The organism is Skermanella sp. TT6, from assembly GCF_016653635.2.
Classification (GTDB): Bacteria; Pseudomonadota; Alphaproteobacteria; order Azospirillales; family Azospirillaceae; genus Skermanella; species Skermanella cutis.
Map to the genome: position 1 here is coordinate 1 of NZ_CP067424.1, position 55,741 is coordinate 55,741.

The following is a 55,741-nucleotide window of genomic DNA, read 5'->3' on the forward strand; positions in this document are numbered from 1 at the left end:
ATGCGGCGGTGCCGGGGGATCAAGTGGAAGCTGTGGCACGGCGACGGCCGTGAGGCCCTGGCCCGGACCGAGAACCTGGCCGATGACGTGGACGGCCTGGAAAGCGATCATCCCAACCTGGGGTTCTAAGCCCAAACCCTCGAAATTTTTGGAAGCTTTGCCGATCAATGGGTTAGCCTAACCTGACGTTCGCCAGCAGGGCTTCCGGGTCGATCGCGTGCTTGCCGCCGCGAAACGTGTAGTGCCCGAGCAAGTGGATATGCTGCCAAGCCACCGGGGAGATTTTCTGCAGCAGTGCGAGTGCTTTGCGGTCGTCCTCCCGGCGGTACCGCTCCAGCAGCGTCGAGAGCAGGACCGAGTTGTAGGCGATGATGACGTTGGCGACCAGCCGGCCGCACTGGTTGCTGATCGCGATCGCGAGGTCGGTCCGCCCGATCAGTTGCTTGCCGCCGCTGACCTGGGTGAGCACCGCGCGCAGCTGGTGGTAGGCCTCAATGCGGTTCTGGGAGCGGTGGACGTCACGCTGCAGCTGTGGGTCGCGGAGGTAATCGAGCGTGTAAAGGCTGCGGATCAGCTTGTCGTACTCGAAGACCGCCTTGCGGGTCCGGTCGTGAGGGGACAGGGCACACAGTTTCCGCACCAGGATGGCCTGGCTCATCTCTTTGAGCCCGAGCGTGGCGACGATCCGGTCGATGCTGGCTTTCTCCGCGACGATCAACGCGCGGTCGATCCGGCCGGCTGGCTGAACCAGACAGTCCTGGTAGTCCTCGATCGGGTTGCCGCAGTACAGGTGCTTGAGCTGTGCTTGCCGGCGGGTGAACCGCGGCGCCAGCTTCAGCCCGAACCAGTGGAGGATGGCGAAGTTGGCGCGGTTGATGCTGTGCATGTCGCCGGTGATGGTAGTCGGTGCGATGTCCGAGGTGTTGTGGTAGCAGATGTCGAAGACGTAGTGGCTTTCATGCTCGTGAGCGCCGATCAGCTCCGTTTCCAGCGGCACGTGGTTGGCCAGCAGCGTGTAGGCGACGACGCCCCTGCCGGTGCCGAAGTACTTGCGCGAATGCCGCGCTTTGGCTGTCGGCACGGCGACCGAGAACTTCTGGCCGTCGACGCTGCCGTACAGGACTGCCGGATCGAACGAGTAGAAGGGGAAGATGCCGAGGCCGGCGATGAAGTTGCTGACCCGGTCATTGGCTGCTTTCAGGGTCGACAGGCGCAGGTGCTGCTGATGGGTCGCCTCCAGGACGTGGTACGGGATGTCGCTGGTCTCGGCCATGCCCAGGTTGCCGTGGTTCATGGCCTGACCAAGGATCACGGCCGTCAGGCTGTCGTCGTCGGTAATCCTCTTCGCATAGCGGGGCTGCAGTGGGGTCAGCGCCGACAGAAAGCGGCAGCGCTCGTCCACGAAGCGGAAGATATCGGCGATACCGCGCGCCGGCAGCCGGGCATAGAAGGCGGCCTGCAGCGCTTCCTCCTTGTCGACCTTGGGAGTGCGCCACGACAGGGTCTTGCGCCCGGGGTCGTACTCGAGGTGCTTGAGCTTGCCTTGGCGCAGGTCGCGGTCGAAGATCAACCAAAGTCGATGCAGGTCGGCGCACAAGCCGTCGAGCGTCGCGTCCACGGGTTGGCGCAACCAGGGACTGTCGAGATCCCGGAGCGCCTCCGCCGCCCGGTCCGACGCGACCAGCTCGTCACCGAAGCGGCGATGCCGGACGCTGTCGTCCAGGTGGAGTTCGCCGGTGGCGAGGCGCTTGCGGAGCTGCCGGTAGATCCAGAACTCGTAACGGTACCCGCGCAGGCCGGTCGCCTTGCCATCGTCATCGACGTCGAGCAAATGCGGACGCAGCCGGTCGGGGATGGTGTTTTCCGGGAGCTCGCCGAAGGGCCTTTGGGCGAGGCGCTGTTGACGGGAAAACACGCCCTTCATCCAACGCAAGGCGGCGAGCCACGGATTGTCCGCCGTGGTGGCCGAGACCTCGAGCGCCATGGCGAGCGGGCGCAGATGCTTCCTGCAGCGCGCCGCCGTGCGGTCCACCGCCTGCCAGCGCAGTTCAAGCTGGCTGACCGGCTTTTCGCACAGCCTCTGGCCGGCGCCGAGCATCGCTTCTCTCGGCAGGATCGTGAAGGCCCGGTGGCGGACGGCCCCGAACGGCGTGGCGTCGTCGACCGTGTCGTCGACATAGAGCAGGAGTACGCGGCCAATCCGGGATCCCTCCTGCTGCCGGCCGGCTTGTGCCTGGACGAAGGCGGCCTCCGATTCCTCCTTGGTCTGCCCTTCCATCTGCCCCATGTGGAAACCGAAGGCCTCGACCAGGTTGTCGGTAAGTTGGCGGAAGCGCTGCCAAGCATAGCACAGCAGGTACAGGTGGGTCTGGCCGGGCTTCAGCCGGCGCAGGTCGTAGACCGTGTAGTAATGGGCGAGGCTCGCGTAATAGGCGACGTTCTGCTGCGAGATGTCGAGCTTGGGCAACAGAGTCTTCGCGACCCGGTGCAAGGGCGCCAGGGTGGTGCGCTTTTGGCGCTCCATCGCCATCATGCGGTAGCCGAAGTGCTTGGCGTCCTGCTTGAGCGCCGCCAGTTCCGAGAGGGTGTCCTCGCGCACGAGGAGGCCCTGCAGGGCGGCGCGCGCCTCCTCGTCCAGCCCGTCCTCGACAAGGTGTTCCAGGCGTCGGCGTTCCGCCGTGAGCACCTCGCTGATGATGCCCTGCAGCGTGGTATAACCTGGGCGCACGATGCGCCGGGTGGCCAGGAAGGCCAGCAGTTCCGTCAGGATGAAGGTCGCGGCCACGTCCCGCTTCGCCAGAAGGCCGGCCCTGCCGACGACCGCCGCCCGGTCCGTGTCCGCCCAGAGCCGATAGCCAAACAACCCGGCGATTTCCCGGCGTTGGGCGTAATGCTCGTTGGCGCGGATCGGCTGCGGCGTCAGCGCGCTTCCCGGAAAGTAGCGTTCCATCAGGAAGGCGATGTCGCTGGACGGGACGTCGGGCCAGGAGAAGCCGAAGAAGGCCTGCTTGGCCTTGAAATACCCGATCTGCAGCAGGCACCAGACCTGTTCCGCCAGCCCCTTGCGCTGGTCGACCAGAGCGCGTTCAGCGGCGCTCAGGGCGAAGAACTCGGCTCGCTGGAAGTCGTCGAAGTCGGGCAGGCCGTACAGAGCGAGCCTCTCGGCCTCGGAAAGGACGGTCAGCCGCTTGCTGCCGTCGGCGCGCATCGGTCGGTCGGGCACGCGGTTGTTTCCATCGGATGGACTGGGCTGGGACTTTCCCTATAAAGTGTCTTTTCGGGAAAGTAACCTGTTTCGGACCCAGGTAGGGCTTGGTCCGGAAGGCGCCGGCAACCACCGCGCCACTGATCGTTTTCGGGAAAGTCTGTTTACCGTGCGACCGCCGCCGAAACAACCCAATGCCGAGCGCCGCAGCCGGGAGCACTTGACTCCGACCGAGATCGACCGACTGATCACAGCCGCCCAACGGCTCGGACGTCATGGCCACCGCGATGCGACGATGATTCTGATCGCCTATCGCCATGGGCTGCGCGTCTCGGAACTGGTCGGCCTGCGGCGCGAGCAGGTAGACCTGAGCCTGGGGCTGCTGCATGTGCGCCGTCGTAAGAACGGGCTGCCAAGCACCCATCCCCTACGCGGTCCGGAAATCCGAGCCTTGCGCCGGCTGTTCCGCAATCATCCGGACACGCCCTACGTCTTCGTCTCCGAGCGCAAGGCACCGATGACCGAGGCCACCTTCCGTAAGCTGGTCGCCCGCGCCGGCGAAGCGGCCGGGCTGGGCATGCCGATCCATCCGCACATGCTGCGGCACTCGACCGGCTTCAAGCTGGCCAACGACGGCCAGGACACCCGCGCCATCCAGCATTACCTGGGCCACCGGAACATCCAGCACACCGTCGTCTACACCCACTTGGCGGCCGATCGCTTCAACGGCTTCTGGGACGACTGAAAAACAGCCGAGACAATCAAGCCAGGAAGCCCAACCCATTGAATTTAGAGGATTTCAAAAATTTCGAGGGTTTGGGCTTGGAACCCCAACCTGAAGCGATTCGCCACGGCGGCCGACGAGTTCGCCACCTACATAGTGAGCCAGGCAGCGCTGCCGCTTCTTGAACGACCGGTACGCGGCGTAGCCGTCGCTGACCAGCCAGCCCAGGAAAGCGTCGCCGATCAGATCGCGGATCTCGTCGGCAGACCGCGAGCCGATGTGGAAGATGGCGGTGCTCGACGACAGCACGACCCACAGCCAGCGTAGGCGGCCGTGCTGCCTCCACGGGGTCTGATCGGCGTGAATCACGCCGGCCTGCCGCAGGTCGCCCAACAGATCCTCCACGACTGACTCACAGGCGACGCCGACTTCCCGGATGCAACGGTCGAGCGTGCCGACCGAGAGCGGCACGTCGAACCAGACGGCCAGAAACTCGCGGATCCTGGTACGTGACACATGATAGCGGACCGACAGGGCGGCGATGAACGTGGCCAGGGCGGGACCGACCAGACAGGCCTCACTCAGCAGCAGATCGCGCGAGCGCCCCGGCACCGTGGAGAGCACGCCAAGGCCGGGCCGCGCGGCGGTCCGAACACCGCAGGCACACTCGATCGCATGATAGCGGTGCCGCACGCAGGCGATCCGGATGCCGCCGGCGGCGCGCTCCAGGTCGAGCACGAAGTGGGCGCTGTGACCGCTCTGGCGGTCCCACATCTCGAACGGCGTGGCGCACGCGGCGCAGAGGATCGGGTAATGGTTCTCGTCACGCTCGGCCTGAAGAAGCTCGCACCGCCAGATCCCTTTGGTGCCGCGCTGCTTGCCGGGTTTGCGCCCGGAGCGCGCTGGTGGTTCCGGTGCGGAGGGTGAGGCCGATGGCGCGGGCGGCACCGTGCCGGTCGAGGTTCCCGATGCCGCGCCGAAGGGGCCGTCGGACGACGGCGGGCGCGACGAGTTGGTCGAGTCCCGGGCCAGCTTCTCCGCCTGCTCGATCGCCAGCGCATGCAGGCGGCACAGCAGCTCAACCCGGGCTTCCGGGCTCAACCCCTCGAAGAAGCGGCGGTCCATACCGGAAAGATCAACAGGCCTCTTGCGCGTCATACGGCCATAGAATCAGAACCGGCCGGGTAATGCCACCCTCATATCGACAGACCGATTCCTCGCGCTACACCGTCAATGGGAGGGAAGGTGAACGGGTACTCCGCCATGTCCCATTAGCTTTTCTGGGCATGGCGGATCGGTGTATAGCTTATGGTGCTGTCTGCATCAGGAAAAGAGGGCGCAGTATTTCCCACTTTCTTCCGGTAGCCTTTTCAGGTATGGGACGAATACAATGTTCGTATACATCATATCCGTCACGACCTATGCCAACTTGGAGAATTGTGCCGTCACTGAATTCTCCTGCCCATACTACACCTTGAGGCAGCTTTTTATTTTGACGTATTTCATTTAATAAGTCGTCAAGTTTGGTATCAGAAAGCGTTGGAGATGGCGCCACAATTGTATCCTCAGTTGATTCGGTTCAGGTCAACACACATATTAATACTAATTTTATCTAAGGATCAAGTCAATATGGTTGAATCTGACTTTCTGTTCCGTTGCTACTCGGGACCCTATGCCAAGGGCCTGGCACACCACAACGCCGAGGACGCCCAGACGATCCAGAACCGGCTCGAGCGGATCAAGTGGAAGCTGTGGCACGGCGACGCCCGGAAGGCCCTGCGCCGGACCGAGGACCTGGCCGAGGACCTCGACGCGCTGGAGAGCGATTATCCGAACTTGGCGCGCTTCGCCAAGCTATGGTCGAGTTCGCCGGCTACATCCGCAACAACCACGCCATCATCCCGAACTACGGGGAGCGTCGGCGCTACGGCGAGCCGATCTCGACGGCCTTCGTGGAATCCACGGTCAACGTCGTGGTCGACAAGCGGTTCGCCAAGAAGCAGCAGATGCAGTGGTCGAAGGTCGGCGCCCACCGGCTGGTCCAGGTCCGAACCCGCACGCTCGACGGCACCCTGCGGAAGACCTTCGCGGAGTGGTAGGCGGCCATGGCCGCCAACGACAGCCCAATCCCAGCGGCGGCCGACGCGGCCTGAATGCCCAGGGGTTCTGCATGCTCTCTATGGTAGCCGATAGCGCTACGCAGGCATGCGCTACACGATCCCGCGCGGGCCTGGGAGCAATCCCCGGCGGAAGCATGGCCGAGGCGGGCGCTGTCTGCAACGGGGTACCGGAGATGACCGGACGTTGTGACTGACCAGACGGATAGACGGGCATCATGTCCGCCATCCGCCTCGACATCCCGACGATGATCCTGGTCGCCAGTTTCGACCGGCGGGATCCCAGCCTGATGCGGACGCGCTGGGCAGACGAGTCGGTTTACCCCATGATCTTGCTCGTTGTACGGCTCCGCTCCGAACTCGAGGATCATCAATGACCACTGTCCTGCCGGAATTCAACCGTCTGCTGATCGAGGCTCATGGGAGCTTGGAAGAGCTGGACTATTTCGACCTCGATAGCAAGGACCCCGCATCGAAGGCGCAGTTTGAGGAGATCGATCAGCGCTACAGGAAGGATGCAGAGGCTCTGGTCGAATTCGTCACTTCGAACCGGGACGCACTCATAGCCGCCATCTGGGAACTCGGAGTGCCCGACTGATTGGGTCAGGGTACGGCAACGCCGGGTGAGATGGTCAAACATCCAGACTGAAAAAAGCCGCCGCCGCCTCAAGCGCCGCGGCGCTGGTGAACGGCCGGCCCTCAGGCGATGCACGGTAGGTCTCCCAGACCAGGAACTCTTCGGTCGCCGGCTGCTCGCCCCGTACCAGCTCGCGGACGGTGATCCGGGCGATCGTCTCGGCATCGGCTGGGATCAGCGTCCAAGGCCCCTCCCCTTCCAGCTCGCCGGGTATCAGGACCATGCGCATGAACAGAACGGTGTACTGTCATAAAGCTTTGCAAAAGACCTATCCGGAACTAGGCTTCCGAAGTGGCCGGAGGGCTCCCTCGGCAACGGCCTTTGGGAGTTCGAAGGCGTATCGCCCGAGGAAGTTGATGTGCTTGAAGGCAAGCGGAGAGATCCTGGCGACGTCAGCGGGGTCGATCGTCCAGCCCTCGGTGGCGAGCTGGTCCAGTGCGGCCTGGATGTAGGTGGCGTTCCACAAGGCGATGACGTTGAGGACCAGGCCAAGGGCGCCGAGCTGCTCTTCCTGTCCCTGCCGGTAGGGTCTCCGGATCTCGCCCCGTTCGCCGTGGCAGACGCGCCGGGCCAGCCGGTGCCGGAACTCATGCCGGTTCAACTGCGTCAGGATGCGCCGCCGCTTCTCCTCGTCGTGGACGTAGCCGAGCACATGGAGGGTCTTGACGATCCGGCCCAGCTCGGCCAGCGCGCGGGCCAGGCCGGTGGGCCGGTCCTTGACCTGCAGCATCCGCATCACCGAGCCGGCCTGGACATACCCGAGCCTCAGGGAGCCGGCAAGCCGCAGGAGGTCGTCCCAATGGCGCTCGATGAGGCCGGTGTCGATGCGATGACGCGGCAGGTCGTCCAGGGGGCCGTAATCGGCATCGCGGTCGATGCGCCACAGGCGGGCGCCGCCGATGTCGGCCAACCGCGGGCTGAACTGGTAGCCGAGCAGCCAGAACAGGCCGAAGACGCTGTCGGCATAGGCGGCGGTGTCGGTCATGATCTCGGCCGGTTCCAGCTCGGTCTCCTGGTCGAGCAGCAGTCCCAGGATGAGCAGGCTGTCGCGCAGCGTACCGGGCACGACCACGGCGTTGAGGCCGGTGAACTGGTCGGAGACCAGGTTGTAGTAGGTGATCCCACGGCCAGCACCGAAGTACTTGGGGTTGGGACCGGCGTGGACGGCGTGGCCCGGGGCCACGAACCGAATGCCGTCGGCCGAGGCGACCTCGCCGGCTCCCCAGATCCGGGCGATCGGCAGCGCGTTCTGGGCGGCCACCAGGCGCCGGTTGGCGGCGATGGTCTCGGCGCGGATGAAGTTCTGCTGGACCCAGGACAGCCGGGCACGGCCGAGTGCCGGCTGGTCGGAACGGACCATCGGCTCGAAGCCGATGTTGCAGGCCTCCGCCACCAGAACGGCGCACAGGCTCATGAGAAACGCCTCCACCCGCGCTTTTCTCTCGCTGACATGGGTGAAGGCCTCGGCGAACCCGGTGCGCGCGGCGATTTCCAGCAGGATGTCGGGCAGATCGACGTTCGGCAAGCGGCCCTGGACGGCGGATTGAAGCGCGACCAGGCTGGGCGACCGATCGAGCTTGTCGAGCGGCCTGACGACCAGTTCGTCCTTCCCATCACGTGTCTCGATCCGCAGCGCGGCGTTGCCGGCTATCCCGGAGGCCACCTGCCGCCACGCCCGATCGAGCCTCTGCCCCAGGCCGGCCAGCTCCGCTTCGGCATCCGCCGACCGGCCGAGGGAGCGGCAGACCGTGAGGCGGGCGCTTTCCCACGCCTCGCCGACCAGCAGCCCGCGCCGGGGATCGGCAAAGCGAAGGCCGGGCATGATGAACACGTCGCGCCGTTTCAGCGCCCTCCGGAAGGCTTCGAGCACGGCGAAGACATAGGCCTTGCCGTTGATGACCTGCCCGCCGTCGTCGAGGACGTGGCGTTTCCATGCCGACCCGATCACCCCAGTGGGAGCGCCGGTCATCCCAGCCCCCGTCCAGGTCTTGAGGCCGCGCAGATAATCGAGCGCCTCCCGCACCGGCTGCCCGCCGGGCGCCGCTCCGATGGTGACGCGGAGCAGGAAACCGGAGAACAGCCGATGGACCCGCCGCCACCTGGCGCGAAGTTCGGCGTAGCGCGGCGTGTCGGGAGGACAGGCCAGGGTCTCGACCAATGCCATCGCGGCGGTGATGTCGGTTTCGGAGATGGTCGTGAAGAGGGCCTCGCGCCATTGGTCGAGTGGCAGCTCCTCGCCGCCGATCGCCAACCGGACGACGTCCCTGAGCCTCAGGGCCGCCGCGTCGAGGTCGCGCAAGGTCCGCAGGCGCGCCTTGCGATGGGCAGTGTCGGCTTCGCTGACAACGTCGGTCACCAGGGCCTCGAACAGCTCCACCGCGTCGTCGAGGGCGGCGGCCTCGAGGGTGCTGAACAGCGCGGCGAGGGTGGCGGTGCGGCGCGGCTCCGGAAGCGCCAGGACCGCCGAGGGCCGCGCCGCGCGGGCGAACCGTGCCAGGCGCTGGACCGCCGCGGCCGGGATGGTGCCCGGCGGCCTGGGGACCAAGCCGAGGGACCGGACGGCGTCGATCCGTTCCAGATGCCGGATGAACTCGGTGGGCATGCGCCGGGCCGGTGCCTTGCGCAGGTCGTCCAGGGTGGACAGGGTTTGGCCGCCCGGCTCGAGCAGGCCCTGGATCCGGGCGCGCTGCCCGTCGTTCAGGCTGCTGGCCAGGACCCGCCAGAGGCGCCGCTGGGCCCGGTGGCAAATGCGCGCGACGAAGCGTTCGAGCGTCGTGGCGCCGGGCAGGAGGATCTTGTTGGCCGCCAGCCAGGACGTCGCCCGGTCGAAGAGAAGGCTCGGGCGGTCGTCCCCGGTCCAGGCGAGCGTGTAGAGCCAGCGGGCCAGCCGGAACCGCGTCGCGCCGTCCTCGGCGAAGTCCCGGAAGCTGTAGCGCTCGCGGATCACGGCCACGTGGCGCCACCGCTGGCGCCTATCGCCATAGGACGCGAGATCCACGTCGCTCCTTTCGCCGAGCTGCTGGGCGATGTCGGCGATCACCCCGCGCGGCACCTGCCCGAGGTCGTCGAGGAACACCCCCAGGAACCGGACGGTGCCGAGCTGGGCCGCGAAGCCGATGCGGTTGTGGGCGCCGCGCAGCAGGGCAATGACCTCGCGGTCGGCGGCATCGAGATGGAAATGGCGGGCCAGCTGCTCCTCATTCGGCTCTCCCGCGTAGCGGCCATAGCGCTGACGCTGCTCGTCGCTGAGGAAGCGGGTCGCCATGGTTCGCACATCTCCGGACATTTGCGAGGGCCGGGCGGGATCAGGAAAACCAACGGCTTGACCCTCGCAAAACATAGGCGCGAAAGTGCGTCTTTTTGCGATATGTTTTGCGAGGCTGCGGCATGAGGCTGGGCTACGCGCGGGTGTCCACCGAGGACCAGGCCCTGGAGCGCCTGCTCGCCGAGCTGCGGACCGACGATGTCCTGGTCGTCACCCGGCTCGACCGGCTGGCGCGCTCGACGGCGGAACTGCTGCGTATCGTCCAGACCATTGAGGAGAAGCGCGCGGGCCTCCAGTCGCTCGAGGAGCCCTGGGCGGACACCACGTCCCCCGCCGGCCGGATGGTGCTGACCGTCTTTGCCGGCATCGCCGAGTTCGAGCGCGCCCTGATCCGCCAGCGTACTGAGGAGGGCCGGACCGCCGCCAAGAAGCGCGGCGTCCCCTTCGGCCGTCCCCGCAAGCTCCGGCCCGACCAGCAGGACCTGATCCGCCGCCTGATTGAGGAGGGCCGGTCCGTCAGCGACGTTGCCCGGGCCTTCAATGTCCATCCGGCGACGATCTACCGCTGCCTGGAGACCGCCCAGCCCTTATGACAGTACGCCGTTCCGTTCATGCGCACAGTCCAATACGGCGGACTCGGATGGCAGATGCCAGTACACTGATGCATACAAAAGATGCACCTGAATCGGCAAAAAGGTAGTCTTTACATGAGCTTGGATGTCGCTCCTTGAATCTTTTGTATGCGTCAGTGCACTAGTATTTTTACTAATCAATCTGTAACACCCGCATTTGTGTCCTTGCTATTACCTCGAAAGGAGAATGCGGACAGCGGATCAGCCGCCCGAACGAATGCGGAACATCAATGATTCATTGCTAAGTGTCGGATTTTGCGGCAAAACTTCCATTTTTCGGCATCACAGGAAGGTCATGCCAAGGAAGCGCGACCCGTCTGTCTTCACGACATCAGTTTCAGGGATTTCTGATGATGCTTGGGATGTCTTCAGGGGGGAAGTGAGGAGACTTCAAAGACATATCCCGAGTTATACGTTGCGGCAAGCGCTGGAGCAGTCAATTTATTCCATAAGAGGAGAGATCGAACGGCGCGATGAATATGGATCGCAGTTGATGATATACCCTCTTCCTGAAGGTGAAAGCAGGCCAGTGTCTATCCAGATAGATAAGAGATTTCGCGAGTATTTACATCATTGCTCAAAGTTAACTGGATACAAACAGAATGTAATTTTACTCAATGGTATGCTCTTGAATGCTCTGTCCATGAATGATTTGTCGACGGAACACGAGTATGAAGAAGAGAAAGAAACGTTTAGTGGCATGATTGCGGAAGGAAGAAATATTATAGGGGAAGGAAATAAAATATTAACTTCCTTAGAAGTGAAAGATTTTCTTAGGCAAATGTATAATGATAAAAAAGATAAAAACATCAAGGATATATATTTGAGAATGACTGGCAAGTCACCTCCAAATCCGTCTTCTAGCGGGTATGGTTACATGTCGCATGGGATAAAAACCGCTTAAAACTTATTAGCGCCCAGTTCTATTTTGCCTAGTAATTTTACTAGACAAAAGCGCTTGCCAAACCCCGCCGCTTGAGTCCATCCTGCCCTCACCCTTCCGCAGCCAACAGGTGACGCTGTGCCATCGAAGAAAACGCCGACCGGCTCGCGCGAAGGGGATCAGTACGGTTTCGACCTCTCCGCCTCCCGTGGCCGTGCCATGCGGGAGAAGATGCGCCAAGCTGCGGAGTCGGCGGACGACAGGGGCGACCTGAAGCCTCTCGGCAGCGCGATCACCCTTCCCGCTCTGACGCCGATCAAGAAGCGCCTGCTGGAAGCATCTGTCGAGATCAGGGCGGACGAGCCGGAGGAGCTGGCATTCCAGCACACATGCCTGACGCAATGCTCGATGCCTGCCGCCAAGCCGAAACCGGGAGTGCTGACATGGGAGCGCCGTCAGGGCCGCACCATGCTTCAGGTATCCGCCGGAACGGCGATGAACCCCAAGGGCGGGAAATGGGTGCAACTCGGCCTGCCGTATGGCCCCAAGGCCCGCCTGCTGCTGATGCACCTGAACAGCGAGGCGATCCGCAGCGGCTCCCCCGTCATTCCGGTGGAAGACAGCATGACGGCGTTCTTCCGCCGCCTGATGGGCCGGTCTATCGACGGGCGCCAGGTGCGCATGCTGAAGACGCAGCTTTCGGCGCTCGCCGCCGCGACCTTCCGCATGGGTATCGCCTACGAAGACCATTCCATGCAGATGACCGGCCAAGTGGTCGGAGCCTTCGAGCTTTGGTCGCTGACCGATGAGGGGCAGCGGGTGCTATGGCCAGCCACCCTGCGCCTGTCGACCGATTATTTTGACAGCCTGAGCCGGTATGCGGTGCCGCTGGATGAGCGGGCTATCGCGGCGCTCGCCTTCTCCGCCGTGGCACTGGACATCTATTGCTGGCTGGCGCAGCGCCTGCATCGTATCCCGGTCGGAAGGCAGCAATTCGTACCGTGGACGGCGCTGCTGGAGCAGTTCGGGCAGGGGTACAGGGAAATCCGGTTTTTCCGCCGCGACTTCCTGCACCTCCTGCAGCAGGTAAAATCCGCTTACCCTGAAGCGATCTTTGATGCGGACGGCAAGGGCATGTACCTCACGACCTCGCCGCCGCCTGTCAGAAAGAAGCTGGTGATGCTGCCGGGTGCGAAGACGCTAGACCTGAAGGCGGTGAAAAGTTGAGGCGTATGCTCCTCTTTTTCCCGTTCTGATCAACGTGCAATCGCTCACGCTTTGGGGCATCCAAAGCCAGTGATCACGCATGCTTAGGCCCAGCTACGTGCAATCACTCACGCCCCTTGACGCCGCTCGATCTCCTCTGCCGAAGGCCCTTCGGGTGAGAATGGCCCCTCGATAATGCGACGAGCATATTTTGAAGCTTTCGCAGCAGTATCATCACTTGGTACAGCTCTCGGTCTGCCAGAATTGCGATCATGAACCGTATCCAACCATGACTGGACTTCCTCCATGAAGGCCATCTGCTCGTTTCTAGTTTTACCGATCTTCCCGCCCCTCTGCAGAAATCTCCCCAGAACCGCCTCAACAGCAAGCGCGTAAGCCTTTTCGTCAAACTCTTCCTTGTAGAAGTCGTATATCATTTGCTTTCAGTTTCTCCGTTATTGAACGCACAGTTTTATGAACCTATTGCGCCCAACCGCACAAGTCACTCCATTGGGAGGTGGACTAAATCGCCTATTCACAGGTAATCGCTCACGCTATCTGCGTGCAATCGCTCACGTTTTCCGGGGCTGATCGACGTGCAATCACTCACTCAAACCTCTAAGACTCTTAACCTCTAAGAATCCGGTAGTTGGTGCTGGATAACGGGGAAAGCGGGGAAGTGCCATCGTCTCGATGGTGGAAGGGTAGCAGCGGGAGAGCCAGCCGCCTCAAGGACGCTTCGCGCCGCCTCCGGCGGTGCCTTTCAGGCATCCTTGACCCGTCTGTCTCCCCGTGCTTAGCAGGAGCCATCGGGACGAAGGGCGGGTGTAGGGGTGTTTCCAGCATCTCTGCGAAAATATACTGTAGCGTATTGCACGCCATATTAACCTCGTGGATCGGAGCCGGGCGCAATGGCCTGCGCCAGCGCTCAGACTTCGACCGGCTCGGGCAAGTCGAAGGCGGGCATGGTGCGGTTGACGAAGTAGACCCCACTGGGAACGATATGCCGGCGCTGGAGCGGCCAGACATGGGCGAGATCCTGGTCGGCGATCGTCATGCCGCCGGTGCGCAGCTCGCTGACGATGCGCGCCATTTGCAAAGTGTTCCACAGCACCACCGCGTTAGACAGCAGGCCGAGGCAACTCGCCCGGTTCATCATCGCCTCGTAGTCGCTGGTGCGGAACTCGCCCTGATTGGCGAAGAACAGCCAGCGGGCCAGGGCGTGGCGGGATTCACCGCGGTTGAGCTGGGCCTGGATGCGCCGGCGCAGCGGCGCGTCGTGGAGGTAGCGCAGAACGTTGCGCGTCTTGACCAGGCGGCCGAGCGTGGTCAGCGCCTTGGCCACACGATCGTTGGGACCGCCGGCGGTGAGACGCTGCAGCACGACATGCGCCGGCGCCGTGCGGGCCTTGAGCGAGGCCGCGACGCGGACGAGTTGGTCCCATTGCTCGATCAGAAGGGTCGTCTCGCTGGTCCCTGCGAACAGCGCGGCGAGATCCTCGGGGATCGCGGCACCCTCGGGCCGCCAGAGCCGCTGGTCGCTCAGATCCTTGAGGCGCGGCATGAAATCGATGCCCAGGAGATGGCACAGGCCCCACAAGGGTTCGGTGAAGCCGTGGGTGTCGGTGGTGTGCTGGCGGGGATCGAGGCTGGTATCGTTCTCGAGCAGGCCGTCGAGGACGTAGGTCGCTTCCCGCGGGGCGCAGGAAATGAGCTGGGTGGCGAAGACGCCGATCCGGTCGCTGACGTGGGTGTAGACGGTGACGGCCTTGTCGTAATGGCCGAAGTAGCGGGGGTGGTAAGCGCCGATCAGGGTGCCCGGCGGGGCCCGGAAGCGCTGGCCATCCGAGGACGACAGCCGGCCGTCGCCCCAGACCGCGGCGAAATCAACCTGATGGAGATGCTCGACGATCCGGGCGCTGGCGGCCTTCAGGGTGGCGTCGCGCACCAGCCAGCGCGCGGTCTGCTGGAGATCGGCGGCGGTCAGGTCCTCGACGCTGTCGCCCATGGCGGTCAGGCCGAGGTTGGTGCCGTGGGCGATCAGGGTGGCGAGCAGGGCACGGTAGGTGTCCTGCGCGCGCGGCTCATAGCCGGCAAGCGGATGGAAGGCGCGGGAAAAGCCGCAGCGCTGGTCGACCTCGAGCAGAACATCCTCGATCCGGACCCGGGGCATCCGGCTTTCGATCTCGCGGCGCAGATGGCGGACCTCGGGCGACAGCGGCAAGGCATCGGGCCGGTGGAGACGCAACTGGCCCTGCTCGATGCCGGCGAAGTCGTTGGCCGCCCGCCCGGCGGCAAAGGCGCCGGCGGCGGTTTCGATGGCGCGCGCCAGATCGGCGAGGTGTTCGGCCGGCCGTTCGGGCAGACCGAGATCGGCGTAGGCGCCGGTTCGGGCGCTCGCCCACAGCCGCTCGTCGAGCACCAGCGACCAGAAGCCGGCATGGCGCCGGCTGTCGGGCAGATGGAGATCGCCCGAGCGCAGCGCGTCGCGGACCGCCAGGGCGAGCGCAGTCTCCCAGACCGAGCGGCGCAGCCGGCCGCGCTCGTCGCGCAGCACCGTTCGCCAGCCGGGCGGGACGAAGCCGGTCGGCGCGTCCTCCGGCAGGGTCTTGATCTCACCGCGGTCGAGCTGGCGAACCAAGTCGATCGCCCGCGGCAGGTCATCGTGACCGGTGTCGGAGGTGAATGGCAGCGACAGGAAGGCCGGCAGGGACTTGCGCAGATCCGGGTAGCGGGCGAGGACGGCGTCGACCACGCCGCGGCTGTCCTGGGTGGAAACCGCCTCGCAGGCGGCGACCGCGCCCCGCAGCCGCTCGGCCCCGAGGCGGCCGCGCAGGCCAGCCACGGATTCCTCAGGGTCGCCGGCGAGGACCGCCTTGCCGGTATCGACCAGCGTGAGCAGGCCGTCCTCGGCCGCGCGCCGCAGACGCCGGGCCTCGGCTTCGGCGGCATGGCGGGCGCGGCGCATCAGGCCGGTCATGTGATTGTCATGGGCCTGCACCAGGTCGTCGAGCAGCCCCTGGCGCCGGTCGAGCAGAAAGCAGACGAGCAGGCCGTGGCGCTTGTCGGGCGGAAAGCGCCGCAGGGCACGGCCATCGTAGCGCCGGCACAGCTGGGCGAGTTGCTGACGAACCCGCTGGGGCACCTCGGCAAGATCAGGCAGATCGGCCAGCATGACCGTGATCTCGTCCAGCCGCTGACAGGCCTCACGGGTGAACCGCCCCATCGACGCTGCCGAGGGCGTGCGGTAGCGGCCGAGGGAGGCACGGCCCTCCGTACCGGCGTCGTCGGCCAGCTGACCGACCAGCCGGTCGAGGGCCGCGCGCAGGGATGAGGGAAGGCGGGCGGCGAGGCGGTTGAACAGGCCGTTCAGGGCCTGGTGTAAAGGGCGGATGAAGCTTCCCCAGATCGGGCGGGTGAATAATCCCCAGTCGGTTTGTCAGGTTATAGGTCGGTGTCTGGCTGGGTAGAGGTCATTTTCGGTGGTCGTCCCCGGCGGCGTGGTTGAGGTTGAGGGGTAGTGATGGATCGGGTTCGAGTGTTGTCCGGGATCAGGTCGGCGTGGCGGCGGAGCCGGTAGCTGGCTCCCTCGATCTGAACGACAACGGCATGGTGTAGCAGGCGGTCCAGCAGCGCGGTGGCGACGACGGTGCCGCCGAAGACATCGCCCCATTCGGCAAAGCCGCGGTTCGAGGTCAGGATCATCGCGCCGCGTTCGTAACGGGCATTTACCAGCTGGAAGAATAGGTTGCCGCCCCCCGGGATGACGGGCAGATAGCCGATCTCATCGACGATCAGCAACTGGGGCCGGCACAGAAAACGCAGGCGTTCGCGCAGGGTGCCTTCCCGCTCCGCCTTGGCGAGCGAACTGACGATGTCGGCCAGGGTGGCGAAGTAGACCGAACGACCGGACTTGACCGCCTCGACACCGAGGGCCAGCGCCAGATGGGTTTTGCCGCAGCCGGGTTGACCGAGGAAATGGACCGCCTCGTGGCGATCGACGAAGTCGAGCTGGGCCAGCGCCATGATGCGGTCGCGGTCAAGCGAGGGCTGGAAGGAGAAGTCGAACCCGCCCAGGGTCTTGATGTTGATCAGCCGGCCCATCTTCAGCGCGGACCTGACGCGTCGCCCCTCCCGCAGGGTCAGTTCCTCGCCGAGCAGGGTGTCGATGGCCTCCAGGGCCGAGATCTCGCCGCGTTCGATCCGCCGCAGGATATGCTCCAGCACTTCGAGCGCGCGCGGCATGTTGAGACCGACCAGGTGAGCGCGGATGCGGTCGAGCGTGGCGGGGCTGGCCGCCGGATCGAGGGTGGTTGCGGTCATGGGACACCCTGCTGGCTGGCGAGACGGCGGCCGATCGCGTCGTAGATGGCCAGCGAACGGGGTGTCACCGTGCTGCCCCGAGGCTCGGGCCTGGCCTCCTCCCGGGCCGTCCTGCTGTTGGCCGGCGGCGGCTGGGTGCGGTGACCGGGAGCGATCCGGCGCTGGCCGCGGCCTTCCTGTGCCGGATGGGAGGCGATGAGGATGCCGTCCTCCAGGATGTTGACCGCGCCGGCGGTAATCTGCACCTCGACGGTCCGCCGGCGGGTGCTGTCGGGCACGGAGTAGAGATTGCCGGCGACGGAGACCATGCCGTCGCGGGTGATGCGGCGCTCGAGTGCCAGCACGGTGTTGAAGGGACCGGCCGGGAGGGCCTTGAGGTGATCGCGCTCCTCGGCGAAATGCTCGACGACGACACGCTGGGTGGTGGCGTGCAGGCGAACGTTGGCGACCTGGTCCAGCCACTGGACGAACTGGGCGTTCAGGTCGTCCAGATTGCGGAAGGTGCGGGCGAGGAAGAAGTCCTCCCGGACATAGCGGAAGGGCCGCTCCACCTTGCCCTTGGTCTGTGCCCGGTAGGGCCTGCAGGCCTTCGGCAGGAAACCGTAGCAGGCGGCCAGATCGAGGAGCTTGGCATTGTAGGCGATCCCCTTGGCCGGCTGGTCGGGGTCCTCGACGTCACCGAGCACGGCGGTCTTCATGCGGTCATAAAGGATCTGCTCGGGCACGCCGCCGAACGCCTCGAAGGCGGCGATGTGGCACCGGAGCACGGTCGGCAGATCCTGGCGGGCGACGAAGCGGGCCCACATCATGCGGCTGTGGCCGAGCACGATCGAGAACAGCCAGACGATCCGCTCGACGTCGGGCTGGTCGGTGAACACGGTCTTGAAGAAGGCGAAATCGACCTGGGCCTGCTTGCCGGGCGGTGTCTCGAACCGGCGCTCGAACTGTGTCTCGGGCCTGGGCCGGACGGTACGCAGGAAATCCTTCAGCACGGTATAGCCGCCCTGGTAGCCGAGCGCGCGGATGTCCCGGAGCAGACGTCGGCCGCTGAGTTCCGGGAAGGCCTGGAGGCGCTCCCGCAGATAGGGTTCAAAGGGGCCGACAAGGGTCTGTCGCGGGGGCCGCGGCGTGTAGGCGGGCGGCTCCAGCCCCTTGGCGATGTACTTTCGGATGGTCTTGCGGTCCAGGCCGGTCCGGCGCGCGATTGCCGACACGCTCAGCCCCTGGCGGGCGAGATCGAGAATCATGACGAGTTCCCCAAGTGTGACCACCCACGCCCTCCCTCAATCGACTGAGGGGATTATGGGCCAAGGGCGGCTACACGGTTCCGAGGCGCCTGCTCCGGAGCCGTGCCGTTGCGTCAGCCTGGGGAAAGTTCATCCGCCCGATCTGAGGAGTATTCACCCGGCACTTACACCTGGCGGGTGATGGCGGCGACCAGCCGTTCGAGCGTGGTGCGGGCGGGCAGGATGACCTTCGCCGCGGACAGCGACGCTTCCGCCCGCTGGATCAGGTCGGCGGTCGTCAGGCCATCGGCGGCGACCGCCGAGAGATCGGTCTCCAGACGGTTTTGGGCGTCGGTGGAAAACACCGTGAACCCGAGGTGGTCGCGCACCCGGGCGCGGATGGCGCTGTCGGTCGGCTGGCGGGCCAGGGAAGCCAGCCGGGCCGGTGGATCAATCCCGAGCCGGCGGGCCAGGTGGATGACAGCGTCCCGCGGAACCTGCTCCGGGTCGTCGATGAACCGGCCGGTGCGGCGCACGCCGCACAGGTGCAGCGCGGTCCACAGGCGGTTGTCCGGACCGCGGGCGCGCATGACCTCCCGGAGGTCGGCCTCGTCGAGTGCCCAGTCGTTCAGGATCCGGTCCGGGTCGATCTCCTCCGGAGCGGGCTCAGCCATCGAGATTGAACGGGGTCTGCTCGACGTCCCGGGCGAGATCCTCGGTCGAGGCGCGGGTGTAGACGGCGGTGGTGTCGAGGCTCTCGTGGCCGAGCAGCTGGGCCAGTTCGACCAGCTTGCCCGGATGCTGGCGCAGCCAGGCCAGGGCGAAGGTGTGGCGCAGGCTGTGGGCGGAGATGCCGGCGCGCTTGAGGCCGGCGCGGCGCACTAGGCCGGCGATCGTGTTCTGGATCGAGCGCACCGGCAGCGGCTCGCTGCGGGTCGAGCGGAACACCGGATCCTCCGGCCGGGCGGGAGCCGGATCCCGCTCGAAGACTTGGCGCAGCGCCCGGCGGGCGGTGGCGTTGAGCGGCACCTCGCGTTCCCTGAGGCCCTTGCCGTGGCGGACGCGGAGCACGCCGGCGCGCTCGCGCAGGGTAATGTCGGCGCGCCGCAGGGCGGCCACCTCACCGATCCGCAGGCCGGTCTGCAGCATGAGCTGGACCAGCGCGTAGTTGCGCCGGGCCAGGCCGTGGGAGCTCTCACCAGCGGCGCGCAGCAGTCCATGGACCTCGGCCGCGGTGAGGCCGACGGGCTGGCGGTCGCCGGTCAGACGGATCGTCCGGACCCCGGCGGCGACGTTGGCGGCGACAACCCCGGTGGCCTCGGCCCAGCGCAGCACGCGGCGAACGGCCTCGAGACGGCGGTTGATGGTGGTCGCCCTGAACTGGCAGCGGGTGATCATGTGCTGGCGCCAGGCGATGACGTCGTGCTCGGTCAGCCGCGGCAGATCGGGTGGGGTGCCGTACAGGGCGGCGTACCAAGCGGCGAACTGGAGCAGATCGTAGCGGTAGCCCCGGCGGGTGGCGGCCGAGAGATCCTCCGCGGCGAGGCGGTCGAGGAAGGACTGAAGCCAGGGCGGAGGATCGACCATCGCCGGGGATATTCCCATTGCACGCCATGTCGACCCCCAGGATAAGGGCTTGGTTTACGGCGTGCAATGTGGCGATCGGGCTAGGCATATGGAGTGCAATTCGTATTGTACGCCATGTTAACACGCCATTTTCAGCGGTCAGAGGCAAAACGACCTGGAAACCTGCCGGAATCGGTCCAAAAAGGGCGTCGTTAGAGTATATTTTCGCAGCGGCGCTGGATGCACCCCTCCTTCGAGCTGCTTAATCTGCGGGGCAGGGTGTTTGCGCGCGTTGCGGGCATAAGGAACCAGCTCGTCAATCTTGCGATTGACGATCGATAACGTTGCCATAGTGTGGAACTCCGTTGGATCTGGAAGGTAGGGGCTGAAGCTGTCGGAACGCTTCGCCGGTTCTCAGTCCTGCCGTGCGCTGACCTGGAACGAAGCGCGCGAGCTGATCCAGGCGTCTACCTCAGACAGCCGGTAGCGGACCGTTCGGCCGATCAGGCGATAGACCGGTGGCCCCTCGCCCTTCAGTTCGAGATTGCGCAAGGTGCGCTGCGTCACGCCGAGGCGCGCGGCGGCGCTCGTCGCGGTGATCCAGTCATCAACGGGTGCGGCATTCGCGGGCATGTGGATCTCCCTGGCTGCGAGCACAAAAAAAGCCCGCTCCGCGATTGCGGGCGAGCTGGTAGGCGATTGCAGTTGTCCCAAGCTGCGAACACAACTCGGGTGCCTTTTGTCTACTCCCGTTTAGCTGGGGGCCGCAAGCGAAAAGGTGAGGTAAGACGCGCCTCGGTTCCGCAAGGGCGGCGCGATCGAGCCTATCAAGGAACCCTCGCCGGCTGCTTGATGATATCTGGCTGGCAACCCTCATTATTAGTGAATCATTTATGTAAAAATATCAATGCGCGTTGTACAGAATAGGCGGGCAGACGAATGACTTACTATCGGATTAATCGATGGTGTATAGGTTGCCTATTCATAAGTACGTATTGCGCATACCCCAATTACATAAATCTATAGATGGATAACTCTAGAGCAGATTCTGTTTTGGTTGAGCAACAGCAGCGGCAAGCCGGCAGCATATGTAAGCATAATAAATAATAAATTTGTTTAATATACTGAAATGCTTCTAGGTTAATTAAGACGTCATCAGAACCTAAGGAGGAAAACGATGAAAAAGCTTATCCACATGAGCCCCATTATGCTTGTACTATTTTTATTATTATATGATCCTACACAAGCATTTTCTCAGTATAAGCATGATCATTATGAAAACCTCGGGAGAGATGTAGAATTTTGGCGCTGGTCTGTTGTACTAGGCAGAACTGCACAATACACCCGTAGAGGAGAAGTGAGGGTTGATGTTGAAAGCAGAAAAAAGCTGTGTGCCTACAGCCTACATGAAGCAAGTGGTAACCCTAAGTACTCCAGATCAAATCCCCCAAGAAATAGTATGTCAGGTCGTAATGTATCAAATAATGGTATTACTGTAAGTTACGAGTCCCCATGTTGGGGAACTCCTGTTGGGGATTTTTTACAGCAGATCGCAACCACTTTAGGTATTGCATTTGGCCAACCTACGACTGGTGCCATCGTAGGCGGAGCATTGAGAGAGCTGACAACTTCCAGCCAACAGTGTGTCGGTGATCAACGAGCTAGCTGGCTTACTATGCGAATTTATGTTTGGACAGTTCCAGACGGAAGGACCTGTAACGCACGGGAAACGATGATTAAAGCAGATCAGAGAAGAAGAGAATCTCCAATTCAGCGTTGGTATGGTGATGAGAGGTGATAACTTAAGAAAATCTTTTACTAGGCGAATGCGCTTACCTGTCCATCAAGCGATAAGGTTCTAAACTCGTTCACTTTTGACAACCCGATACCGGATTTCTAAAAAACTTGGTAGCTCTTAACAGCGAAGATCCGCCTGCTGAAGCGGGGCGGGACCGTCAATCTGAGGCGTACTCATTGGGCCAGTAGCCGCCACAATTCGGCCGAAAAGTACATATTATTATATAATTTTTACAAAAGTTTTCCTCTGAGGCTCTTTCGGGGTGTTCGGAAACGTTGGGTTCTGAACACCTTCGACCGGCACTGCTGGAATGACGATTTCCGGTGTGCAGAACCCGTGTCCGAAATCGGGTTTCAAGAACGGTGTCCGAAATCCCCTTCCGGTAAAGACTCTCAGATCGAGGGAGACGGCGCTCTAAGAGTGTATGATTTCGTGGAACGGTCGGACGAAAATCTAAGGAGAGATCATGCCTCACAGATTGAAAGCCTTGTTCCCCGATGCCGAAGTCCTCCTGGGGTTACCGCCCGAGGAGTTGGGGGGTGTCCTGCTCTCGATCTTGCGTAATGACAGGCCACCACTAAGCCTACACAATTTCGTTAATAATTTATATCAGACTCAACTGATCTATCCGGTGGATTACAAGGACCGGGTGGGAGAAGCCATTGCGGAGGCGTGGAATTGGCTGCTCAGCGTCGGTCTTCTTGCGCCTCACCCACGACAAGGTGCCGGATGGTACTTCATCACGAAGCGCGGTTGGGAAGCTGCGACTCCGGAGGCTTTCGAGAGTTATCGCAAGGCTTCGCTGATCCCGCGAGACCTTCTCCACCCGATTGTCACGACCAAGGCATGGCCGAACTTTCTTCGCGGTGACTACGACACTGCGGTCTTTCAGGCTTTCAAAGAGGTCGAAGTCGAAGTCCGGAAAGCGGGGAACTACGAGAACACCAAAATAGGGAAAGACCTGATGCTCGCCGCATTCCACGAGAGCACAGGCCCGCTGACGGATCAGACGCTTCCCGTTTCTGAAAGACAGGCTACGGCTTTTCTGTTTGCAGGCGCTATCGGTCGCTATAAGAACCCAGGCAGTCACCGCACCGTTGTTATCGATGAGGCTACCAGAGCGGCGGAAATGCTGATCCTTGCCAGTCATCTTCTGCATCTTGTCGATGAGAGAATAGCCGACCAGCAATCTGATGAGTGAAGCGTTGGCAGGCGATCTGCTGGATTGCCCTATTTGGGTATACGCCAGGGGAACAGTTTCACGGGACATCCTGATCCAGCTTCTTCCTGTTCCAATAGGGTTGCTTTTCGAGTTCCGGCACAGGATACTTGAATGGTCTAGAGCCTAACGGAACAGATCGGGGTGATCGATGGCAGTTTACGGGTATGCTCGCGTTTCCACGATCGACCAGGACCTCACCCTGCAGCGGGAGGCGCTGACGAAGGCAGGGTGCTTCGTGGTTCGAGAAGAGAAGGTGACGGGGACGACCAGGTCGGGCCGGTCGGAGTTGAAGACGCTGATGGAATTCCTGCAGCCGGGCGACACACTGATGGTGACGCGCATCGACCGGCTGGCCCGCTCCATCGGCGACCTCCAGGACATCGTGCGGGAGCTGAAGACCAAGGGCGTGGCGCTGAAGGCGACCGAGCAGCCGATCGACACATCGACTGCGGCCGGGAAAGCCTTCCTCGACATGCTGGGCGTCTTCGCCGAGTTCGAGACGAACCTCCGGAAGGAGCGCCAGCTCGAAGGCATCCAGCAGGCGAAGGCCAAGGGGGTCTACAAGGGGCGCAAGCCGAAGCTCGACCGGTCAGCCGTCCAGGCACTGAAGGCGGAAGGCCTGGGCGGCAGCGAGATCGCACGCCGGCTGCGGATCGGCCGGACGAGCGTCTATCGGTTGCTGAAGGCAGGATGAAGATCAGGTGATGACGTTCGAAGAGATCCTGACCGCGGCGAATGCCGGCGGCGCCCGCGCACCTGGTCAGTGGACCCCGCAAGCATGCCGCACCTGGCGGGAGGCAGATCCGGAAGATGCGCGCCTGCTCGAAGCCTGCTGGGCCTGGGAGCTGGCGAACGATCGCCGGGTGCAGGCGAAAGACGAACTCGCGGTGACGGAGCGGCGCCGGACGAGGCGATGGCTGCGGCACGGGCGCACAAAGAAGGGTAGGGCTGCAGTTCAGGGGGTTGCGGAAAAAAGGATGCAGGCATGCAGCCTGCATTTCCTCCCTCGAATTAATTCGGCGCTAAGACTATGTATGCAGTGCGGTAGCGATACTGCAACGCCTTCTTTCGGGCGTTTCCTCCCTAGACTCAGGCTGCCTCTTTGTGGGCGGCCTTCTTTTTACACATATTTCAGAAAATAGCACCTGCTCAAAATAGGGTATGTGAAAGCGTGTAGAAGAAGCAAACTACCCATCTGTAAGGCTATGAGCGTAATGCGCTATAAAGAGTATCCTGAACGATAACCTTCGAAGAGCTGCTCGCCGCGGCGAATGCCGGCGACGCCAGGACCTCGGGACAGTGGACGCCGACAGCCTGTAAGACCTGGCGGGAGGCAGAGCCGGAAGAAGCTCGCCTGCTGGAAGCGGCCTGGGCATGGGAACTCGCGAACGACCGCCGAGCACAGCCGCGCGACCTGGTCGAGGTCAGTCAGGCAGCGCCGCCAGGAGATGGACGAAGCCACGGTTGCAGCGAGGCAAGGGTAGAAAATGGCACCTTCAAGGTGGCAAAGATCTTGACGCGCCACCTTGAAGGTGCCACATTCCGGCATGGACAAACGGAAGCCCACCTATGATCTGGCGTCATTTAAGGCATCGTTTAGCAGCGTCGAGAAGTTGAATGCAACTATTGTCGCTCTCCAAGGGGCTAGAAGCCTAGGAATTACGGTTACCGGTATGGTTTCCGTCATACAAACGATGGAAAGAAAGCATTTCTACAAGTCTATGACTTCGAATAATGATCATACAGTCTGGCAGGACGTTTACCATGTGCCGCATGATGAGAATGTTATCTACATCAAGTTCATTGCGGATGTCGTGACAGAGTTTAGATTGCTGTCCTTCAAGGAGAAGTAGTGATGGCTGATACGATGATCTGCCATGAGTGCGGCGGGCACATGGCGCGGGCTTCAAAGCCTGTCGAATTTGAGTATAAGGGACATAAGGTTACCTTGGACCAGCCAGGATGGTACTGCTCTTCTTGCGAGGAGAGTGTCCTGACGGGTGCCGACATGTTAGCTACGGAACCGGCGTTTTTGGAATTCAAGGCAAAGATTGATGGCTTGGCGCCTCCGAAGGAAGTTTCCCGCATTCGTAAAAAGCTTAAACTTTCTCAGCGCAAGGCTGGAGTAATCCTCGGAGGGGGTGTTCACGCATTCCAAAAATATGAAAGCGGGAAGGATCTGCCCACCAAGGCTATGAGCAATCTGCTTCGCTTGCTTGATAGTCAGCCGACCTTGCTTGAGCAGCTCGTCGCGATCCAAGCACAGCAAGAAAGCGGGAAGCACACCGATTAGCAAACTGCTCGTGCTATGGCTGTTCTCTAACCTACTGACTTAGCTTCGTCTAAGGCAGAAACTATGGGAAAATCCCATAGTTAAAGATCCTTCGCCAGGGGGCATCCCCGGTCCGATTTCATCGAACCAGGGGAAAGCAGGATGTCTCTTGGTGGTGGGCATCAATCCCCTTCCGTCCCATTCTCCGCGCTACGCTTGTGCGAACGGGTCCCATCGAGAAGGGGATTGACGTACAACCGTGACGGGCTGCTTCGCCGTGCTCGATGGCCCGGCTCTCCTGGCTCAGGCAGCGGCTACCGGCGGGCGGTGGCTAGGTCTGCCGTCCTGTCCGGTGTACGGGCGCTCTGCCGCCTTAGCCCATAGATCGCCGACGTAGGCCCACAGCTCGGGAGCCATCCGGTCGCGCAGATGGACCAGAACGCCATGAGGGGCATTGGCTCCGGTGGCGAGCGAAATGCACTGACCATTGCGATATCGGAAGGTCCGGTTCTCTGCCGACCGGAAGTCCTGGTCGCCCAAGCGGCACATCTCATAGACATGGTCGATGAGGTCGAAGCGGTCGCCCGAGTGGGTGGTGATGATACGTGCCGGTCCTGTGTTTTACAGTTTCACCTTGGAATATAGGGATGGGCGAGTCATCGACCTACGGGAAATTCACAGCCTGTCAGAGGGGCTCCTGCGGCTGACGGATCGGGTGATCAGGTAAGCCAGACCGCCGACGACTAAGCCGACTGGAACGACCGTTGCGATCATGCGGGGCAGGAATCGCTGGGTGATTTCAGGGTCTATAAAATACGCGACAACGCAGGTCAGGATGCCGCCGACCAGATAGACGATGCCGGGCGGTTGGAAAAGTAGCGGTTATCATTCATTTGAGGGGCTTTCTTCCAAAGGGTTGAAGGGCGATTTGCGGGAAGAAAACTGAGGTTGGGGAGAGGGGGTATTGCAAGTTAAAAGCGCCTGTCCCCGGACGGCGCTGAACCCCCTCCCTTTCTGCGATTTTCGTGTCCCTAGCCGTAGCCTGTTGTCCCTGATATGGGGTATACTACGATTTTACGTTAGTCAGGGTCAAGGAGGCAGGTCATGGCAGGGCGGGTGCCGCTGGCGAGGTCGAAAGACGCGCTGATCGAGCGATGGCTGAGGTTCGCGCCGAAGGCCGGCGGAGAGTCGGCAGGGCGGGTTTACCTGCCCGACCTTGGAAAACCGAAGGCGGTGCATCGGGGTACGACACGGCTGGGCAGCGGCGAAGGGTCGTCGTACCGTCGCCGCGTGGTGGTGATCTCCTACCATTACCGCATGGCCGGTGCGGGATACTCTAAGTTGCACAGCCACATCCGGTATGTCGAGCGGCCCGGGGCCGGCGAACGGGCGGTGACGCCGTCGCTGATCGATCGAAACGGCGACGGCGTCACGGGCCATTCGGCCGTCCAGGGGTGGCGGGACGACCGGCACCATTTCAGGCTCATCCTGGCGCCGAACGACGGCGCGCAGCTCGACATGGCGGCCTATACCCGCGAGTACATGGCCGAGCTGGAGCGCCGTCTGGGCACCCGGCTGGACTGGTTCGCGGGCATCCACGAGAAGCCGGACGCGACGCACGCCATGAACCGGCACGCCCACGTCATCCTCCGGGGCATCGCCCAGGACGGAACCGACCTGGTGATGGACAGGGAATTTATTCGGTTCGAGATGCGCCGCATCGCCGAGGATCTGGCGACCCGGCACCTGGGTCCGATGAGCCAGCGGGAGATGGACCGGTATATGGAACGGCAGGCCCAACGGTTGCGAGACGGGGAACGGAACTACCACATGGGCCGGCGCCCGATCCGGGGGGAGGATCGCGGCCGTGATTGACCTCGGGCAGATCCTGACCAACCCGGAACCGTTCGTGCAGGCCACGCGGACGTGGATCGAGACCAACGCCGTGCTGCTGGCCGGCTGCGCGGCCGGCGCGTTGACGGTCGCGGGGGTGGCCGGGGTCGGGGCCGGCTACGTCGTGGACCGGCTGCGCGATGCGGCCGAGGACCGGCAGCGTTACGGCGGCAAGAGGGAGGCGAAGCGCGCCGGGCTGCTGCGCAACCCGAAGCTGGAGTACTCCGGCATCCCCCTGGGTCGGATCGGGCGCAAGCACCTGTGCTGGGTAGACCAGGAGCCGGTGCTGGTGACGGGCGGCACCCGGTCGGGCAAGGGTGTCGGCGTGATCCGCCCGGCCTGCCTGACCTATGGCGGGCCGATGGTGATGTATGACGGCGGCAAGGGAGAGCTGTTCAGGACGACGTCGGGGTGGCGCAAGCGGTTCAGCCACGTCCTGAACCTCGACCTGACCAACCCGGCCGGCGTCCACTTCAACTTCCTGGAGGAGATCGACCCGGCCAACCCGGTGGCCGGGGCCGACAACCTCGCCAAGTCGGTGCCGCGACCGGCCAGGTCGGACGAGCACTTCGAGGCCGGCGCCGACCGTCTGATGGGGGCGGTGATCCTGCACGTGCTGCACGGGGAGCCCGACGAGCGCAAGAACATGGCCGAGGTGGTCCGGCTGATCTCCCAGGGAGACGTCGGGATGCGCCGCATAGCCGAAACGAAGGCGCATCCGGTGGCGGTCGACCGGATCAACGCCCTGTTCGGCGGCGACCCGTTCGGCGAGAAGTCCGGGGACGGCATGAAGTACCGCGGCATGTTCTACAACGCCGCCCTGGTGCGCCTGTCGCCCTTCGAGGACCCGATCGTCGCCCGGGTGACAGGCCGGTCGGACTTCAGGATGCGGGACCTGTTTCGGCTGAGCCCGAAGCGCAGGCCGGTGTCGCTCTACCTGACGACGCCGGCCAGCGATGACGATCGCCTGCGACCGGTGACCAGCATGTTCCTGTCCATGCTGATGGGCGCGATCATGAGGGAGCAACCGGCGCTGGAAGGGGAGCCGATGTCGCTGCTGGTGGTCGACGAGTTCGCCAGCCTGCGCCTGGAGATCCTGCAGACCGCGATCACCAAGATCGTCGGGTGCGGCGCCACCATGCTGCTGGGCGCCCAGTCGCTCAACGCCCTGCGTCAGGCGCCCTACGGGCCGTACAACCAGTTCCGCGACAACATCCGCTGCCACGTCGTCTACGCCGCCAACGACGGCATGACCCAGCAGGAAATCTCCCAGTCCTGCGGCACCGTCACGGAACGGCGCAGGTCGACCAGCCGGAGTCGCTCTTCCGGCACCTGGGCGCGGTCGCATACCGAGAGCGTCAGCGAGGTCGAGCAGCCGGTCATCAACCCCGGCGGCGTCCGCCAGCTGAGGGATCGGTTCGAGCTGGTGCTTATCACCGGTCAGCCCGTGATCCGGGCGCGCAAAATCGTGGACCACAAGGACCGCATCCTGCGCAAGCGGCTGGATCTGCCCCAGGCTGCCCTGCGCGGCTCCGACGGCGCCTATCCTGATCTGCCGCACCCGCACCGCCCGAGCGCCTGGGCGGGCGTGCCGGTTCACCCGCAAACCCCGGAAGCCATGGCCTCCGGCGCCGGGGCCGTCGATGACGGCGATTTGCCGGAACCGCCGGCGAATGACGACGCCACCGCTCCCCCTGCCAGGCCGAAGCCGAGGCGCAAGCGAAAGCTGATCACAGCCCCTGGAGGTGAAGAATGACGAAGGTCGAATTCAAGCTCTACCTGGAGCCGAACCTGGCATCCCAGATAACCGAGACGACGGCGCAGTTCCGCGGCGCCGGCCGGAAGGTCTCCCGCAACGAGGTATTGGAGCAGCTGATCGAGGACGGTTTCCGCCTGTGGCGCCGGGAGGCGCAGGTGGTCAACCGTGTGGAGGCCGGCATCGCCAAGCTGCTCGACCAGTCGGCCCGCCAGGACCGGCTCCTGCGCTCGATCCTGCTGACCCTTGCCGAGGGCGACCAGGTAGAATACCGCAGGGTGATCGAAACCATTGAACGCGAGGATGCCGGCAATGCCGCTTGAGCTGCAGGGGGAGAACCTGACCGCGAACCGGACCGAGGGCATGAGGCGCCTGCTGGACGACCTGGAGGACGCCTACGGCCCGATCATCCGGACGGCCAAGCAGACGCCGGGCTGCACCGACATCATGGTGAACGAGGACGGCGCGATCTGGCTGACAGTCGGCGGGCAGGACAGGCCGACCGGCGAGCACCTGACCGAACACGCCGCGCGCCGGATCGTCACCTTGGTCTCGGACATCGACAATCACCCGATCGAGAAGGCGGCGCTGTCGGCCAACCTGCCGACCGGCGAGCGGTTCGCGGCCCTGCTGCCGCCCACGGTGCGCCGGATCACCTTCTCGATCCGCCTGCCGCCGGGGCGGATCTTCACGGTGGACGATTATGTCGCCGCCGGCGCCATGACGGAGGCGCATGCCGACGTGCTGCGCGCGGGCGTGGCCGACCGCAAGAACATCCTGATCGTCGGCGGCACCGGAGCGGGCAAGACGACGCTGGGCAACGCCCTGCTGGCGGAGGCGCCGTTCCGGTCCAGCCGGGTCTTCATCATCCAGGACCAGGACGAACTGCGGGTGAGTGGTCCCAACGTGGTCCGCGCCTTCACCGGCGCGATGAATGCCCGCGAGCTGGTCCGCGAGGCCTTGCGCCACAAGCCCGACCGCATCGTGATCGGCGAAATCCGGGACGGGGAGACGGCACTGGAATGGATTGGTGCCAGTAACACCGGCCACCCCGGCGGGCTTTCCACGGTCCACGCCAACTCGGCGGCGCATGGCCTGTCGCGCATCTCGCGACTGATCGGCCACGTAGCCGCCAACGTGCCGCACGGCGACATCATCGAGGCGGTCGACATGGTGGCGTTCATCCGGCGGGAGCGGGACGGATCACGGCGCCTGGCCGAGATCGTAAAGCCGACCGGGCATGACGGAGAGAGATACCGGACAGACACCGTCTAGGGAGGACACTATAAAACAGGTTATGGCCCCGTGGGAAGGCCCAGGCGCAGCAGCGACGCAACCAAGCCGCTTTCGCTGATATCCAGCGCAGCCTGGGACGGGGTGAGCCAACGCCGTTCACGCTCGTCCCGTTCCGGCCAGTCCTCCAGCTCCTGCGCGACCTCCAGAAGGTAGACGGTGACATGACACTCGACCGACTGCCTCGCCGTCAGGCGCTTGTCATAGCGGTAGGTGCAGTAAGGAGCAGCCGCGACCCTGCCCCGGACCCCGGCTTCCTCAAACGCCTCCCGGGCGGCCATGTCATGCGGCTCTGTGCCCTTCTCGGCCCATCCCTTGGGAATGATCCAGCGCCGCGTCTCGCGCGACGTGATCAGGAGCACTTCGAGCCGGTCCCGGACAGAGCGGTATGGCAGGGCGGCGAACTGGGATCGGGGTTTACGCTGCTTGCTCATGTCTCGCTCACGGCCGGCGTAGCCACGGCGGAAAGTTCCGTACCGGCAGAGGCTTTCTGTTTCTGGCAGATTTATCGATTACAACAGGTTACGCGGGGCGCACTCCCCATACCATCCCTTCCGCATTCGTCGTGCCTCATGGCATTTTTGGCTGAGTTGTTCGCTATCGTACCGACACTCACAGCATAACCGTCCTTCTATCTTGCAACCAGCAGGAAGGAGGCAATGATGAACCGCAAAATAGCCACTGATAACAAGAATTACGAGAGTAAAAACCTTTTAAGGTCGTTGGAATTTGCTCAATATTTCATTGAGAACTCCCGATGTGCAGATGATGAGGCGGAAGAACTTAGGGCTAAGCTAGAATTAAACGCTCAACATCTTCGACGCTAATGACCACCTTTGACCGATCGGACCTGGAGAAAGCCTTTCGCGAGTGCTACGACACCGTTCATCGGCATTTCGAACAATTACCCGAATAGTGAGCTGCGCATTAGTGGATGTCATTCAAGATTTTCCATCTCTGGTACGGCAGCGTACCATCAGAAAACGTTCCTTGTGCTCTCTTCCATCAGGACTGACTAGCTTCAGGAATTTTCCTCCCTGATCTGATGGCCATCCAAGCTCCCGCGGATGGCCACTTTTTCGTTGGAAGGCTATGGCACAGGATCGCGTCTGTCTGCTTGATCACCTGGACGGCCTGATCTATCTGGCCGATCAGGCATGGCAGCTTCCACCGGGCAGAAGTTTGTATCTCGTGCATACCTTCCAGCACCTGGGGCAGGCATATCAGGATGCCGCCCTGGCGCAGCGGGAAGAGCGGCCCACACGGTTGCGTATCTCGTATAATTACATTCTCAAGTAGTATATTTTTCCATATTGTTTGTTCCGCGATCCTGCCGCCGGTGGCCTGTTGGGTCGGGACGGAACAGGACCATGACAGTGTGCATGTCGGCCTGGACCGGTTGATTGAACTGGCGCGCCAGGCTTCGCCAGACAAGCGCATGCGGCTGATCCGGGCATTCCGGCAGGTCGCCGAGGTACTCCAGGAGGTCATTCGGGTTCGGGAAGAAATGCACGGCGCCGGGAATGAACCCAGCCGGCGGTACCCTGTTAGGGACCTATGGAAATCGATTACGCAGCCTCGCGCGCCCGCCTGAAACGGCTAACGGAACTGCTGGAAATAATCCGGGGAGCTCCGCACCAGGATCAGGCTCGGCTGTCACAGACCCTCATGCTGGTCTGCCAGGCGCTTCAGACTGTTGCCCGGGTACGTTTGCAGATCGGCGATCCCGGACAGGTGAGGCAGGCCGTCGAGCTTGAGGCGCTGTGCTGGAAGTTCGAGAGGACGGCCCTGCGGTACGAAACGCGCTCGAAATTCAGAGGTGATCAACTGTAGCGATCTTCCCATAGCACTAGCCATGAGCAGGCTTGACCCGATCCACCGGTCGGTTGTTGCATGGGGCATGGAGCAGCATGATCCTACCCTGCTCGACCAGGTGAACGGGGTTATTTCCCTGGCGGACGTGGCGTGGCGCCTACCGCCGGGGCGTTCCGCTTCCCTGGCCCGGAAATTCCGGCTTATCGGCTTGGTCTTTGAAGCCTCTGCGGCTGTCCAGAAGCGCGATATGCTTAGAGAGCTGCAAATCACATACGACGACATCCGTCAGTAGCATATTTACTATATCGTTGGTTCCGCGATCCGGCCGTCGCCGGATCAGCGTGTATTTCCAGCGGGCTCGCGCCTCGCGCGAGGTTGTAGGCGTCGCTGAAGGCCGGTTCCGGCCCTCTTGACACAAATTCTGGTGCTGCCAGCGGTTGGAAGGCAGGGATGCAGACTGGCTTAGCGATGATCCTGTCCGTTCGATGGATGGTCGCTCTAACAGGCTGCGGAAAAAGGGCTGTGCACGGGCGGGCGGTCGTGATTCTCTTCGGTGGTGTAGACTGCGGCCGGCGAGGGGACGATGCGGGGATTGGACGAACGCAGCGAGGGTCTGTTCAGCTACGTGAGCTGTGAAGCGCGGGTTCCGGCGAGCCATCCGTTGCGGCCGATCCGGGCCATCGTGGACGAGGCGCTGGAGGTGATGTCGCCGGCCTTCGAGGGGCTGTACTCCAGGATTGGGCGACCATCGATCCCGCCGGAGAAGCTGCTGCGGGCGCTGCTGCTGCAGGCCTTCTACTCGGTGCGCTCGGAGCGTCAGCTGATGGAACAGCTCGATTACAACCTGCTGTTCCGCTGGTTCGTCGGCCTGTCGATGGACGCGCCGGTGTGGGACGTGACGGTGTTCACCAAGAACCGTGAACGGCTGCTGGCCGGCGATGTGGCGGCCAAGTTCCTGGCTAGCGTGCTGGATCAGCCGCGGGTCAAAACGCTGCTGTCGGACGAGCATTTCTCGGTGGACGGCACGCTGATTGAAGCGTGGGCCGCGGTGAAGAGCTTCCGGCCCAAGGACGGCAGCGGCGAGCCGCCGGGGCCGGGACGCAACGGCGAACGCGACTTCCATGGCGAGAAGCGCTCCAACGAGACCCACGCCTCGACTACCGATCCCGAGGCGCGGCTGTACCGCAAGGGCAACGGGCAGCCGGCGAAGCTGGCCTTCATGGGTCATGCGCTGATGGAGAACCGCCACGCCCTGGTGGTGGATGTCCGGCTGACGGCGGCCACCGGCTTGGCCGAGCGCGAGGCGGCGGTGGCCATGGTCGAGGCCATTCCGGGCCGCCACCGCATCACGGTCGGGGCCGACAAGGCCTACGACACCAGGGATTTCGTGGCGAACATGCGCGAGTTGGGCGCGGCCCCGCACGTCGCCCAGAACACGAACAACCGCCGCTCGGCGATCGACGGCCGGACCACCCGCCACCCCGGCTACGCCGTCAGCCAGCGGATCCGCAAGCGGATCGAAGAGGTGTTCGGCTGGATCAAGGGAGCCGGCTTGCGCAAAACGCGTCATCGCGGCACGGCCCGTGTCGGTTGGATGTTCACGCTGACCGCCGCGGCCTACAACCTGATCCGCCTGCCCAAGCTGCTGGCTGCGGCATAATCACGTCCGGAGCCCGCCTCAACGGCGGCTCCGCGAGCCCTGGATCGAGGCAAACCGCTCCATCTCGACCAAAACGGGCGTCCAAAGCGCCCTCTTCAAGCCTCGGCGGAGGCAACGGCGCTGCGAAGGCCCATTTTTCCGCGTCCTGCTAAAGGCATTGCCTGACGGGGTCTTTGGTGTACTATTGACTACGAATTATTTGTAGTATTACGCAGCCTTGAGGGAGTCATCCTATGCGCAAGACCTTGGGCGATGCAGCATCTTTCGCGCTGGCCACGCTGATCGTCACCGCGGCCGACCCGGCGCTGGCGCAGTTCAACGGCGGCGGTGACGTGCCGTTCCAGCAGGGTATGAGCACGGTGCTGAACTGGGCCTTCGTCGCCGGCATCGCGGTGGCGCTGTTCTCGTTCATCCTGGCCTGCGTCTTCCTGTTCATGCGGAACCTGATCGGTTTCGCCGGCGGTGTCCTGGGCGTCCTGATCGGCGGTGCGCTGATGGCGAATGCCCCGACCATCGTCCAGGGGCTGACCAACCTGTCGAGCCCGTTCTGATGGAGGCCGGGCGGACTTACAAGAGCCTGGAGGTGCCGCCCAACTATTTCGGGTGCCACATCCACGTGGCGCTGATCGCCATCCTGATGCCGGTGGCGGCCCTGCTGGGCTTCCTGTTCCTGGACTGGCTGACGGCCCTGCTGCTGGTGCTGTCCGCCCTTGGCTCTTCCGCGACCGTGTTCTCGCTGGGTGCCTGGTTCGGACGCGAAGACCCTTACTGGGTCGAGGGCGGGCAGAGGCATCTCCTGGACGAGGAGCACTATCTCGATGTTTAGGATCGGAGCGAACCGGGGGGCGGCTGCCGTCCCCCTGACGGCCAAGCTGCCGTGGGCCTACTTCGCCGAGCAGGGCATCGTGTTCCTGAAGTTCGGCGGCTTCATGCGTACCCTGCGGTTCCGCGGCGGCGATGCCGACAGCATGAGCGAGACCGACCTGGTTGCCACGATGCGGCGACTGCACGATGCCCTGCGCCGGGTGCGTGGGCAGATGAGCCTGCACATCGAGGCGCAGCGCCGGCCGGCGTCGCCCTATCCCGGCGCCGACCTGGGCGACCGGGAGCGCCGCGCCCTGTGGCCGGACCCGATCTCCTTCCTGTTCGACGAGGAGCGCCGCACCGCCTACGACCGGACCGGTTCCCAGTTCGAGACCGACCGCTACATCACCTTCGTCTGGCGTTGCTCGCGGGCATCGACCCGCCGGGCGCGGTCCTTCTTCATGAGCGGCAAGAAGAAGGCAGGCAAGGCCGGCAGCGCCGAACTGCACGAATTCGTCCAGGCCAGCAATGCCGTGAAGGGCATGCTGGACGGCGTCATGAAGGAATGCGCCTGGCTCGACGACGACGACACCTTCGACTTCCTGCACAAGGCGGTTTCGGTCCATCAGCACCGGGTGAAGCCGTCCTACGGCAAGGCCCGGATCGACTACGACGTTGCCGACTGCCGGGTGGTCGGCGGTGCCGAGCCGATGCTCGGCCCGTGCCACATGCGGACGATCAGCGTCAAGAATTCGCCGGACACCATCCCCGCGGCGCTGGCCGCGCTGGACTCCCTGCGGTGCGAGTACCGCTACTCGATCCGGTGGATGGGCATGGAGCACGCCGAAGGCCTGCGTCGCATCGAGCAGCAGCTGCGGGACTGGAGGATGCTCGGCATCGCGATGATCCCGATGCTGATCTCGTACATGCTTCGGTCGAACAAGCAGAAGGAGAACGAGGCGGCCAACGCCATGGCCGAGGATGCGCAGGAAGCCATCTACGCGGTGCGCCGGGATGACCTGACCATCGGCCACGCCACCATCAATGTCGTTGTCTGGGACCGTGACGAGGAACGGCTGGAGAGAAAGGTCGGGTGGGTCGAGGACACCCTGCGCCGTCAGCAGCTCACCGTCACCAGCTACACCGTGGCGCCCCTCGACACCTGGCTCGGCACCTTGCCCGGCCACATCTACGCCGACCTGCGCCGGCCGATCCGCACATCCGTCAACCTGGCGCACTTCGCACCCTATTCGTCGGTGTGGTCCGGCGAGGTGTGCAACGATCACCTGTCCAGGAAGCTGGGCCGGCCGATCCCGCCGCTGCTGATCGCCACGACGGACGGGTCGACCCCGTTCCGGCTGAACCTGCACCGCGGCGACCTGGGCCACACCCTGATCTTCGGCCCGTCCGGCAACGGCAAAACCACCCTGATGAACGCCATGATCACCGGGTGGCGGCGCATCCCCGGCTCCAAGGTCTGCATCTTCACGATCAAGGGCGGCGGCGAGGTCGTGACCCGGCTGCTGGGCGGCGTCTCCTACGATGTCGGCGCCGTGGGCCCGGGGGCGCTGGGCTTCCAGCCGCTGCGGTATGCCGACGAACCCAACGAGCGCATCGAGCTGCTGGAATGGGTGCTGGGCCTGATGCGCGCCCAGGGGATCGACACGAACAGCGCCGTGGTGAAGGAGGAGGCGACCGGTGCCCTGGACCTGATCGCCCGGAACCCGCCGGAACGACGCACCCTGACCCACTTGAGCGGCTACCTGACCACCGAGGTGCTGAAGCGGGCGGTCCGGCACTATGCCCTGGCCGGCGACACCTACGGCCGGCTGCTGGACGATGACCGGGACCGGATCGAGCTGTCGGACATCCTCAGCCTGGACATGACAAGCCTGCTGAAGAAGACCGACGTGGCCCCGCACGTCCTGGCGCACCTGTTCCGCTACGTCGAGCGTCGCGTCTTCACCGGGGACCCGGTGCTGCTGGTGGTCGACGAGGCGTGGCTGTTCCTGGGCGACAGCCGGTTCGCCGCGAAGTTCGATGAGTGGCTGCGGGCCGCCAGGTCGAAGAACGTGGTCGTGGTGTTCGCCACCCAGAACATGAAGGATGCCTTCGACAGCGTCATCGGCAAGGTGCTGGCCGATGCCGAGAACGTGCCCAACATCATCCTGCTGCCCAACCACCGCGCCGGCAGCGAGAAGGGCCGGAAGCCTTACGAGCAGCTGGGATTTCACGAACGCGACATCGAGATCGTGGCAACCGCCACGCCGAAGCGTGACTACTACTTCACGTGCCCTGACGGCGCCCGGCTGTTCGACCTGGGTCTCGGTCCGCTGGGCCGGGCGCTCTGCTCCTCTACCGACACGAAGGACGACCTCGGCTTGGCCCGGGGCATCCTGGCCGACCATCCCGCTGAGGAATTCGCAGAGCACTTCCTCGACGCCAAGGGCGTGGGCTGGGCAGCTGAGTTCGTCCGGCATGAGGCAGGGCGTCGGCCAGTCGAAATCGCCGCGGCCGCTGAGTAGGAGGAAACAATGCGTCCGTCCGTGATCGCCGGTCTGTTGCTGACCGGCACCGCCATCGGGACCCCCGCCCTGGCGGCAACCATCGAGGTGCAGCCGGGCGACAACCTGGAGGCTAAGATCCGCTCGGCCCGGCCGGGCGATACCGTGGCGGTCCGGCGCGGCACCTACAACGGCAGCCTGGATCTGAGCACCCTGCACGGTGATCCGGGGGCGCCGATCCGCATCCTCTCGGTTGACGGCAAGGGTGCCGCGGTGATCCAGGGGAGCCGCGATCAGGCCGCCGTGCAGGCCAACCGGATCTCGAACGTCGAGATGGACGGCTTCCATGTGGTCGCCAACGCGCCCGGCGGCGGTGACGTCGGCGGCTTCAAGCTGTGGGGGCCTTACGGCGACATCGGCAACCTGAAGATCACGAACAACCTGATCACCGGCCAGGGGCAGGACGGCTTCAAGCTGTTCAACATGTCGCCGACCGACCAGCAGAGCGTCCTGGTGGCCGGCAACACGATCGACGGTAACTGGCGTCAGGAAGCCATCGACAACGTCAGCGTCAAGAATGTCCGGTACGAGGGCAACACGATCAGGGGCAAGGCTGGCTTCGCCGGCATCACCTGGAAGGCCGGCAGCGACGGCGTGCAGCTGGTCAACAACACGATCGACATCGACGCCGATACGGCGGTCTCGGTTGGCGGCTACGGCAACAGCCGCCTGAACCGGATGGACCGGTTCCCCGACGAGTTCCAGGACAACGAGGCAGAAAACAGCGTGGTCACCGGCAATACCATCCGGGGCGACGTGCGGGTGATCTCGGCCGAGAACAACCGAGTCGAGGGGAACAGCATCACCGGCAGCATCAGCAACGGCCAGAACAGCCACATGCCGGGCTCGATCACCAGCCGGAACAACGCCATCGCCCACAACAGAGTGACCGGCGGCACGGGAGCGTCTGCCTGGAACGGCAACACCGATACCCAGTTCGAGCGCAACGTGGACGGCCTGGCCAACAATTTCTACGACACCGACGAGCAGTTCTGGGGGGCGGTGGAGCGCGGGGAAGCGGGCGCGCTGCGCCGGCTGAACGACCTGGTGTCCGGCGGCATCATCGTGCGCGAGGGCAACCGGATCATCAACAGGGCCACCGGCCAGATCACCAGCGCGGTCGGCAACGCCATCGGCGACGCTGTCGACACCGTGCTGCAGCCGGCGGAGGATTACGTCGACGCTGCCGTCGAGACCGTGAAGTGCAACATCGGCGGCGCAGTGATCGGTGGCGCCGCGTCGGTCGTCAGCGGGATTTTCTCGGGCGGCCGGGCGACGCTGGCAGCACAGATCGCCCAGCAGATGACCGCGATCGCCGGCAACCTGTGCCTGGGCAAACAGCTCGCCGCCCAGCAGCGCCTTGTCGAACTTGCCAGGCGGGACAATGCCCACGGCACGGCCGACAATGCCGCCGGCCTCAACGGCATGATGACCAGGACCCTGCCGGGGCTGGCGCAGGGCGGCTTCCTGTCGTCCGAGCAGGCCATCGCCAGCCAGTACGGCGAGGTGTACCCGGATGCCTTTCCGCCCATGCTGCCGGACGACCTGGTTGCCGTGAACCGGTCCATGCAGGCCCACGAACGCACGGTACACCTGAACAGCTTGGCGGTCCAGAACCGGACGGTCCAGGAACAGGCCGACACCCTGGAGCGGGCGCGCGACCATGCAGCCGCCGGCCGGGCCGGTGACGGCATCCGCTCCGAGCTGCAGGCCATGAACGCCATTGGCGGCGAGCAGATCGCGGCGATCAACAGCCTGACGGCGGCCACGGTAGCTAATCATCGTGCTTCGACCGAGATACAGTTACGGGACGAGTCAAGGAAAGCCGCAGCAAACGCAACGGCCGAGGAGTTCATGTCGACCCTGGCGACTTGCGGGAACTGCACCATAGACCGCCCGTTTTTGGGCGAATAGGAGGATAATAGAATGAAAACTTTGGTAATCGCCTCGATCCTGCTTGTCGCCCTGTCCGGTTGCTGGGACGCCGAGCAGAAAAAGAAGTCGGACGACTTCATGAGCAACCTGACGAAGTGCGAGAATGACTGCCGGATTACCGAACCCTTCCTGGGCGGCGGCAAGAAGGGCGAGGGCGATGGACGCTGATTACGCCTACCTCAACGCTGCCATCAAAGAGATGCTGGCCCGGGTCACGTCTACCGGATCCGCCATCGACGCGGCGCTTCAGCCGGTGTACCTGATCACCGGCACGCTGCTGTTCGTCATCGCGTTGATGAAGTTCATGTGGCAACGCGACTTGGCGCCGCTGGCCGCGTTCGTCATACGCTATATGCAATTGATGGTTCTGATCTTCATATCCGGTCAGTGGATGCCGCTGACCGATGCGTATGTTTCCGGCATGGGTAGTTTCGGCGCCGGCATCGCGGGGTTCGATATCCTGCAACTGGCTCCGGGAACGGTGATCGTTCGCGCGCTGGAGCTGGCGAACAGGATGTACAGCGAGAACGTCTCCTGGATGCGCCTGATGCTGGGCAGTACGCAGGACACGGTCGCTCACCTGCTGCTGCTGATCGGATGCGCCGGCACGATCCTGCTGAGCATCTTCATGGCCGCCTGGATCATGCTGTTTTTCGTGGTCTTCAAGCTCGCCACCGTGGTGGCACTCGTCTTCCTGGCCTTCATGATGTTCGACAGCACCCGGTTCATGGCGGCGCCGGGTCTGGCGCGCATCGTGGCTTACGGCACCCAGATGCTGGTGCTGGGACTCGCCACAGGCATGTTCTTCATGGTTCTGGATGCCCTGGACCTGAGCGGGCACCTGCATGTCGGCCAGTCGATCTCGCTGCTGGTGGTCATGTTCTTCTTTGCCCTGCTATTCAAGTACACGACGGATATCGCGCGCGAGCAGCATTCCGGCATGCCGACCCTCGGGCTTCACGACATTGGCCGGACTGCCGGGCAGATAGCCGGCGCCGCGGCCTCGACGGTGGGCACGATCGGCACGGTTGGCTTGGGCGCCCTTGCCATGTCTCGCGCCGCCGCGATCTCCCGGCCAGCGACTGCTTCCTACGCCATGACCGGCCCTGGCGCTGCCGGCGGTTCGGCCGGTGCCATCGGTGGGCCGCCGCCGTCCGTCGCCCGCATGCTCAACAAGCCGTCGGTCGACGCGACCTGGACGGAGGCCCGGGACCTCGCCCCGGCCTCGGTCCAACGGATGCTGAGCCAGAGCCGGAAGGCATTGCCGGCACCGCCGCGCCAGCTGCCCCCTCCCCGTTCCTGATCGTTCTCGATAGGGGTTTTCCATGCTCGGTTTGAACCGCGGTCACTGGAAGGAAGACGACGAGTACAGGAAGGCCCGCTGGGCCTACGAAGGTCAAGGTGCCGGCGCCACCAGAGCGGCATGGTTCCTGGGCGCCGGACTGATCGCCGTCACGGCGTTCGCCGGCATCCAGACCTATGACAAGCACCTGCTGGCCAAACTGGACGACCTGAAGTTCGTGGCGATCGAGAGCAACCGGACCACCGGCGAGGTTGTCAGCGTGTCCAAGGTGACCGGCGAACTGATGGCCGACGAGACCAAGCGCCGGCAGTTCGTGCGGTGGTGGATCGAACTGTGGCGCAACGTGCCGGCCGATGCCGTCGCCTACAATCGCTCCTACCTGGCGGCCCAGGTCTACATGGCCGACCCGGTCCACCACGCGGTCGCGGCCTACATGAGCGAGAACCCGGTCAACACCTTCATCCGGTCGGGCCATGCCCGCATGGTGCGGGTCCAGAACGTGACGCCGGCCGGCAACGGCACCCGCTACCGGGTGGACTGGATCGAGAGCGTCTACCGGAACAGCCAGCTGGTCAACCAAACGCCAATGACGGCCGACCTGGACCTGGAGCAGCACACGCCGCGCACCGATGCGGAGGCCGAGGCCAACATCTTCGGCTTCGTGGTGAAGGGTTTTTACTGGACCCCGCCGGCGATGTGACAATGTAAGTGCCTTTCCCCGAGAGGGCACGATCATTATACTCTTGACTACTATATTTTTGTAGTCATGCCGCTTCGGGGGATGTGCTGACCATGAGACGTGCCGCCTTCTTGATCCTTCCGCTCATCGCAGGGTGCGCCTCGTCAAAGTACGAAGCGCCCCTGCCGACCCTCCCCTCGGCGTCCCTTCAGCTGCCGAGAGCACCGGCCCGGCCGCCGCTGCCGGACACCCTGCCGAAGCTGCCGGCCGAAGATCCGGTCAAGGCCATTGCCGGTGCCACCAAGGACGGCCTGGTGAAGCCGCGCCGGGAGTGGTTCAAGGGGCTGACCTACATGCCGCCCTACCACCCGAACCACGGCTACCTGGTCTATATCCCGTTCGGCCTTTCCTCGACCTTCGAGTTCAGTCCCGGCGAGAAGCCGCAGGATGCGACCTGCAGCGACAGCAGCGGCAACATCATCGCACCAAGCTGGTCGAGCATGGGCGTCGGTGCCGGAAAGAAATGGGTTTTCCAGGTCAAGGTGACGATGGAGCCGCCGTTCCCCCGCCAGGACTGCACGGTGCTGACCACCCGCGGCATCTACTCGATCTATGTCCAGGGCACCAGGAGCACCCATACGGCCAAGGTCCGCTGGTCGGACCCTTACGGTGTGCTGTCCGAGGCCGACCCCGAAGCGCCGGAGCCGTGCGCCCAGGCCGACATCGACTATGCCCTGTCCGGTGATCCCGGCGCCTTCGGCCTGCGTCCGGGCGACGTCTCCAACGACGGCCGGCATACCTGCCTGCGGTTCCCGCAGTCCGCGGGCTTTGACCTTCCTTCCGTCTGGCTGATCGAGGGCGACCAGGAGCGCCCGGCCAGCCCGACCATGATCGACGGTGCCTACAGGATCGACGGGGTTCCCCGCGTGATCGAGCTGCGCACCGACAATGCCACCCTTCGCATCGAGAGAGCCGCGCCATGACCCAGGCAGAGACCGAATACGTTGACCCGCCGCGGTCGGTGAACGACCCCCGGCCGCCGATCCACACCATGCTGAAGTGGCCGGTTGCCCTGGCCGGCACGGCGATGGTCGCCCTGCTGGCCGGCATCACCATCGGCCCCACCCTGTTCCGGGACGAGCCGGAGCCCAAGCGGGTGGACCCGGAACCGAGGATGGCCACGCCCCGTCCGCTGCACGGCATGCCGACGGATTACAGCCAGGTCCAGCCGCCGCCGGAACCGGAAGCAGTACCCGCCCCGGCGCCCGCCCCTGCCCCTGTGGCGGCGCCGGCTCCCGCCCCGGTCACCCGCGTCATGGGGGGTGGTCCGAGAGGGCCGACCAAGACCGAGTTGTTGAGGGAGGCGATGCGCTCGCCGCTGAAGCCGATCCCGATCACGTCGGGCGGCAACGTCGCGGTCGAGCAGGCCGCTGTCGGCGGATCGGGCGGCGCCGCACCGGCCAGCAACCTCTACAGCCGGCATTCCCTGGTCGATCCTTACGAGTGCCAGGTCAATGCCGGCACCAACATCCCGGCCATGACCGAGCAGCGCATCACCAGCGAGTCACCTGGCACGGTATCGGCGGTGGTGACCCGGGACGTCTGGAGCGCCGACAAGGCGTGCCTTGCCATCCCGCGGGGTACCCGGTTCGTCGGCCGCTACCAGACCCAGGTGGCCGAGGGACAGGCGCGACTCGGCGTGATCTGGACCGGCCTGACCCGCCCGCCGCCGCGCAACGACACGATCGACCTGGACGACACCGTGGCGGGGGATCCGGACGGCACCGCCGGGCTCAGCGGCGAGGTGAACGGCTTTTTCTGGCGCAAGCTGGGCTATGTGGCCGCCGCCTCGCTCCTGGACATCGGGCGGACCAGCATCCAGGCGACCGGCGAGGGTGGCATGGGAGCCGCGATCGCGGGCATTTTCGCCAATCGTGCCACGAGTCCCATTGATGAATGGGCACGCCGCCAGTTAGACATTCCCCCGGTGATACAGGTGCCGCCGCGCGAGATCAGCATCGTCCTGGCGCGGCACGTGCCGATGGACGAGTTCAGAACCGGGAGATAGGCCAGGGATGCCCCAGCGCGACGACAAGATCGGCGTCAGTTTCGGAAAGATACCGTCGGAGCGCTGGGAGCAGATGCAGCCCCTTCCGGGAGCCGTGACCGAGAAGGCCATCGCGTTACTGGACCAAGCCCGCCGCGCCGGCCGGGAGGTCGTCTACCCGGCCAGCCTGAAGGTCGGACTGTCGAAGAAGCTCTGGCTGACGCCGGAGACGGTCAGGGTGATCGACCGCATCAGCGAAGAGACCGGCCAGCGGCGCACCCCGATCATCCTCGCCGCGCTGGACCTGTATTTCTCCGCCGCTCGATCAGGGCAAGGCCAAGCAGAAGACTGAGGACGACAACCCCGCCCCAGGTGAAGAATGCCGCCTCGTACGGCGCCAGCGCCCTGTCGATGGCGCCGAAGATCATTTCGGCCAGCAGCCAAAGCGTCAACAGCAGTACGGGGCGGTTCATTCTCGATGTCCTCCTGCTACACGTCTTCCATGTCGATGCCGTTACCGGCTCCGCCGGAGGCACCGGGGCCAAGGCCTCACTGGGCTGCCTCTGCTGAAAACCGGAACACCGCCACGGTGCTGTTGTGTTTCGCTCAATCGCTTATGCGTGGCCCTGGCCGGGGAATACGATGACGCCAGCTCCCTGCGGCATGATGGGAGATCCGGAAAGCAGGAATCGATTGTTCCCTACGGCCGCCCTCTCATCCATACGATACGTCGCCCCCGGGTATCATCAGACCCACCGTTTTTTGCTGTCGCGGGTGAGCTGATGCCCATCGCGGCGTCCGTCAGCACGTGAGCGTCCTTGACCAGACGGCGAAGCATGTAGAACTCGGTATCGTCCTCGATCACCTCCGCCAACGCGGTGAATTTTGCCAGGAAATCAACCATCGTGGCGGGTTGCTCATTGGTCAGCGCGGTCATGGCGCGCGCTGCGGCAGCGTCGGCGTCGACCCAGATGTCGAAGTACTGGGCGGAATCAACCGCCTCCGTGCCGGCTGTCAGAAGCTTGTAGTCGGTGATCAACTCAGCCATTCGGGGCGAGACACCGACCGGCACGGTGGTGTCGATAATGGAAGCCACCGGAGCATCATGGGTTGCCGAGCTGCAGGTCAGGATACTGCGCTGGTAGGTTGCCCCGCGGACGCTGATCGAGTATCGATGATGACCACTCATGATTGGACTGCTCCGTCATGGCGTGTCGATACGGTAACCATAAACAGTTCATTGTTATTTCAGCAACCAAATTCTTCTGAGAGATGAAGTTTGATATACAAGATGTTGTAGTCAACTCAAATCGTCGAAGCTGAGAAATGCTCAAATGATCAAGGCTTGATCCAAAGGATCGGGGAGGCATTCTTCAGTAAAACATCATCCAGGGGAAACGGTCTGCCTCCTGAAGGAACCGATTTGTCACAGCCTTCGACCCCTATAAACTTTAGATTGTATAATCCTGGCTCTGTTCCTCTGTCGACATAGGCCAGATAGGCCTCTCCATTCGGCAGGGTGACTATGGACAGCCGCCCAATCGATCCGGCATCAACGATGTTTTCTTTTCTAAAATAGAGAACTGCTCTATGAAGCGGAGATAATGTGTTAAGAACTCTTATTCCCACGGTCCCTTCCGGAATGTTGGATGGAACTATAAAGGTGTCCTGTGTTGACACTTCATCTTCGACCAACCGGTTGTTGTGCTCGATATGGCCAACGATGTTTATTCTTTTTGATCTGATCCCTTCCAGTACCAGGCCGGCATTACTCAGGACATCCTCGATCGGTGCACCGATGAACTCCGCGATCCGAGCGGCCTCATCCAACTGCATCCGGCGTTTGCCTTTGAACATCAGCGTGATCGCGCTCGGATCGAGGCCCAGATAGCGCGCGAGCAGGCGCTGGCTCAATCGTTTAAGGGCAAGTTGCTGTTGAAACCACTCCGCGTTCATGGCATTTCCAGCAGCTTTTCATATAAAACAACATCAACATGCTACGTTATTATATCAACGGGCAGATAAGGGGATTATGGATGGGAGGAGGCAGGAAGTCGGGCTTTTCTGGCTTTGGCCAAGCTTATTCGTTTTCGACGATGCCCGGCTGAAGACCTGTATAGCCCGCTCGGCCAGGCAAGGCGCTGTTGACGGGAGGGGTTGTCAACTACCGAGGCCGGTGTGAGCCGCATTTCCGATGCGTTCGTGAGTCGAGCCGCCACCGAGCGGCGACCGGCTCGTCAGCGGCCGAGGTCAACAGGGTTCGCGGGGACCCGCGCGCACAAGCGCAGCGCGGAGCGTGGGCGGAACCCTGTTGACCCCCACCCGATGAATACCCTTCTGGCTCTCCTCCGGTTGCCACCGGCAACCGGAGGAGATGCCGGCCCGGCGAGGGCACTGCTTTTCCCTTGCCCGGTTCTTGGGCGGATGAACACCGCCACAACTCTGGGCACCCGATTTCACTCGACCGTGATGGACTTCAGCTGCTCCACCCATCGCAGGAGGTACATGTCCTGACCGGGTTCGGGGGACCTGCGCGGCGGGTGGACCATCCGGATCGGTCCGCCGTCGCGACGCGACAGGAAAGCGCCGTCGCGCCGCAGGGCCAGCAGCACCGGCCAGGTCCGGGCGCCGGCGATCGGCACCCGAACCGCGAGGTCGTCGAGCCCCGTCAGCACCAGGGTCGTGGCCGTCGCATCGGTTCCCACGGCATTGAGCACGGCGACCAGCGGCACTCCCTCGAACAGGAAGGGGGCGGCCATCCGGTTCGTCGCGGTGGTGAGGCGGGTCAGTCCGAGACCTTCCAGCGCCCCGCGATCGAACCGAACCGAACCGGGGCGGGGAACCCGGTCCTGCCATCGATCGTGAGAACGACCGGGCCGGTCGGCTCCGGAATAACCACGCCTGATCCGGCCCTCGTCTCCGCCACGGTGCCGTGGACCGGAGAGGCCGCACAATCCGGATCACGTGATGCGGGAACCGGGACCAGGACAAGCAGCAGAGTGACAAGCCGCTTCAGCACACGGCATCTCCCGACCGGAGCCGCTTCACGGGCTCAGCCCCGGTCCGGCCCGCCGATCATGGCCAGGAACTCCCGGCGGGTTGTCGGGTCGGCCTGGAACGCGCCGAGCATGCGGCTGGTGACCATGCTGACACCTGGCTTGTGGACGCCGCGCGTGCTCATGCACTGGTGCTCGCCCTCGATCACCACCGCGACGCCGAGCGGCTGGAGCACCTGCTCGATCGTGTTGGCGATCCGCGAGCTCATCTTCTCCTGGATCTGCAGGCGCTTGGCGTAGGCTTCGACCACTCGGGCCAGTTTGCTGATGCCGACGACGCGGTGCCTGGGCAGGTAGCCGACATGGGCCCGGCCGATGATCGGCACCATGTGGTGCTCGCAGTAGCTCTCGAACCGGATGTTCCTCAGCACCACCATCTCGTCGTAGCCGTCGGTCTCCTCGAAGGTGCGCTGCAGCAGCCCGACCGGATCAACGCCGTAGCCGGCGAAGAACTCCCCGGACGAGCGCACGACCCGGTCGGGCGTGCCGAGCAGGCCCTCGCGGTCCGGATCGTCGCCGGCCCACAGCAGCAGGGTACGCACCGCGGCTTCGGCCTGGACCCGGGTCGGCCGGCCGGCTGCGGCGTCATGGCTGTGGCCGGGATCCGGTTCGGCAAGGCTTTTCAGGACGGGAGCGGAACCCATGGATGTCTCCGGAGATGTCAGCGTCAGCGCCTCGGGCGTGCGCGCCAGACTGGCCCCGGCATGTTAAAGATCCTATAACTTCAAGGTATCTGATCGAAACGGAGAGCTGATCGCCGGGGTGAACGCTATTCGGGCTGCGATGCCCAGGCAGGAGTCACAGCAACGCATTCCCGGATAGGAGCCTGGCTGCTTCCAGGTGTCGGCACCGGGCCGGGATTTCGCCACCGAGAAACGCAAGGCACAGATGGACGAGAAACCGGACCCTGCCGACGATCCCGAGCGGCTCGCGGCCCTGCACGATTACCAGGTCCTCGACACACCGCGCGAGGCCGCCTTCGACACCCTGGTCGAACTCGCCGCCCGGATCTGCGCGGTGCCGGTCGCGGTGATCAACCTGGTCGAGAGCCGCCGCCAGTGGTTCAAGGCCGAGCTTGGCCTGGGTGTGCGGGAAACCCCGATCGACGTGTCGATCTGCCGCCACTTCCTGCTGCGGCCCGGCCTGACCGTCGTCCCGGACACGCTGCGCGACGAGCGCCTGTGCTGCAATCCCCTGGTGACGGCCGACGACGGCCTGCGCTTCTACGCCGGCTGCCTGCTGCAGACCGCCGACGGGCACGCCATCGGTACCCTGTGCGTGCTCGACCGGCGCCCGCGCGACCTCGACGCGGACCAGCGCTTCGCGCTGCGGGCGCTGGCGGACCAGGTCATGGCCCAGCTCGAGCTGCGCCGGACGCTGCGGCAGAAGAGCCGGCTGCTGGAGCGTCACGAGCTGCTGATCCGCGAGGTCAACCACCGCACCAAGAACAACCTCCAGCTGATCAGCAGCATCATTAGCCTGCAGCTGCGCTCGATCGACGATCCGGCGGCGCGGGCGGCGCTGCTCGACACCGGCAGCCGCATCCGCAGCATCGCCGCGGTGCACGAGCAGCTCTACCGGGCCGACCAGGTGGGCGCGGTGGACCTCGGCACGTTCCTGCAGGCCCTGGCCCCGGGGCTGCAGTCGTCGGCGCCCCACGGCGTCACGCTCACCGTCGAGGCGGCCCCGGTCCCGGTCCCCCTCGACACGGCGGTTCCGGTCGCGCTGATGGTCAACGAGTTCGTCACCAACGCGCTGAAGTACGCCTACGGCGAGGGCACGGGCGGTCCGGTCCGGGTCGTGCTCCGGACCGTCGGCGGGCGGGTCGAGCTCGTGGTGCGGGACCATGGCCGGGGACTGCCGGCCGACTTCGACCTGCGGCGGAGCCGCTCGCTGGGCATGCGCATCATCCTGTCGCTCGCCGGGCAGATCGACGCCGCCGTCGTCATCGGCAACGCCGATCCCGGGACCGAGTGCCGGGTGAGCTTCGGCGCGGCGGTCCCGTCCGCCTGAACCGGGCTCCGGAAGCCTTGGGCAACGGCATCGTCGTGACCCGGCAGCCGACCGGGCCAGGGTCGTTCGGCGACAGACGCTTTCGTCGGCAACCGCTTGTTAGCTGCCCGGCCCGTATCCTCCGGTTCGCTTATCATGAGGTTGACCGCGTGCCTGCTCCCTTACCCGTCGAGACCGATACCGAACTGCGCTACGCCGTGGCGCTGTCCTGCGAGCTATCCCGCAAGCGCCGCCGGTCGCTCTACGATGCCTGGTTCGCCGCGCGGGCGATCGCCCTGGAGATCCGCCCCGAACTGGATGAACTCGAGGCCGGCCGCCGCGCGATGATGATCATCGCCTGGATCATGGTCCGGCAGGATGGCGACGCCCGCCCGTCCGGCGAACCGCTTCGCCTCGCCGGGTAAGCCCCGGTCCGGGAGGGTCGCACCTTGCCCCGCCAGCCATCAACCGCGGAGCAGAGAGGCCCACGCCAGGGCGGTGGCGTGGGCCTCTCGTTCCGACTTCACTGCTTGCTTGTCAGACGGTCGCCATACCAGCCAGAAAGGCGACACGGCTTCAACGGCCTGAGGGGCGTGACAGGCGCGTCTTCCAACTGAATTAAGTCTTTTGGGTGGAACCGGCTGGTGGCCCAGGAGGTGCGAATCTCCTCCTGGACAGGATGAACGGGGACGACGCCGGGGTCTCGTAACGGACAGGTGCTATACTGCCGCCGGGTCTGCAACGCGTGTCAGGGCCGGGCCATCACCGGTCCCGGCCAGACTCCCCGGTTGAAGCACCTTTAGCGAGACAGACATGAGGCACTGAGCATCGGGATCGTTGTGCCAGGAAGGGTATGTCATGTCGGTTCGATTTCAGATCGCTTCGCTGGTTTTCATGATGGTCGATGCCGTGGTCTTTGATTTCGGTGCCGTTCTCGTTCCCGGCATTCCCGTGCTGGCCGCCAACGCGCAGATCCAAGTCCCGGTCGTCGTTGCCAGTGTTCTTGTCTCCACGCCCTGTCCTGGGTGATCGCGCCCCGCCTTCGGCTGCGCTACCGCCAAGATTTGCGCCGTTACGTGCTTTAGCAAGGGCACTCGGGAGAGGGCCGACGCGTGTGAACTGACTCGCTCCCGTCTTCAGGACGTTGCCAAGGCGCGGACCTGCGAGACGATGACCTGGGACACGTCGTCCAGGCGTGCCGCCAAGTTCTTCAGCCGACCTGCCGACCCCGGGGACCGCACATCCAATGTGTCGATCTCCCGGCGCAGGGCCTCGATGACCGGCCCTAGGGCCAGGCAGAGATCCTGTTCGGTTTGTCCCTGGAGCCATTGGGCCAGCTCCTCGATCTGGTCGAGGCCGCCGAGCACGGTGGCTTTGTCCTTCTCCAGCCGGACGCGGAGCACGTCCAGGCGGCGGGCGGCGAGTGTCGGGTGCATGGTTTTCGATCTCCTCAGGGCGGATCGGAAGGGGCGCGGGGCCGGCCGCTCCGCGACGGCTGGCCCGCTCTTTGCTGATTCAGGCGGCGCGGATGCCGGCGAGGAAGCGCTCGACCTCGCGCCGCAGCGCCTCGGCCTGGCGGGCCAGCTCGCCCGACGCGCCCAGCACCTGGGATGCTGCCGCGCCGGTCTGGCCGGCCGCTTGCGTGACCTGGACGACGTTGCCCGACACCTCGGCCGTGCCGGCCGCCGCCTGGGCGACGTTGCGCGAGATCTCGGCCGTCGCCGCACTCTGCTCCTCGACCGCGGCGGCGATCGTGGTGGTGATCTCGTTCATCTCGCCGATCGTGCCGCCGATGCCCTGGATGTCGGCCACGGCTCCGTCGGTGACGGCCTGCATGGCCGCGATCTGGGCCGCGATCTCCTCGGTCGCCCTGGCGGTTTGGGTCGCCAGGTTCTTGACTTCCGAGGCGACCACGGCGAAGCCCTTGCCGGCCTCGCCGGCCCGGGCCGCCTCGATCGTGGCGTTCAGTGCCAGCAGGTTGGTCTGGCTGGCGATCGACTGGATCAGCCCGACCACCTGGCCGATCCGGCCGGCCGCCTCGGCCAGGCCCCGGACCGTGTCGTTGGTCCGCCCGGCCTGCTCGACCGCCTGGCCGGCGATGCCGGTCGAGCGCACCACCTGGCGCGAGATCTCCTGCAAGGAGCCGGTCATCTCCTCGGATGCCGCCGCCACGGTCGAGACGTTGGCCGACGTCTGCTCGGCCGCGGCCGCCGAGGCGGTGGCCTGGCGCGAGGTCTCCTCGGCAATGGCCGCCATGCTCCGGGCCGTGCTGTCCAGCTCGGTCGCGGCCGAGGCCACCGTGCGCAGGATCTCGCCGACGCCGCCCTCGAAGCCGCCGATCAGCCGCTCGACCGCCGCCGCCCGCGCCTCCTTGGCGGCCCGTTCGGCCGCCTGCGCCTCCTCCAGCCGGACCCGCTCCACCGCGTTGTCCCTGAACACCTGGACCGCCTGCGCCATGGCGCCCAACTCGTCCCGGCGCTCGGTACCGGCGATGACGACGGCGAGGTTGCCGCCGGCCAGGTCGCGCATGGCAGTGGTCATGGATTGCAGCGGGCGGACAAGTCTTCTGCCGACGAGCAGGAACGACAAACCCGCCAGGCCGGCTCCCAGGGTGAGTGTCAGGGCCGCAACCATCATGTGCCACAGGGCAGCCCGCGACGACGTCTCGACCTCCTGCCCGATCGCCCCGGTCGCCGCCTGCTGCAGGGCCAGGATGGTGTCGATCGCCCGTGTCGATGTCGCGATCCAGGCAGCGGCATCGATCGGATAGGCTTCTCCTCCGGTGCCGGCGCGGTACACGTGCCTGCGGGTTTGCTCGAAGGTATCGAAGAACCCCGACCGAACGCTGGTGACGGCAGCCGCGACATCCGGCGGCGCGTTCTCGGCGAGCCCTTGGACCATCGTCCAGGCCAGCTCGACTTGGCCGCGGTAGCCGGCGAGAAGAGCGGCCCGCTCGAGCTTCAGGGGCTCGCCCGCGGCGATGGTGCCGCCGACTTGCGCGCGTTCGCGTCCGGCGTACTCGCTCATGATCCAGGCAAAGTGCCGTAGAGCCTGGAGGTTGGCCAGGGTGGCGCTCCGGTCCCCGGTGCCCCTCGTCACGGCCAACCTCAGGTCCTGGCTGGCCATGATCAGTCCCGTGGCTGCCGGCACCCATCCGGACAGGACCAGGCCATCGCGCCGATCCTTCGGCAGGGCCAGGTTCCGGTCCACCTGTCGGCGGGTATCCTGGAAGGAGGCCAGGAGTTCCTCGACGGTGCGGATCCGGCCGGTCTCGCGACCGTCGTCGAGCCGGTCCAGCTCCGCCAGCGCCGTCCGGATCGCCGTGTCGGCCGCTTCGCGGCGCTGGCCGATCAGGTCGAGCGCGCCGGCAGCGGCGGGTTCGGCCGCCGCCAGTGCGGCGGCCGTGGCGCCCCGCTCGACCGCCCAGTGGCCCGCGGCTGACAGGAGCTGATCGCTGACCGGGTTGGTTTCGGCCACCAGCTGCGTGCCACGGTGGCGTGTCCAGGCGTCGGCCGCGATCCACAGGGTGCTCGCCAGAACGACTGCAGCCAGGGCACCGATCACCAGCATGATCAAACTTCGAATAGACATTATTCGCACATACCCATGATCAACAAGCGAAGATGTAGAGATAGGGGCGGTCAAAAGCGACCGATACCGGGTGCGTACCCAGCAGCAAAGCTTCTTTTTCCGATCTCGACCGGATGGTTTTTTATTCACGTGTAGCTTAAGCAATAGTTTAGGACTGCATTTTCCATTATTTATTCACTGCTGTGCCATCTGCTATGGTGTAGTTGAAAGGCAGTCGTCGCTCGCTGGCTGCCAGGCACGGCAGAGATCGGCGCAGCCGGACACCCGGCTCGACACCGACTGTGCCGGGTTTCGAGCCGGTGAGCGGCGGCGTTGACGGGCGGATCGGATCCGTGCAGGCCGACGGCGGCGCATCCGTTTCCGGCGTGCCGTCCTCTTCAGGGCGGGTGAACTGGTAACGACATCGCCTGCAGCGCCAGCGCTGCCGGCCCGCGACGAAGCCGAACCGGATCACGCGGCGACTGCCGCACCGGGGGCAGCACGGGGGATTGGGGACCATCACGCCCTCGAAGTTAAGTTCCCCTGAATTACAGACGATCCGGCCCGCGTCCGTAACTCCCCTTGCGGACATCCTGGAAATCCAGCTGCATCATCCGAAAACGCGGGGCCCTTCGAACGGCTTGAGCGACCCCGGTCAGCTCGGCTTGCCCTTCCGCTCGAACGCGGCGGCGATCGCCCCGACCAGGGCGGAATAGGTCACCGGCTTGATCAGGATATCGGTCGCACAGTGGCGCGCCTCCGCCGCCCGCCGGTAGTCGGCCGTGACGAAGATGATCGACACCCCGAGCGACGCCAGCTCGACGGCGACTGAAACGCCATCGACGCCGCCGAGCAGGCCGATGTCGACCAGCGCCAGATCGGGTACCTGCCGCTGCACCTGCTCCAACGCAGCTTCCGCACTCGGCGTCGGACCGACTACCGTGTAGCCGGCGTTCCTCAACATGGCCGACCAGCCGTCGGCGATGAGAGGATTGTCCTCACACACGAGAACCCGTCCGCCCTCCGCCCGTCCGACATCCATGGCCCGCTCCCACGCCGCGATGAAATGAGAAGCGATCGTTGGGGTTTTTCTTTAATGATTCGTTAACTCCGAGCAAAATACGCATCCCATGGGTGGAACAACGTCTTTCACCGAGATCGGGTCGAAGGTAAAAATCAACCTCAGCTCTCTGTTCGGGAAATCACACCCGGCCTGGTGAGGGAAGGCGAAGGCCTCCAGATCAGGAGGTCGCAGTGGGGGGAAACCCGCTCCGGAACGGGACGGAGCGGGTTTTTCCCATGGTTCCGGAAGGGATGTGCGGTCTGATCCGCCGAGGTTTGCCGTTCCTCGCGGTTCGGTGCGGGAGCGGGCCTGATCATCTTCCCGTCGGGGATCGATCGCTTGTACAAGACGATGCGGGGACTTGCTGGCCCGGGCCTGCGTCGCTGTGACCCGGGTGCTGGACAGGCACGGCGTGGCGGTGGCTGGGGGACTTGGAGCCCAGTGCCCTGTCGATCGTCGCGAACAGCTTCGACGGCGACACGGGTTTGAGGATGAAGGGAACCGGCAGGGTCGGCTGGTCATCGGCCGACATCAGAACCACGGGCACGTCGAAGCGCCTCAGGACGCGTTCCGCGACATCGATCCCGGAGGAGTCAGCAAGATGGATGTCGATCAGGCAAAGCTCCGGCCGGAGACGCTCGATGCCCGCTACCGCCGCGTCGGCAGCCTCGGCGACCCGCTGGTTCGGCAGAAATTACTGGCCTGCACTCTACAGTGACGGCAACTTCATACAGGCGCTTCGCGGCGCAGGCCGACTGGAGGGGAGGAGCCATATGGAGTACAGGGGCTACATTTCCGGACTGATCCGGATCAACGCGGCAAACGGCACTTTCGCCGGCACGGTTGCCGGTATCCGCGACGTGATCTACTACTACAGCCGGGACTTTCCGATAATGATCGGATCTGTCCCACGATATCAATAAGTTAGCTGAATCGCCTTGGTTTTGCCCTGTCCCGTAAATTATTGATATCATTGGGACTGTCGAAAAGTCCCGGCTGTAGTACTACAGCGGATCGCGTTAAATCCGGATCGCTTTGGAGCGTGATGTCGCCCGGCAACGCCAAAAGAACGGTAGGGATGCTTCGGATTTAGCGCACGGCACTGTAAACGAGGTGCGCCCCCGGCTCCCCGGCAAAGTGCCGGACAGGACGACTTCGCCCGGCAGATCGGACTCCAGCAAGGCTCCACCGCCGGGACGGTCGTGCCAGGCCGGGGGCATGGCACGCGGGCTTGGGCCGGATGCAGTCCAGGCAGCCAAACGGCATCAGGAAAATGCAGGTACGCATGCCGGCACTTTCGATTGAACAGAGTTGGCATTGAGGCTGTTTGCCCAGTACGGCTGCTGTGCCGCGACACCTTCTTTGGGTGTCTCCTCCCTAGACTCAGGCCGCCTGTCGAAGGCGGCCTTATTTTTGCACAAAATGGAGCGTTCGCCAATTGCAATCGAACCATCCTGTGTCGTTCTCCCGGAACCGTGCACAGGGAACAGCCTTCTCGGGGCATGGCGTCGGTCTGCCCGGGCGGGCGCTGCAGGGCGGGCACAACCGCTGGAAAATCGGAGCCCGAGCTTAGTCAACGCGGCCATCCCGGCCGGAGGACCAGCAGCCCGACGGTGTCGGTGTCGGTGACGGCATGGGCAATGATGATGTTGGCGAGCAGATCCTGGCGCCCATCGTCGAACCCACCAAGGCACAGGCTGTCGAGGATACGGGCCAGGACAGAGTGAAGAACCCACATGAGAAGAGCCGACAGGGCCAGCCCCCAGGCAAAGGACCCGCTTCCGAACCCGTGCCAGCCGATCGAGGCGAGCGGTTGCCTTTCCCAGAGCAGGACGAGCACCACGATGGTCGCCGTCAGGACAAGAAGGTAAACCTGTCGAGGACGCGGGTGCACAGGGCGTGCTCGGCTCCGAGGCATCGGTGACCGGACTGGCGCCGCTTGAGGCAGAACATCTACCCCGGCCCCGGCAGGCGAAGCGTCCAGCGTGCACCGGGAGCGGCATCCTCGGTCCGCAACTCGGCGCCGAGCTGGCGCGCCATGCCCAGGATCACCCGCATGCCGAAGCCCGGCGTCGCCTGCCCGGGAACGAAACCGGGTGGCAGTCCGACCCCGTAGTCCCGCACGCTCAGTTCCACGCCTCCGGCGCCGGACGGGCCGAACCGCACGGCGATGCGGCGGTCGCCCTCCGCCGGGCCGGCATGCTTGATCGCGTTGGCGACGAGCTCGACGAAAACAAGCCCGAGCGCCACCGCGGTGTCGGTGGGCAGGTCTGCCGCCTCCGCCTGCACCTCGCAGACATGCTCCGGCGCCGCCTCGCCCAGGTCCCGGCACAGGGAGTGCAGGTAGGCGCCGAACTCCACCCGCTCGACGCTGGCGCCCTGGTACAGACGCTCGTGGAGCTTGGCGATGGCGCGCACCCGCGCCGCCGCCGCCTCCAGCTCCCGGCGGGTCTCCGCACCCGCGGTCTCCCGCGCCTGCAGGCCGAGCAGCGACGACACCAGCTGCAGGGAGTTCCTGACCCGGTGGTTGACCTCGCCGAGGAGCAGCTCCTTCTGGGCCAGCGCCTCGCGCAGCTCGGCCTGGACCTGCTTGACGGCGCTGATATCGCGCCAGGCGATCACGCCGCCGGTGACGGTGCCGTCGGGCGCCCGGATCGGCCCGGCGTTGCACAGGATGCTGAATGCCCTGCCGTCGGCGTGCCGGAGCACCCACTCCTCGCCCGTCACCACTTCGCCGTGCCGGGTGGCGCGGGTGAGCGGCAGCTCGTCCGGGGTGGCGCGGGTCACGCCGTCGGCGCGGAAGATGTCCCAGCGGCCGACGTGCTGGTCGGCCGGGATGCCCTCCAGCTCCCCGGCGGTGCGGCCGGTCATCCATGTCCCGTACGCGCTGACATGGCGGATGGTCACGTCGGGCGCGTCGGCGATGGTGATGCCCTCCGGGATGTAGGCCAGCAGTCCCTCCAGGAGCCGTTGCGCCGTCTCCGCCTCGGCGGCGCGCGCCTCGACCGCCCGGCGCATCGTGACCTTGTCGGTCACGTCTGAGGCCAGGACCAGGACGGCCCGGACGGTGCCGTCCTCCCCGGCCAGCGGGACGTGGTCGAAGTCGTAGTAGGCGGGCTCGCCGGCGCTCGTCAGCACGGCGAACTCGCGCCGCCTGACGGTCCGGCGGGTCAGGTAAACCTCGTCGACCAGGGGCAGCCGCCCCGCGTCGGCGAACTCCGGGAACACGGCCGCG

At 64.4% G+C, this 55,741-nt stretch carries 55 protein-coding genes and 1 pseudogene (1 of these 56 cut by a window edge); 34 read left to right on the plus strand and 22 right to left on the minus strand.

Translation table 11 applies throughout. The features are described 5' to 3' along the window. Nucleotides 1-129 (plus strand): hypothetical protein, encoded by a 129-nt coding sequence (locus IGS68_RS36105; protein WP_256445807.1) that lies wholly within the window; start codon nucleotides 1-3, stop codon nucleotides 127-129. Between the two features lie 43 nt (nucleotides 130-172). On the opposite strand, the gene IGS68_RS34680 is transcribed toward IGS68_RS36105, so the two are convergent. Next, on the minus strand, nucleotides 173-3,208 hold the full coding sequence (locus tag IGS68_RS34680; RefSeq protein ID WP_201082842.1) for a Tn3 family transposase: 3,036 nt from the start codon (nucleotides 3,206-3,208) through the stop codon (nucleotides 173-175). A 166-nt stretch (nucleotides 3,209-3,374) separates the two neighbouring features. Between IGS68_RS34680 and IGS68_RS34685 the strand changes: the two genes are divergently transcribed. Then, nucleotides 3,375-3,950, plus strand: coding sequence for a tyrosine-type recombinase/integrase (locus tag IGS68_RS34685; protein ID WP_201082843.1), 576 nt, complete (start codon nucleotides 3,375-3,377; stop codon nucleotides 3,948-3,950). A gap of 54 nt (nucleotides 3,951-4,004) precedes the next feature. Here the strand turns inward: IGS68_RS34685 and IGS68_RS34690 are convergent, their stop codons facing one another. Beyond that, nucleotides 4,005-5,087 carry an IS66 family transposase gene (locus IGS68_RS34690; protein WP_201083866.1) on the minus strand — a complete coding sequence of 361 codons (1,083 nt, stop codon included), beginning with the start codon at nucleotides 5,085-5,087 and terminating at the stop codon, nucleotides 4,005-4,007. Between the two features lie 507 nt (nucleotides 5,088-5,594). Between IGS68_RS34690 and IGS68_RS35840 the strand changes: the two are divergent. From IGS68_RS35840 to IGS68_RS34705, 3 genes and pseudogenes are all read left to right on the plus strand, one after another. After that, nucleotides 5,595-6,028: pseudogene (locus tag IGS68_RS35840) on the plus strand (ISKra4 family transposase); the annotation flags it as partial. Nucleotides 6,029-6,264: 236 nt separating this feature from the next. Further along, nucleotides 6,265-6,423 carry a hypothetical protein gene (locus IGS68_RS34700; RefSeq protein ID WP_201083869.1) on the plus strand — a complete coding sequence of 53 codons (159 nt, stop codon included), beginning with the start codon at nucleotides 6,265-6,267 and terminating at the stop codon, nucleotides 6,421-6,423. Next, entirely contained in the window at nucleotides 6,420-6,644 is a 225-nt protein-coding gene (locus tag IGS68_RS34705; RefSeq protein WP_201083870.1) for a hypothetical protein, read from the plus strand. The genes IGS68_RS34700 and IGS68_RS34705 overlap by 4 nt, the downstream gene beginning before the upstream one ends. A 34-nt stretch (nucleotides 6,645-6,678) precedes the next feature. On the opposite strand, the gene IGS68_RS34710 is transcribed toward IGS68_RS34705, so the two are convergent. Together IGS68_RS34710 and IGS68_RS34715 are read right to left on the minus strand one after the other, a co-directional pair. Further along, a complete protein-coding gene (locus tag IGS68_RS34710; RefSeq protein WP_201083871.1) occupies nucleotides 6,679-6,912 on the minus strand; it encodes a hypothetical protein in 234 nt (77 codons plus the stop codon). Between the two features lie 39 nt (nucleotides 6,913-6,951). Then, on the minus strand, nucleotides 6,952-9,948 hold the full coding sequence (locus IGS68_RS34715) for a Tn3 family transposase (RefSeq protein WP_201083872.1): 2,997 nt from the start codon (nucleotides 9,946-9,948) through the stop codon (nucleotides 6,952-6,954). A 122-nt stretch (nucleotides 9,949-10,070) separates the two neighbouring features. Between IGS68_RS34715 and IGS68_RS34720 the strand changes: the two genes are divergently transcribed. From IGS68_RS34720 to IGS68_RS34730, 3 genes are all read left to right on the plus strand, one after another. Further along, a complete protein-coding gene (locus IGS68_RS34720; protein ID WP_201083873.1) occupies nucleotides 10,071-10,541 on the plus strand; it encodes a recombinase family protein in 471 nt (156 codons plus the stop codon). 334 nt (nucleotides 10,542-10,875) lie between these two features. Continuing rightward, nucleotides 10,876-11,484, plus strand: a complete 609-nt coding sequence (locus IGS68_RS34725) for a hypothetical protein (RefSeq protein WP_201083875.1) — start codon at nucleotides 10,876-10,878, stop codon at nucleotides 11,482-11,484. Nucleotides 11,485-11,601: 117 nt separating this feature from the next. Further along, entirely contained in the window at nucleotides 11,602-12,690 is a 1,089-nt protein-coding gene (locus tag IGS68_RS34730) for a replication protein RepA (protein WP_201083876.1), read from the plus strand. 107 nt (nucleotides 12,691-12,797) lie between these two features. Here the strand turns inward: IGS68_RS34730 and IGS68_RS34735 are convergent, their stop codons facing one another. From IGS68_RS34735 to IGS68_RS34765, 7 genes are all read right to left on the minus strand, one after another. After that, the gene (locus IGS68_RS34735; RefSeq protein WP_201083878.1) at nucleotides 12,798-13,106 is read right to left on the minus strand and encodes a hypothetical protein; all 309 of its coding nucleotides are present in this window, start codon (nucleotides 13,104-13,106) and stop codon (nucleotides 12,798-12,800) included. Between the two features lie 491 nt (nucleotides 13,107-13,597). Beyond that, on the minus strand, nucleotides 13,598-16,078 hold the full coding sequence (locus IGS68_RS34740) for a Tn3 family transposase (protein WP_201083915.1): 2,481 nt from the start codon (nucleotides 16,076-16,078) through the stop codon (nucleotides 13,598-13,600). A gap of 35 nt (nucleotides 16,079-16,113) precedes the next feature. Then, entirely contained in the window at nucleotides 16,114-16,992 is an 879-nt protein-coding gene (istB, locus tag IGS68_RS34745; RefSeq protein WP_201083767.1) for an IS21-like element helper ATPase IstB, read from the minus strand. Beyond that, nucleotides 16,989-18,263, minus strand: a complete 1,275-nt coding sequence (gene istA / locus IGS68_RS34750) for an IS21 family transposase (protein WP_201083765.1) — start codon at nucleotides 18,261-18,263, stop codon at nucleotides 16,989-16,991. Before istA ends, istB begins: the two co-directional genes overlap by 4 nt. Before the next feature lie 140 nt (nucleotides 18,264-18,403). Beyond that, nucleotides 18,404-18,892: a DUF4158 domain-containing protein gene (locus IGS68_RS34755; RefSeq protein WP_201083879.1), complete on the minus strand. Its 489-nt coding sequence runs from the start codon at nucleotides 18,890-18,892 to the stop codon at nucleotides 18,404-18,406. Next, complete coding sequence (locus IGS68_RS34760; protein ID WP_201083881.1) at nucleotides 18,885-19,805, minus strand: tyrosine-type recombinase/integrase; 921 nt, start codon at nucleotides 19,803-19,805, stop codon at nucleotides 18,885-18,887. Before IGS68_RS34760 ends, IGS68_RS34755 begins: the two co-directional genes overlap by 8 nt. A 393-nt stretch (nucleotides 19,806-20,198) precedes the next feature. After that, complete coding sequence (locus IGS68_RS34765) at nucleotides 20,199-20,417, minus strand: helix-turn-helix transcriptional regulator (RefSeq protein WP_201083882.1); 219 nt, start codon at nucleotides 20,415-20,417, stop codon at nucleotides 20,199-20,201. A 544-nt stretch (nucleotides 20,418-20,961) separates the two neighbouring features. On the opposite strand from IGS68_RS34765, the gene IGS68_RS34770 reads away from it, so the two are divergent. From IGS68_RS34770 to IGS68_RS34810, 9 genes are all read left to right on the plus strand, one after another. Then, nucleotides 20,962-21,582: a hypothetical protein gene (locus IGS68_RS34770; protein WP_201083884.1), complete on the plus strand. Its 621-nt coding sequence runs from the start codon at nucleotides 20,962-20,964 to the stop codon at nucleotides 21,580-21,582. Between the two features lie 466 nt (nucleotides 21,583-22,048). Then, the gene (locus IGS68_RS34775; protein ID WP_201083886.1) at nucleotides 22,049-22,783 is read left to right on the plus strand and encodes a TIGR02391 family protein; all 735 of its coding nucleotides are present in this window, start codon (nucleotides 22,049-22,051) and stop codon (nucleotides 22,781-22,783) included. Nucleotides 22,784-22,952: 169 nt separating this feature from the next. Then, entirely contained in the window at nucleotides 22,953-23,498 is a 546-nt protein-coding gene (locus IGS68_RS34780; protein WP_201083887.1) for a recombinase family protein, read from the plus strand. Between the two features lie 853 nt (nucleotides 23,499-24,351). Then, nucleotides 24,352-24,657: a type II toxin-antitoxin system MqsR family toxin gene (locus tag IGS68_RS34785; RefSeq protein ID WP_201083889.1), complete on the plus strand. Its 306-nt coding sequence runs from the start codon at nucleotides 24,352-24,354 to the stop codon at nucleotides 24,655-24,657. Nucleotides 24,658-24,659: 2 nt separating this feature from the next. Continuing rightward, nucleotides 24,660-25,097 (plus strand): type II toxin-antitoxin system MqsA family antitoxin, encoded by a 438-nt coding sequence (locus IGS68_RS34790; protein ID WP_247881536.1) that lies wholly within the window; start codon nucleotides 24,660-24,662, stop codon nucleotides 25,095-25,097. Between the two features lie 1,083 nt (nucleotides 25,098-26,180). Next, nucleotides 26,181-26,951 (plus strand): hypothetical protein, encoded by a 771-nt coding sequence (locus IGS68_RS34795; protein ID WP_201083891.1) that lies wholly within the window; start codon nucleotides 26,181-26,183, stop codon nucleotides 26,949-26,951. After that, nucleotides 26,944-28,725, plus strand: a complete 1,782-nt coding sequence (locus IGS68_RS34800; protein ID WP_201083893.1) for a type IV secretory system conjugative DNA transfer family protein — start codon at nucleotides 26,944-26,946, stop codon at nucleotides 28,723-28,725. The genes IGS68_RS34795 and IGS68_RS34800 overlap by 8 nt, the downstream gene beginning before the upstream one ends. Further along, nucleotides 28,722-29,048, plus strand: coding sequence for a hypothetical protein (locus tag IGS68_RS34805; protein ID WP_201083894.1), 327 nt, complete (start codon nucleotides 28,722-28,724; stop codon nucleotides 29,046-29,048). Before IGS68_RS34800 ends, IGS68_RS34805 begins: the two co-directional genes overlap by 4 nt. Next, nucleotides 29,038-30,000: an ATPase, T2SS/T4P/T4SS family gene (locus IGS68_RS34810; RefSeq protein ID WP_201083898.1), complete on the plus strand. Its 963-nt coding sequence runs from the start codon at nucleotides 29,038-29,040 to the stop codon at nucleotides 29,998-30,000. The genes IGS68_RS34805 and IGS68_RS34810 overlap by 11 nt, the downstream gene beginning before the upstream one ends. A 20-nt stretch (nucleotides 30,001-30,020) precedes the next feature. Here IGS68_RS34810 and IGS68_RS34815 read toward each other — a convergent pair whose 3' ends face one another. Beyond that, nucleotides 30,021-30,452: an NUDIX hydrolase gene (locus IGS68_RS34815; RefSeq protein WP_201083899.1), complete on the minus strand. Its 432-nt coding sequence runs from the start codon at nucleotides 30,450-30,452 to the stop codon at nucleotides 30,021-30,023. 658 nt (nucleotides 30,453-31,110) lie between these two features. Here IGS68_RS34815 and IGS68_RS34820 point away from each other — a divergent pair. The 13 genes from IGS68_RS34820 (at nucleotide 31,111) to IGS68_RS34880 (ending at nucleotide 43,177) form a co-directional block, all read left to right on the plus strand. Beyond that, nucleotides 31,111-31,317 (plus strand): hypothetical protein, encoded by a 207-nt coding sequence (locus tag IGS68_RS34820; RefSeq protein ID WP_201083900.1) that lies wholly within the window; start codon nucleotides 31,111-31,113, stop codon nucleotides 31,315-31,317. A gap of 258 nt (nucleotides 31,318-31,575) precedes the next feature. Beyond that, the gene (locus tag IGS68_RS34825; protein WP_201083902.1) at nucleotides 31,576-31,851 is read left to right on the plus strand and encodes a hypothetical protein; all 276 of its coding nucleotides are present in this window, start codon (nucleotides 31,576-31,578) and stop codon (nucleotides 31,849-31,851) included. Between the two features lie 565 nt (nucleotides 31,852-32,416). Beyond that, nucleotides 32,417-33,493 (plus strand): IS5 family transposase, encoded by a 1,077-nt coding sequence (locus IGS68_RS34830; RefSeq protein WP_201083904.1) that lies wholly within the window; start codon nucleotides 32,417-32,419, stop codon nucleotides 33,491-33,493. Between the two features lie 233 nt (nucleotides 33,494-33,726). Next, entirely contained in the window at nucleotides 33,727-34,044 is a 318-nt protein-coding gene (locus tag IGS68_RS34835) for a hypothetical protein (protein WP_201083909.1), read from the plus strand. Beyond that, the gene (locus IGS68_RS34840) at nucleotides 34,044-34,319 is read left to right on the plus strand and encodes a hypothetical protein (protein ID WP_201083911.1); all 276 of its coding nucleotides are present in this window, start codon (nucleotides 34,044-34,046) and stop codon (nucleotides 34,317-34,319) included. Before IGS68_RS34835 ends, IGS68_RS34840 begins: the two co-directional genes overlap by 1 nt. Then, nucleotides 34,312-36,822 carry a hypothetical protein gene (locus tag IGS68_RS34845; protein WP_201083913.1) on the plus strand — a complete coding sequence of 837 codons (2,511 nt, stop codon included), beginning with the start codon at nucleotides 34,312-34,314 and terminating at the stop codon, nucleotides 36,820-36,822. Before IGS68_RS34840 ends, IGS68_RS34845 begins: the two co-directional genes overlap by 8 nt. 9 nt (nucleotides 36,823-36,831) lie before the next feature. Further along, complete coding sequence (locus tag IGS68_RS34850; RefSeq protein WP_201083781.1) at nucleotides 36,832-38,775, plus strand: right-handed parallel beta-helix repeat-containing protein; 1,944 nt, start codon at nucleotides 36,832-36,834, stop codon at nucleotides 38,773-38,775. Between the two features lie 12 nt (nucleotides 38,776-38,787). Continuing rightward, entirely contained in the window at nucleotides 38,788-38,964 is a 177-nt protein-coding gene (locus IGS68_RS34855; RefSeq protein WP_201083783.1) for a hypothetical protein, read from the plus strand. Then, nucleotides 38,954-40,099 (plus strand): type IV secretion system protein, encoded by a 1,146-nt coding sequence (locus IGS68_RS34860; protein ID WP_201083785.1) that lies wholly within the window; start codon nucleotides 38,954-38,956, stop codon nucleotides 40,097-40,099. The genes IGS68_RS34855 and IGS68_RS34860 overlap by 11 nt, the downstream gene beginning before the upstream one ends. Before the next feature lie 22 nt (nucleotides 40,100-40,121). After that, nucleotides 40,122-40,799 carry a VirB8 family type IV secretion system protein gene (locus IGS68_RS34865; protein ID WP_201083787.1) on the plus strand — a complete coding sequence of 226 codons (678 nt, stop codon included), beginning with the start codon at nucleotides 40,122-40,124 and terminating at the stop codon, nucleotides 40,797-40,799. Nucleotides 40,800-40,891: 92 nt separating this feature from the next. Next, nucleotides 40,892-41,761 (plus strand): TrbG/VirB9 family P-type conjugative transfer protein, encoded by an 870-nt coding sequence (locus IGS68_RS34870; RefSeq protein WP_201083789.1) that lies wholly within the window; start codon nucleotides 40,892-40,894, stop codon nucleotides 41,759-41,761. Then, on the plus strand, nucleotides 41,758-42,846 hold the full coding sequence (locus IGS68_RS34875) for a TraB/TrbI/VirB10 family type IV secretion system protein (RefSeq protein WP_201083791.1): 1,089 nt from the start codon (nucleotides 41,758-41,760) through the stop codon (nucleotides 42,844-42,846). The genes IGS68_RS34870 and IGS68_RS34875 overlap by 4 nt, the downstream gene beginning before the upstream one ends. Nucleotides 42,847-42,853: 7 nt before the next feature. Continuing rightward, a complete protein-coding gene (locus IGS68_RS34880; protein WP_201083793.1) occupies nucleotides 42,854-43,177 on the plus strand; it encodes a hypothetical protein in 324 nt (107 codons plus the stop codon). A 348-nt stretch (nucleotides 43,178-43,525) separates the two neighbouring features. Here the strand turns inward: IGS68_RS34880 and IGS68_RS34885 are convergent, their stop codons facing one another. From IGS68_RS34885 to folE, 4 genes are all read right to left on the minus strand, one after another. Continuing rightward, on the minus strand, nucleotides 43,526-44,014 hold the full coding sequence (locus tag IGS68_RS34885; RefSeq protein WP_201083795.1) for a hypothetical protein: 489 nt from the start codon (nucleotides 44,012-44,014) through the stop codon (nucleotides 43,526-43,528). Nucleotides 44,015-44,163: 149 nt separating this feature from the next. Beyond that, nucleotides 44,164-44,781 carry a helix-turn-helix domain-containing protein gene (locus IGS68_RS34890; protein WP_201083796.1) on the minus strand — a complete coding sequence of 206 codons (618 nt, stop codon included), beginning with the start codon at nucleotides 44,779-44,781 and terminating at the stop codon, nucleotides 44,164-44,166. A gap of 500 nt (nucleotides 44,782-45,281) precedes the next feature. Beyond that, nucleotides 45,282-45,584: a molybdopterin-dependent oxidoreductase gene (locus tag IGS68_RS34895; RefSeq protein ID WP_201083797.1), complete on the minus strand. Its 303-nt coding sequence runs from the start codon at nucleotides 45,582-45,584 to the stop codon at nucleotides 45,282-45,284. 293 nt (nucleotides 45,585-45,877) lie between these two features. Beyond that, the gene (gene folE, locus IGS68_RS34900) at nucleotides 45,878-46,525 is read right to left on the minus strand and encodes a GTP cyclohydrolase I FolE (RefSeq protein ID WP_201083798.1); all 648 of its coding nucleotides are present in this window, start codon (nucleotides 46,523-46,525) and stop codon (nucleotides 45,878-45,880) included. Nucleotides 46,526-46,721: 196 nt separating this feature from the next. On the opposite strand from folE, the gene IGS68_RS34905 reads away from it, so the two are divergent. The 3 genes from IGS68_RS34905 to IGS68_RS34915 all read left to right on the plus strand — a co-directional run bounded on the left by IGS68_RS34905 (nucleotide 46,722) and on the right by IGS68_RS34915 (nucleotide 48,902). Continuing rightward, a complete protein-coding gene (locus IGS68_RS34905) occupies nucleotides 46,722-47,894 on the plus strand; it encodes a sensor histidine kinase (RefSeq protein ID WP_201083799.1) in 1,173 nt (390 codons plus the stop codon). A 149-nt stretch (nucleotides 47,895-48,043) separates the two neighbouring features. Next, complete coding sequence (locus tag IGS68_RS34910; protein WP_201083800.1) at nucleotides 48,044-48,298, plus strand: hypothetical protein; 255 nt, start codon at nucleotides 48,044-48,046, stop codon at nucleotides 48,296-48,298. Nucleotides 48,299-48,731: 433 nt separating this feature from the next. After that, on the plus strand, nucleotides 48,732-48,902 hold the full coding sequence (locus IGS68_RS34915) for a hypothetical protein (protein WP_247881533.1): 171 nt from the start codon (nucleotides 48,732-48,734) through the stop codon (nucleotides 48,900-48,902). A gap of 107 nt (nucleotides 48,903-49,009) precedes the next feature. Here the strand turns inward: IGS68_RS34915 and IGS68_RS34920 are convergent, their stop codons facing one another. From IGS68_RS34920 to IGS68_RS34935, 4 genes are all read right to left on the minus strand, one after another. Continuing rightward, entirely contained in the window at nucleotides 49,010-49,309 is a 300-nt protein-coding gene (locus IGS68_RS34920; protein WP_201083801.1) for a hypothetical protein, read from the minus strand. A gap of 79 nt (nucleotides 49,310-49,388) precedes the next feature. Beyond that, nucleotides 49,389-51,443, minus strand: coding sequence for a methyl-accepting chemotaxis protein (locus IGS68_RS36235; protein WP_305800096.1), 2,055 nt, complete (start codon nucleotides 51,441-51,443; stop codon nucleotides 49,389-49,391). 187 nt (nucleotides 51,444-51,630) lie between these two features. After that, nucleotides 51,631-52,035: an IS1/IS1595 family N-terminal zinc-binding domain-containing protein gene (locus tag IGS68_RS36415; RefSeq protein ID WP_371822014.1), complete on the minus strand. Its 405-nt coding sequence runs from the start codon at nucleotides 52,033-52,035 to the stop codon at nucleotides 51,631-51,633. A gap of 63 nt (nucleotides 52,036-52,098) precedes the next feature. Then, nucleotides 52,099-52,485, minus strand: a complete 387-nt coding sequence (locus IGS68_RS34935) for a response regulator (RefSeq protein WP_201083805.1) — start codon at nucleotides 52,483-52,485, stop codon at nucleotides 52,099-52,101. 382 nt (nucleotides 52,486-52,867) lie between these two features. Here IGS68_RS34935 and IGS68_RS34940 point away from each other — a divergent pair, with 382 nt between their 5' ends. Beyond that, on the plus strand, nucleotides 52,868-53,224 hold the full coding sequence (locus tag IGS68_RS34940) for a hypothetical protein (RefSeq protein ID WP_201083807.1): 357 nt from the start codon (nucleotides 52,868-52,870) through the stop codon (nucleotides 53,222-53,224). Between the two features lie 855 nt (nucleotides 53,225-54,079). On the opposite strand, the gene IGS68_RS34945 is transcribed toward IGS68_RS34940, so the two are convergent. Then, nucleotides 54,080-54,349, minus strand: coding sequence for a hypothetical protein (locus IGS68_RS34945; RefSeq protein ID WP_201083809.1), 270 nt, complete (start codon nucleotides 54,347-54,349; stop codon nucleotides 54,080-54,082). Between the two features lie 110 nt (nucleotides 54,350-54,459). Further along, a protein-coding gene (locus IGS68_RS34950; protein ID WP_201083816.1) for a sensor histidine kinase crosses the window boundary here: on the minus strand, nucleotides 54,460-55,741 show its 3' portion. 185 nt of this gene lie beyond the right edge of the window; the window shows 1,282 of its 1,467 coding nt (coding positions 186-1,467); its start codon lies off the right edge, out of view — the gene reads right to left on this strand; its stop codon occupies nucleotides 54,460-54,462.

Bases quoted from the DNA above. Each gene is read 5' to 3' on its own strand.
- IGS68_RS34710 (WP_201083871.1), bottom strand. From the start codon at position 6,912: ATGCGCATGGTCCTGATACCCGGCGAGCTGGAAGGGGAGGGGCCTTGG.
- IGS68_RS34860 (WP_201083785.1), top strand. From the start codon at position 38,954: ATGGACGCTGATTACGCCTACCTCAACGCTGCCATCAAAGAGATGCTG.
- IGS68_RS36415 (WP_371822014.1), bottom strand. From the start codon at position 52,035: ATGTCCGCAAGGGGAGTTACGGACGCGGGCCGGATCGTCTGTAATTCA.
- IGS68_RS34700 (WP_201083869.1), top strand. From the start codon at position 6,265: ATGTCCGCCATCCGCCTCGACATCCCGACGATGATCCTGGTCGCCAGT.
- IGS68_RS34760 (WP_201083881.1), bottom strand. From the start codon at position 19,805: ATGGTCGATCCTCCGCCCTGGCTTCAGTCCTTCCTCGACCGCCTCGCC.
- IGS68_RS34725 (WP_201083875.1), top strand. From the start codon at position 10,876: ATGCCAAGGAAGCGCGACCCGTCTGTCTTCACGACATCAGTTTCAGGG.
- IGS68_RS36105 (WP_256445807.1), top strand. From the start codon at position 1: ATGCGGCGGTGCCGGGGGATCAAGTGGAAGCTGTGGCACGGCGACGGC.
- IGS68_RS34820 (WP_201083900.1), top strand. From the start codon at position 31,111: ATGGCACAGGATCGCGTCTGTCTGCTTGATCACCTGGACGGCCTGATC.
- IGS68_RS34755 (WP_201083879.1), bottom strand. From the start codon at position 18,892: ATGGCTGAGCCCGCTCCGGAGGAGATCGACCCGGACCGGATCCTGAAC.
- folE (WP_201083798.1), bottom strand. From the start codon at position 46,525: ATGGGTTCCGCTCCCGTCCTGAAAAGCCTTGCCGAACCGGATCCCGGC.
- IGS68_RS34835 (WP_201083909.1), top strand. From the start codon at position 33,727: ATGCGCAAGACCTTGGGCGATGCAGCATCTTTCGCGCTGGCCACGCTG.
- IGS68_RS34865 (WP_201083787.1), top strand. From the start codon at position 40,122: ATGCTCGGTTTGAACCGCGGTCACTGGAAGGAAGACGACGAGTACAGG.
- IGS68_RS34705 (WP_201083870.1), top strand. From the start codon at position 6,420: ATGACCACTGTCCTGCCGGAATTCAACCGTCTGCTGATCGAGGCTCAT.
- IGS68_RS34870 (WP_201083789.1), top strand. From the start codon at position 40,892: ATGAGACGTGCCGCCTTCTTGATCCTTCCGCTCATCGCAGGGTGCGCC.
- IGS68_RS34875 (WP_201083791.1), top strand. From the start codon at position 41,758: ATGACCCAGGCAGAGACCGAATACGTTGACCCGCCGCGGTCGGTGAAC.
- IGS68_RS34935 (WP_201083805.1), bottom strand. From the start codon at position 52,485: ATGGATGTCGGACGGGCGGAGGGCGGACGGGTTCTCGTGTGTGAGGAC.
- IGS68_RS34790 (WP_247881536.1), top strand. From the start codon at position 24,660: ATGGCTGATACGATGATCTGCCATGAGTGCGGCGGGCACATGGCGCGG.
- IGS68_RS34885 (WP_201083795.1), bottom strand. From the start codon at position 44,014: ATGAGTGGTCATCATCGATACTCGATCAGCGTCCGCGGGGCAACCTAC.
- IGS68_RS34735 (WP_201083878.1), bottom strand. From the start codon at position 13,106: ATGATATACGACTTCTACAAGGAAGAGTTTGACGAAAAGGCTTACGCG.
- IGS68_RS34890 (WP_201083796.1), bottom strand. From the start codon at position 44,781: ATGAACGCGGAGTGGTTTCAACAGCAACTTGCCCTTAAACGATTGAGC.
- IGS68_RS34715 (WP_201083872.1), bottom strand. From the start codon at position 9,948: ATGGCGACCCGCTTCCTCAGCGACGAGCAGCGTCAGCGCTATGGCCGC.
- IGS68_RS34840 (WP_201083911.1), top strand. From the start codon at position 34,044: ATGGAGGCCGGGCGGACTTACAAGAGCCTGGAGGTGCCGCCCAACTAT.
- IGS68_RS34775 (WP_201083886.1), top strand. From the start codon at position 22,049: ATGCCTCACAGATTGAAAGCCTTGTTCCCCGATGCCGAAGTCCTCCTG.
- IGS68_RS34690 (WP_201083866.1), bottom strand. From the start codon at position 5,087: ATGACGCGCAAGAGGCCTGTTGATCTTTCCGGTATGGACCGCCGCTTC.
- IGS68_RS34915 (WP_247881533.1), top strand. From the start codon at position 48,732: ATGTCGGTTCGATTTCAGATCGCTTCGCTGGTTTTCATGATGGTCGAT.
- IGS68_RS34770 (WP_201083884.1), top strand. From the start codon at position 20,962: ATGAAAAAGCTTATCCACATGAGCCCCATTATGCTTGTACTATTTTTA.
- IGS68_RS34680 (WP_201082842.1), bottom strand. From the start codon at position 3,208: ATGCGCGCCGACGGCAGCAAGCGGCTGACCGTCCTTTCCGAGGCCGAG.
- IGS68_RS34830 (WP_201083904.1), top strand. From the start codon at position 32,417: ATGCGGGGATTGGACGAACGCAGCGAGGGTCTGTTCAGCTACGTGAGC.
- IGS68_RS34785 (WP_201083889.1), top strand. From the start codon at position 24,352: ATGGACAAACGGAAGCCCACCTATGATCTGGCGTCATTTAAGGCATCG.
- IGS68_RS34895 (WP_201083797.1), bottom strand. From the start codon at position 45,584: ATGGCCGCCCCCTTCCTGTTCGAGGGAGTGCCGCTGGTCGCCGTGCTC.
- IGS68_RS34825 (WP_201083902.1), top strand. From the start codon at position 31,576: ATGGAAATCGATTACGCAGCCTCGCGCGCCCGCCTGAAACGGCTAACG.
- IGS68_RS34720 (WP_201083873.1), top strand. From the start codon at position 10,071: ATGAGGCTGGGCTACGCGCGGGTGTCCACCGAGGACCAGGCCCTGGAG.
- IGS68_RS34845 (WP_201083913.1), top strand. From the start codon at position 34,312: ATGTTTAGGATCGGAGCGAACCGGGGGGCGGCTGCCGTCCCCCTGACG.
- IGS68_RS34805 (WP_201083894.1), top strand. From the start codon at position 28,722: ATGACGAAGGTCGAATTCAAGCTCTACCTGGAGCCGAACCTGGCATCC.
- IGS68_RS36235 (WP_305800096.1), bottom strand. From the start codon at position 51,443: ATGCTGGTGATCGGTGCCCTGGCTGCAGTCGTTCTGGCGAGCACCCTG.
- IGS68_RS34780 (WP_201083887.1), top strand. From the start codon at position 22,953: ATGGCAGTTTACGGGTATGCTCGCGTTTCCACGATCGACCAGGACCTC.
- IGS68_RS34810 (WP_201083898.1), top strand. From the start codon at position 29,038: ATGCCGCTTGAGCTGCAGGGGGAGAACCTGACCGCGAACCGGACCGAG.
- istB (WP_201083767.1), bottom strand. From the start codon at position 16,992: ATGACCGCAACCACCCTCGATCCGGCGGCCAGCCCCGCCACGCTCGAC.
- IGS68_RS34815 (WP_201083899.1), bottom strand. From the start codon at position 30,452: ATGAGCAAGCAGCGTAAACCCCGATCCCAGTTCGCCGCCCTGCCATAC.
- IGS68_RS34795 (WP_201083891.1), top strand. From the start codon at position 26,181: ATGGCAGGGCGGGTGCCGCTGGCGAGGTCGAAAGACGCGCTGATCGAG.
- IGS68_RS34765 (WP_201083882.1), bottom strand. From the start codon at position 20,417: ATGCCCGCGAATGCCGCACCCGTTGATGACTGGATCACCGCGACGAGC.
- IGS68_RS34920 (WP_201083801.1), bottom strand. From the start codon at position 49,309: ATGCACCCGACACTCGCCGCCCGCCGCCTGGACGTGCTCCGCGTCCGG.
- IGS68_RS34880 (WP_201083793.1), top strand. From the start codon at position 42,854: ATGCCCCAGCGCGACGACAAGATCGGCGTCAGTTTCGGAAAGATACCG.
- IGS68_RS34855 (WP_201083783.1), top strand. From the start codon at position 38,788: ATGAAAACTTTGGTAATCGCCTCGATCCTGCTTGTCGCCCTGTCCGGT.
- IGS68_RS34850 (WP_201083781.1), top strand. From the start codon at position 36,832: ATGCGTCCGTCCGTGATCGCCGGTCTGTTGCTGACCGGCACCGCCATC.